Below are 54435 nucleotides of genomic sequence, written 5' to 3'. Positions count from 1 at the left end.
TCAGCCGATGAAGGCGCCCGAGTCGTAGTCGTACGAGTCGGAGTAGCCGTGCGACGAGGCGATCGCGATGATGAAGACGACCGCGAACAGCACGTACAGCCCGGTCAGGACCCACCCGCCGATGATCCCGGCGAGCGCCAGGCCGCGGCCGGCCTCACCGGACTGCTTGATCTTGCCGAGGGCGATGTGGCCCATGATCGCGCCGGCCGGGCTCGACAGGATGACGAGCGGCCAGATGATGATGCCCGCGTAGGCGAACACGATGGACAGGATCGCCAGCGTGTTCGTCCGCGGACGCTGCGCGTAGGGCTGGTACCCGCCGGTGGCGTAGGGCGCCGCGTAGGGGTTGCCGCCCTGCTGCTGCGCGTACGGGTTGCCCTGGGGCTGCGCGTACGGGTTGCCCGGGGACTGCTGCGCGTACGGGTTCGCGCCCGCCTGACCGTAGGGCGCGCCCGTCGGCTGCTGCCCGTACGGCGTCTGCTGGCCCTGCGGCGCCTGCCCGTACGGGGCCTGCTGCCCCGGCTGGGGCTGCTGCCCGTACGACGACGGGCCCTGCTGTCCCCGGGGCGCGGTGGAGCCGCCGGTGACGCCCTGGGCCGCGGTGCCCTGACCGGACCGCGACCACGGGTCCTGCGCGCTGCTCGACGGCGCCGACATCGGGGGCTGGTACGCGCCCGACTGCTGCCCGTCCTGGTGCCGGACGTCGGGCTGCTGGCCGTCGGGCTGCTGGCCGTCGGGCGACCCGTTCGACTCGCCCGGCTTCGGCCACTGGTTCTGATCGGACACCGTCCACCCCTCCTCGGCGCCCGGTCGGCGCCCGAGAGGATCCTCCCACAAGCGCCTCCGCCCGGTCTCGGCAGCCCGGCCGGGCCCGCCGGTCAGACCTGGATGGTCGTCACCGGCAGGGTCGAGTCGGCGGCGATCCCGAGGTCGCTCGGCGCGTGCCCCTCGGCCACCAGACGCGCACCGATCGCGGCGATCATCGCGCCGTTGTCCGTGCAGAGGTCGAACGGCGGGATCCGCAGCGCGACGCCGGCGGCAGCGCACCGCTCCTCGGCGACGGCGCGGAGCCGGGCGTTCGCGACGACCCCGCCGCCGAGCAGCAGCCGGTCGACGCCGGTGTCCCGGCACGCGGCGAGCGCCTTCGTGAGGAGGACGTCCACGACGGCCTCGCGGAACGACGCCGCGACGTCCGCGACCGGCACCTCGCGGCCCTCGTCGCGGCACTTCTCGACCCAGCGCGCGACGGCCGTCTTGAGTCCCGAGAACGAGAAGTCGTACCGGTGCGCCGCCATGTCCTTCGGCAGCGTGAGGCCGCGGGGGAAGCGGATCGCGGTCGGGTCGCCGTCGGCAGCCGCCCGGTCGATCTGCGGGCCGCCGGGGTAGGGCAGGCCGAGCAGCCGCGCGACCTTGTCGAACGCCTCGCCCGCGGCGTCGTCGATGGTCTCGCCGAGCAGTTCGACGTCGCCGACCAGGTCGCGCACGAGCAGCAGCGAGGTGTGCCCGCCGGAGACCAGCAGCGCCACGGTCGGCAGCTCGATCGCGGTGTCGTCCGCGCGCAGCACGTCCGCACCGACGTGCCCGACGAGGTGGTTCACCCCGTACAGCGGCTTGCCGGTCGCGACCGCGAGTGCCTTGGCCGCGCCGACCCCGACCATGAGGGCGCCCGCGAGCCCCGGTCCCGCGGTCACCGCGACCGCGTCGAGCTCGTCGAGCGTCACGCCCGCGCGCTCGAGGGCCTCGTGCAGGGTCGGGGTCATCGCCTCGAGGTGTGCCCGCGCCGCGACCTCGGGCACGACCCCGCCGTAGCGCGCGTGCTCCTCCATGCTCGAGGCGATGACGTTGGCCAGCAGGGTGGTGCCGCGGACGATGCCGACCCCTGTCTCGTCGCAGCTCGTCTCGATGCCGAGCACCAGGGGTTCAGTCGCGCTCACCGAGGGTCTCCTGTCCGATGGGTCCGGGGCCGGTCGGCGCGGGTGCGAGCTTCGCCCGCATCACCCACGCGTCGACACCGTCCGGCTGGTAGTAGCGGGGGCGGACGGCGATCTGCTCGAAGCCGGCCGCCGCGTACATCGCCTGGGCCACGGGGTTGTCGGCACGGACCTCGAGGAACACCTCGTGCACCCCGCGTCGACGGGCCTCGTCGAGCAGTTCCGTGAAGAGCGCCCTCCCGATCCCCCGCCCCCGCTGCTCGGCCGCGACGGCGATGGTCTGCACGTCCGCGACGGGGTTGCCGGCGAGCGAGGACAGCCCGGCGTAGCCGACGACCGTCGGGGCGCCGTCCTCCGTGGTCTCGACCACGACGTAGTACCCGTGCGGCGACCAGAGCTCGCCGGACATCTGCGACGCCGACCAGGCGTCCGTCGGGAACGAGGCGTGCTCGAGCCACATGATGTCGTCGAGGTCCTGCGGGACCGCCCGGCGCATCCGCAGTCCGTCCGCCGCCGGTCCGCTCACCGGACGACCCGCTTCGGGGCTCCCGGCACCGTCACGTCGGGGTCGCGCAGGTACAGCGGGGTGTCGTCGGCGAAGGGCGCGCCGGAGGCGAGCCGGTCCGCGGCGATCGCCCCGAGCCTCCCGGCCGGCACCGTCGCGACCGTCACCCTGTCCCAGCCCACCGCGTCCGGACGGGAGGCACGGATCGCCTCGTCCAGGTCCGCCGGCCTGGCGAGTCCCGGACCCGCCACCCGTGTGCCGGTCCGGTCGTAGGCGCTCCAGTAGACCTCGCGCCGACGCGCGTCCGTCAGGACGACGAACGGACCGTCCTGGGCCTGGTCGGCCGCGATCGCGTCGTGGCTGACGAGGGGCAGGACGGGGACGCCGCGGGCGGCGGCGAAGGTGCGCGCGGCCGCGATGCCGACGCGCAGCCCGGTGAAGGGGCCGGGACCCGTGCCGGCGACGACGCCGGTGACGTCGGCGCCGGTGATCCCGGCCTCGGCGAGGACCTCGGCGAGGAACGGTCCGATGACCTCGGCGTGGCGGCGGGAGTCGTCGGTGCTGCGCTCGGCGACGGTCCGGCCGGTCGTCGGGTCGACGACCGCGACGGAGGTACCGGCTGACGTGTCGATGGCGAGGAGCACCCGTCCATCGTAGGTCCGACCGCGCCGCCGGGTTTGTGAGCAAGCGTTTGCAGAATCACCGTGGGTCGAGTAGGAATACTCTCCGGTGATGTTCTGCCGAACACATGCAGAGCACACGCGACACGAACAGGAAGGACGCTCGATGCCCTGGACCCCTCGTACTGCCGTGCACCGCGACCCCGACCAGTGGCGCCGTCGCGGGCTGACACCGCCCGCCGAACTCGAGGCGCTCGTGCACGCCCGGGTGGGGTGGCTCCCCGTCGCCGAGCCGAGCTACGCCGACTTCTTCATCGACCCGACCGCTCGCCTTCCCGGCGAGTGACCACCGCGGAACCCGTCAGAGCGCGGTGTCGGCCCACCGCGCACCGGTCGCGGTGACGACGACCCGTCGGGGCTCGTCCGGCACGTCGTCCGGGTCGAGGCCGTCCGTCGACGCGTCCGCTCCGGTCGCGCGGACGATCTCCACGTCGAGCACGGCGTCGGAGATGCCGTCGACGAACCCGCGGCCCCACTCGACGACCACGATCGCGGCGTCCCAGTCGAGGTCGAGGTCGTCGAGCTCCACCGGGTCGCTCAGGCGGTAGGCGTCGACGTGCACCAGGTCCGGCCCCGCCGAGGTGGGGTGGGTCCGGGCGAGCACGAAGGTCGGGCTGGAGACCTGTCCGCGTGCGCCGAGCGCCGCGCCGAGGCCGCGGGTCAGCGTCGTCTTGCCGGCACCGAGCGGCCCGGTGAGGACGACGAGGTCCCCCGCACGCAGGACCGCGGCGAGCCGGGCGCCGAGCGCGCCCATCTCGTCGGTCGTCGACACCGTGGTGTCGAGCAGCACGCGGGGGGCGTCCGTCACGGCTGCTCCCGCAGGTAGTCGCCGACGCGCCCGCCGACCTCGTGTCCGACGACCTCACGCGGGACGCGGGCGCCGATGCGGCACGTCACCTCTTCGCCGATCGTGCCGAGCGCCTCGCCCCACTCGAGGACGGTCATCTCGCCGTGCTCCCCCGTGCCGAAGAGCACGACGGGGTCGCCGACCCGGACCTCGTCGTCGCCGACGTCGACCAGGAACTGGTCCATGGCGACCCGACCGGCGATCGGGTAGCGCTTGCCGGCGATCGTGACCTCGATCCGCCCCTGCGCCAGGCGCGGGACACCGTCCGCGTAGCCGACCGGCACGAGGGCGAGCGTCGTCTCCGCGCTGGTGCGGTACGTGTAGTCGTACGAGACGCCCGTGTCGACGGGCACCCGCTTCGTCTTCGCGACCGAGGCCGTCAGCGTCATCACCGGCTCGAGACCGAGGTCCGCGGCGGAGACACCGTCGGCCCCGGGGATGCCGAACAGGTTGGCGCCCATCCGGACCATGTCCTTCCGGAACTCCTTGCGCTCGAGCCCGGCGAGCGACGCCGCGACGTGCTCCATCGGCAGGTCGAGCCCGAGGTCCTCCGCCGCCTCGACGGCGCGGTCGAACACCGCCACCGCGGCGCTGTCGTCGTCGTCGGAGGACTCGGCGAGGTGCGTGTACGCAGCGACGACCTCGATCCGACCGGCACGCTGCGCCTGCACGGCCAGGGACACCAGGTCGGGCCAGACATCGGCCGTGGCGCCGTCGCGGTGCAGACCGGAGTCGACGCCGAGGTGCACGCGGGCGGGACGCTGGTCGACGGCGTCGACGACCCGCTGCAGCTCGGCGACGTTCGAGACGCCGAGGTCGATCGCCGAGTCGATCGCATCCCGGAAGTCGAGCGCGGGGTCGTGCTGCCAGGTGAAGAGGTGGACGTCCTCGCCGATGCCGATCGACCGCAGTCGCAGCGCCGCGGGCACCGTCAGCACCCCGATCCACCGGACCCCGGCGTCGACGGCGGCGAGGGCGATCGGCTCGAGGCCGTGCCCGTAGGCGTCGGCCTTCATGATCGCCATGACCTCGACCGGTGCCATCCAGCCGCGGACCAGGTCGAGGTTCGACCGGTACGCGTCGAGGTCGATCCGGGCCCGGCGCAGCGGCGCGTTCACGTCGTCCTCCGTTCCACGCTGCGGCCGACCCTCGCGACCACCTCGTAGTTGATCGTGCCGATCGCGGCCGCCCACTCCTCGACGGCCGGGTCGCCGTCCGCCGGGTCACCCCAGAGCACGGCCTCGTCGCCGACCCGGACGTCCGCGTCACCGATGTCGATGTGCATGGCGTTCATCGCGACGCGTCCGACGACGGGGAAGCGACGGTCGCCGATGCGGACGGACACCCGGTTGCCGAGGTCACGGTCGAAGCCGTCGGCGTAGCCGAGCCCGATCACCGCCAGGCGGGTGTCCGTCTCCGCCCGCCAGGTGTAGCCGTAGCTCACGCCCTCGCCCGCGGCGACCGGGACGGTCCGCAGGACGGCGGCGGTCACGCGCATCGCCGGGCGCAGCCCGAGGTCGGCGGACGAGCGGTCGGCGAACGGGCTCAGGCCGTACAGCGCCAGCCCGACCCGGGCGGCGTCGTGCCGCGTCTCGGGCACCGCGATGCTCGCCGCGCTCGCGGCGAGGTGCACCACGTCCGGCACGATGCCGTTCGCCGCGAGCCCGTCGAGGGCCCGCTGCAGCGCGGCGTCCTGGTCGAGGTCGTCCGCACGCGAGGCGTTCGACAGGTGCGACATGAGCCCCTCGACGCGCGTGCGCCCACCGGACCGGGCGATGCGTCCCGCGGTCGCGAACAGCTCGGCCCACTCGGACTCCACGGCGCCGTTGCGGCTCAGGCCGGTGTCGACGCAGACGTGCACGGCCGGTACCTCGGAGTCGGCTGCCGCGGCCAGCTGGGACACGCTCGAGACCGCCGGGGTGACGTCGTACTGCGCGGCGCGGCGGAAGTCCTCGTCCGGGGCGTGCAGCCACGAGAGGATCCGCACGCCCTCGTCGATCCCGGCGCGGCGGAGCGCGATGCCCTCGTCGACGTCCGCGACCCCGAGCCATTCGGCGCCCGCGTCGACGAAGGCCCGTGCGGCGTGGAGCGCCCCGTGGCCGTACGCGTTCGCCTTCACGACCGCGATCACCCCGGCGGGCGCGACGCGCTCGGACACGGTCACGTAGTTGGCGATCAACGCTTCGCGGTCGACCGTGATGCCGGTGAACGCGGTCATGCGCTCCCCCCTTCGATGACGACGAACGCCGTCGCGATGCCGCCGTCGTGCGACAGCGACAGGTGGACGTCCGTGACGCCGCGGTCCGCCGCCACCCGACGGGCCCCCTCGTGCAGGGTGAGCGACGGGTTCCGCTGGTCGTCGGCGACGACCTCGAGCTCCTGCCAGCTCAGTCCGGCGCTCGACCCGAAGGCCTTGATGAGCGCCTCCTTCGCCGCGAACCGCGCGGCGAGCGAGGACACCGGACGCGGTTCGCCGTCGCGCAGCAGCTCGGCGGGGGTGAACAGCCGGGTGCGCAGTGCCGGAGTGCGTTCGAGCACACCCCGGAACCGCTCCGTGTCGACGACGTCGACCCCGATGCCGATGATCACGTCCGACCTACTCGACGGTGACCGACTTCGCCAGGTTGCGCGGCTGGTCGACGTCGAGGCCCTTGGCGGCGGCGAGCTCCATGCCGAACATGTGCAGCGGCGCGACGGCGAGCAGCGGCTCGAACAGCGGCGTGGCGAGCGGGATGCGCAGGACCTCGTCGGCGAAGGGCAGCACGGCGGCGTCCCCTTCTTCGGCGATGGCGATCACCCGGGCGCCGCGGGCGCGGATCTCCTGGATGTTCGAGACGACCTTCGGGTGCAGCGAGCGCGGGTCGCGCGGCGACGGCACGATGACGAAGACGATCTGCCCGGGCTCGATCAGGGCGATCGGACCGTGCTTGAGCTCGCCGGCGGCGAAGCCCTCGGCGTGGATGTAGGCGAGCTCCTTGAGCTTGAGCGCACCCTCGAGCGCGATCGGGTAGCCCACGTGGCGACCGAGGAACAGCACGCTCCGGGTGTCCGCCATCCACTTCGCCAGCTCGGCGATGCCGGACGCGTCGTCGATGGTCTGCTGCAGCTTCGGCGCGAGTCCCTCGAGCTCGGCGACCTGCTCGGCGACCTGCTCGGCCGTCAGCGTGCCGCGCAGCGTGGCGAGGTGCAGCCCGAGCAGGTACAGCGCCACGCCCTGGGCGATGAACGCCTTCGTGGACGCGACGGCGACCTCCGGCCCGGCGTGCGTGTAGATCACGGCGTCGGACTCGCGCGGGATCGTCGCGCCCTGCGTGTTGCAGATCGAGAGCACCTGCGCGCCCTGCTCGCGGGCGTACTTCACGGCCATGAGCGTGTCCATGGTCTCGCCCGACTGGCTGATCGAGACCACGAGGGTGCGCTCGTCGAGCACCGGGTCGCGGTACCGGAACTCGTGTGCGAGCTCGACCTCGACCGGCACGCGGGCCCACTGCTCGATCGCGTACTTGCCGAGGGTCCCGGCGTAGGCGGCGGTGCCGCAGGCGATCACGATCACGCGGTCCACCTGCTGCAGGCGCTCGGCGATCGGGTCGAGGTCGGTCAGCGTGACGGCACCGTCGTGCACGCGGCCGAGGATCGTCTTCGCGACGGCCTCGGGCTCCTCGCTGATCTCCTTCGCCATGAAGGAGCTCCAGCCGCCCTTGTCGGCGGCCGACGCGTCCCAGCTGACCTCGAACTCGTCCGGGGTCGCGGGGGTGCCGTCGAAGTGCACGACCTCGACCCCCTCGGGGCGGATCGTGGCGATCTCGTCCTGCCCGATCGCGAGCGCGCGCTGCGTGTAGGCGACGAACGCGGCGACGTCCGAGCCCATGAAGTTCTCGCCGTCGCCGAGGCCGACCACGAGCGGGGAGTTCCGGCGGGCACCGACGACGACGCCCGGCTGGTCGGCGTGCACGACGAGGAGCGTGAAGGCACCCTCGAGCCGCTGCACGGCCTGCTGCATGGCGGCCGTCAGGTCGCCGGTCTCGCGGAAGGACCGCGCGACGAGGTGCGCCGCGACCTCGGAGTCCGTCTCGCTGGCGAACGTCACGCCCTCGGCGAGGAGCTCCTCCTTCAGCGGGGCGAAGTTCTCGATGATGCCGTTGTGGATGAGGGCGAGCTTGCCGCCGTCCGCCAGGTGCGGGTGCGCGTTGCCGTCGGTCGGACCGCCGTGCGTCGCCCAGCGGGTGTGCCCGATGCCCGTGGCTCCGTCGGCGATGGGGTGCGCCTCGAGCTCGTCGACGAGGGCCTGGAGCTTGCCCGCCTTCTTCGCCGAGACCAGGTCGCCGGGTCGGTCGACGACGGCGATGCCGGCAGAGTCGTAACCGCGGTACTCGAGCCGACGGAGGCCCCCGAGGAGGACCTCCTGGCTGCTCCCGGTGCCGACGTAGCCCACGATTCCACACATGCGGTCGATCCTACGGTCTGGCTGACCGCCGACCCTGCGAAGCCGCGGGTGGCGGGGATAACGTTCCGATCATGGGACGCTTCGACGACATCGCGATCACGACGCTGAACGGCGGGCAGACGACGTTCGGGCAGTACGCGGACAAGGCGGTGCTCGTCGTGAACGTGGCCTCGCGGTGCGGGCTCGCACCCCAGTACGAGCAGCTCGAGGCCCTGCAGAAGACCTACGCCGAGCGCGGCTTCACGGTCCTCGGCTTCCCGAGCAACCAGTTCCTGCAGGAGCTCGGTACCTCCGAGGCGATCGACGAGTACTGCTCGACCACGTGGGGCGTGACGTTCCCGATGTCCGAGAAGGTCAAGGTGAACGGCAAGGGTGCCCACCCGCTCTACCAGGCGCTCAAGGAGACCCCCGACGCCTCCGGCAAGGCCGGCCGGGTGAGCTGGAACTTCGAGAAGTTCCTCGTCGCCCCCGACGGCTCCGTCACGCGCTTCCGTCCCACCACGAAGCCGGACGCCCCCGAGGTGGTCGCCGCCATCGAGGCGGCCCTGCCCGCCTGACCTCCGATCGACGTGCCGGTCGCGTCCTGCGGACACGCACCGTGCCCCGAGCGGGAGGCGCGCACCACCGCAGCCCGTCCGCTCACCTGCTCCGCGCCTCCCGTCGGTACGCTCGTGCCCATGCCGATCACGGAGACCGCCGTCGCGCACCCGACCCCGTTCGTGGAGATCCCGCGCGACGAGTGGTCCCAGCTGGCGCCGAGGGAGCACCTGTCGCTCACGGAGACCGAGGTCGTGCAGCTGCGCGGCCTGGGCGACCGGCTGGACATGCAGGAGGTCCAGGAGGTCTACCTCCCCCTCTCGCGGCTGCTGACGCTGTACGCGGCAGGGGCGCGGGACCTGCACGCGGAGACGAGCCGCTTCCTCGGCGAGCGGGCCGGTCGGACGCCGTTCGTCATCGGCGTCGCCGGGTCGGTGGCCGTCGGCAAGTCCACCGTCGCCCGACTGCTCCGCGAGCTGACGAAGCGCTGGCCCGACACCCCGCGCGTGGAGCTCGTCACGACCGACGGGTTCCTCTACCCGAACGCGGAGCTGGAGCGCCGCGGGATCATGGACCGCAAGGGCTTCCCGGAGTCGTACGACCGCCGGGCCCTGCTGCGGTTCGTCAGCCAGGTCAAGAGCGGCGCGACCGAGGTCCGTGCGCCGTTCTACTCGCACCTGGTCTACGACATCGTGCCGGACGCGGAGATCGTCGTGCGGCAGCCGGACGTCCTCATCGTCGAGGGGCTCAACGTGCTCGCGCCGCCGGTGCACGGGCGGCTCGCGCTCTCCGACCTCTTCGACTTCACCATCTACGTCGACGCGAAGACGAAGGACATCGAGTCCTGGTACGTCGACCGGTTCCTGGCCCTGCAGGAGGAGGCGTTCTCGAGCCCCGACTCGTTCTTCCACCGGTTCGCCTCGTTGTCGCGCGAGGACGCGGTGCGGACGGCGACCGAGGTCTGGCGGGCCATCAACGAGCCGAACCTGCTCGAGAACGTGCTGCCGACGCGCTCCCGGGCGACCCTCGTGCTGAAGAAGGGCGCGAACCACAAGGTGTCGTCGGTGCTGCTCCGCAAGATCTGACGCGGGGGCGGCCGCCGGCTGCACGGCACGGCACGGCGGGCGCATCGAACCAGGAAGACGACATCGAACCAGGACGAGCGCCTGGTTCGATGTCGTCTTCGTGGTTCGACAGCGGGCAGCGCCCGCGTGGCGAACGGCCTACGCGGCCTCGTCGATCGTCAGCCGGTCACGCACGACGTCCGCGAGCTCCTCGGCGACGCGCTCGGCGTCCTCCTGCGAGGCGGCCTCGACCATGACGCGGACGACCGGCTCGGTGCCGGACGGACGCAGCAGCACCCGGCCGGAGTCGCCGAGCGCCGCCGTGGCCGCGGCGACCGCGTCCTGCACGCCCTGGTCCTCGAGCCCGTGGCGGTCGACGCCCCGGACGTTCAGGAGCACCTGCGGGAAGACGGTCATGCACGACGCGAGCTCCTGCAGGCTCTTCCCGGTGCGCGCCATCTCGGCCACCAGGTGCAGCCCGGTCAGGACCCCGTCGCCGGTGGTCGCGTAGTCGTTGAAGATGATGTGGCCGGACTGCTCGCCGCCGAGCGAGAACCCGCCCTCGTTCATCTTCTCGAGCACGTAGCGGTCACCGACGCCGGTCTCGAGCACCGTGATGCCCGCGTCCGCCATGGCCCGCTTCAGGCCCAGGTTCGACATGACCGTCGCGACCAGCGTGTCGTCCTTCAGGTGGCCGCGCTCCTGCAGCGACAGCGCGAGGATCGCCATGATCTGGTCGCCGTCGATCGCGTTGCCCGCGGCGTCCACCGCGAGGCACCGGTCGGCGTCGCCGTCGTGCGCGATGCCCACGTCGGCGCCGTGCTCGAGCACCGCCCGGGCGAGGTTGTCGATGTGTGTCGACCCCACGCCGTCGTTGATGTTCATGCCGTCCGGCTCGGCGCCGATCAGGGTCACGCGGGCACCCGCGTTCACGAACACCTCGGGCGAGACGCCGGCGGCCGCGCCGTTCGCGCAGTCGAGCACGACGTGGAGACCGTCGAGCCGGTGCGGCAGCGTGCCGAGCAGGTGCACGACGTAGCGGTCCTCGGCGTCGGCGAACCGGGTGATCCGGCCGACCTCGCCGCCCGTGGGGGTGGGCGCGGACTGGTCGTGCATGGCCGCCTCGATGCGGTCCTCGACCTCGTCGGGCAGCTTGCGGCCGCCCGTCGCGAAGAACTTGATGCCGTTGTCGGGCGCTGGGTTGTGCGACGCGGAGATCATGACGCCGAAGTCGGCGTCGATGTCCGCCACCAGGTACGCGGCGGCGGGGGTGGGGATGACCCCGGCGTCGAGCACGTCGACGCCGGCGGAGGCGAGCCCGGCCGCGACCGCGGCACCGAGGAACTCGCCGGAGACGCGCGGGTCGCGCGCCAGGACCGCACGGGGGCGCGGTCGACCGGACGCCCGGCGGGCGTCCGCATGGTGTCCGTGCGTGAGCACGGCCGCGCTGGCCTGGGCGAGACCCAGAGCCAGCGCGGCCGTCAGCTCGCCGTTGGCGAGTCCACGAACACCGTCGGTACCGAACAGACGCGGCATTGCGATCGGGTTCGTCGCGCGACTAGCGCTTCGAGAACTGCGACGCCTTGCGGGCCTTCTTGAGACCGGCCTTCTTGCGCTCGATGACGCGGGCGTCACGGGTGAGGAAGCCGGCCTTCTTGAGGGTGGCGCGGTTGTTCTCGCGGTCGATCTCGTTCAGCGCACGCGCGATCGCGAGGCGGAGCGCACCGGCCTGACCCGAGGGGCCGCCGCCGGTGATGCGGGCGACGACGTCGTAGGCGCCGAGGAGCTCGAGCACCTTGAACGGGTCGTTGATGAGCTGCTGGTGCAGCTTGTTCGGGAAGTAGTCCTCGAGCGTGCGGCCGTTCACCGTGAAGGAGCCGCCACCGGGGACGAGGCGGACGCGCGCGATGGCCTCCTTGCGGCGCCCGACGGCACCGCCCGAGACGTTGAGGATCTGGCGGGGAGCGGCCTCGGACGCGACGGGCGCGCTCTCGGTGGTGAAGCTCTCCGGGGTCTGGTCGAGGGAGTCAGCGATCTGAGCCATGAGTTTTATCAGTCCTTGAAGTCGTCGTGGCCGGAACTACTGTGCGACCTGGTCGAAGGTGTACGCCTTGGGCTGCTGCGCGGCGTGCGGGTGCTCCGGGCCGGCGTAGACCTTGAGCTTGCCGAGCTGCTCACGGCCGAGCGTGTTCTTCGGCAGCATGCCGCGGATAGCCTTCTCGACGGCGCGGGTCGGGTGCTTCTCGAGCATCTCCGGGTAGGAGGTCGCCGTGAGGCCGCCCGGGTAGCCCGAGTGACGGTAGTAGACCTTCTTCGCGAGCTTGGAGCCGGTGAGGGCGACTTTGTCCGCGTTGATGATGATGACGTAGTCACCCATGTCCATGTGCTGGGCGAAGGTGGCCTTGTGCTTGCCGCGCAGGAGCGCCGCGGCGTGGGTGGCGAGACGGCCGAGGACGACGTCGGTCGCGTCGATGACGATCCAGTCGTGCTGGACGTCTGCCGGCTTCGGGGAGAACGTACGAGTCACAGGAGTGCTGCTTTCGTGTCGAGGTGAGGAGTCCGTGAATCCCGCTCCGGTGGGTGTTCCGCGGGCGATGCTCGTGGAACTGCCCGGTGGAGGGCTCATCTGACTGTCCGGCGCACGGGGCGCACAGACCAAGGTGAGAGCCTACCCGACGCGGCTCGCCTTGTCGAACGCACCTGACCGACGGACGGGAGGCACGGTGCCGGGCCGCCACGCGCCTCCCGTCCGTCCGGTGGTCACCGCGGGGAACGCGACACCGCACCCGTCGATCGACGGGTGCGGTGTCGCGTTCGACGTGCGTTCAGCGCGTCAGGCGGTGCGGGCCGCCCGACGACGACGGGTCACGATCAGTCCGGTGCCGGCAGCGAGCAGGAGCAGCGCGGCGGCGAGGCCACCGGTGAGCTCGGCCCCGGTGAACGCCAGCTCGCCCGTCGCCGGGTCGATCCGGATGTCGGTCCAGCCGACGAGCGACCCGTCGGCGGCGGCGGTGACGGCGAGGCGGTGCGACCCGGTCGTCGTGCCGATCGGGATCGTCACGCGGACGGTGCCGTCGGCGGCGACCACCTCGGTGCCGAGGAGCACCGCGTCGGAGTACAGCCACACCGAGATCCGCTGCCCGGCGAGCGCCGAGCCGACACCGACCGTGATGGTCTCGCCCGCACGGGCCGAGGCCGGCGCGGTGATGCTGCCACGGTTCGCCTCGGTCAGCGAGGACCCGGCGGGAGCGACGGGCGTCTGGCCGGCGCCGGGGGTGGTGCCGCTGCCGGTGCCGTTGCCGTTGCCGTTGCCCGGAGCGGGCGTCTCGCCGTCGCCAGGGGTCGGGGTCTCGCCGTCACCCGGGGTCGGGGTCTCGTCCGCTGCCAGGTCGAATCCGACCAGGATCGGGTCGTGGTCGCTCGCGCGGTACACGTCGTCGCGGTACAGGTCCGTGACGTTGTAGTCGTAGCGGCTGTACTCGAGGCCCACCGACTCGGTCGAGTTGATGTTCCAGATGTCCACGCCCGTGACGGCTGCGAGTGCGGCCGGGGACGCGAGCACGTGGTCGAGCGAACCGCTCAGGCCGCTGAAGACGTACGAGTACTCCGTCGAGTCCTTCGCCGGACCGAGGTCCGTGTAGCCGGCGTCACGCAGGACGACCATCGGGTCCTCCTCGCTGTAGGCGTTGAAGTCGCCGAGCATGAACACGCGGTCCGTGCCGTACTTCTCCTGCTCGGTGGTCGAGAAGGCGGCGAGCGCCTGGGCCTGCCGGACGCGGTCGGCGTTCGAGGCGCCCTGGCCGTCGCCCTGGTCGGCGTTCTCGCCCGTGCCCGACCCCTTCGACTTGAAGTGGTTCGCGATCACGAGGAAGTCGTCGGCGGCCGTCCCGCCGAGCGGGCGGAAGGCGTCGGCGACGGGCTGCCGGGCGTTCACGAACGCCGGGTCGTCGAGGATGGTCGACTCGCCGACCGGGGCGACCCGGTCCTTCTTGTAGATGAGCGCGAGACGGATGACGTCCTCGCTCGCCGGGACCTTCGCCGGGGAGGGGACGTAGGCCCAGGTGTCCTGGCCGGTCGCGGCGTTCAGCGCGGCCACCAGGGTCGCCACCGCGGCGTCGCGGTCCTGACCGAAGCGCTTCGAGTTCTCGATCTCCTCGAGCGAGACGACGTCGGCGCCCAGGGCGTTGATCGCCTTCACGATCTTCACCTGCTGGCGCGCGAGGTCGTCGGCGTTCGCTGCACCGCGGGCGTCGCAGCCGCCGCGGACGGTCACGGGGTCGCCGTCACGGTCGGTGTAGTACGTGCAGCCGGTGAGCTGGTCGCCCGTGGTCGGGAAGTAGTTCAGCACGTTGAACCCGGCGAGCTTGAGGTCCCCGCCGACGTTCTCCGGCGTCGCGGTGCGGACATTCGAGAACGATGCGGGCAGGTCCGCCGCCGGGGTCGCGCCGGTGATCGGCGTCGTCGGCTGGAACTTCCACGCGTCGTTGCGGTAGTCGAGGACGACCGGCTCCGAGAACGTGGCGGCGGCACCGACGGTGACCGGGCCCTGGGTGAGCCAGGACACCGGCACCGACTGGTTCGCGGCGCTGAGGAAGTTCGTGCTCGCGCCGTCGTCGAGGACGACCTTGCGTGCGGCGTTGTCGGCGACGACCGCGGCGTACTCGGCGCTGCCCGGGCGGGCGACCTCGGTCGGCTGGATCAGGCGCTTCGTGCCCGCGGCGAGCGCGATCTCGCCGTACTGGTTCGTCGTGTAGTTGTCGGCGACCGTGTAGTCGCCCTGCGGTGCGACGAGCATGCTCTCGAGCGACTCGCGCTGGGCGTCCGTGCGCGGCAGCGTCAGCGTCGCCGGGGCCGGCTGCACGACGCCCGCGGCGGGGAGCTTCTCGACGTCCGCGGTCGAGCCGACCTCGAGCTCGGTGAGGCCGTTGTACTCGGCGACCGTGCCCGTGAGGCGCACGGCGTCACCGATGGCCACGCTGCCCGCGGTCGCGGCGGAGAACACGAACACGGCGTCCGACGCGGTGTGCGTGGCGAGGTCGACCGCACCGCCGGTGCCGGCGGTCTGGACCGTGTAGCCGTTCAGGCCGCCCGTGGCGTAGACCGCGGTCACGACGCCGTCGGTGACGACCCGCTTGCCGACGTACGGCGAGGCGGTGCCGGTGCCCTGCAGCTGCGCGATGGTGACGGCCTCGGCGGGACCGGCCGGCGTGCCGGGGTCGGTGGGCTCGGGGTCGGTCGGCGTGGTGCTGCCAGTCTCGCCTGCGGCGTTCGTCGGGGTCAACGACTCGGTGACCGTGAAGTCGGTGCCGTTGACGTCGGTGTCCGTCGCCCCGGCCCGGGTCAGGCCGTTCGGCACGTTGTTGGCGCCGGTCACGGACCGGACTGCACCCTCGTACGTGTTCGACGCACCGTAGCCGAGCAGGTCCACGACACCGGGCGTGCCCGTCGCGACGGGGCCGGCGGGGAGCGCGAGCGCAGCCGTGGTGTTCGACAGCGCGAGGGTCCCGGTGGTGCCCGAGGGGTTGATCGAGGCGGTGTCGTCCGCGGTCGGCAGGTCGGCGCCCACCGCGGTCGAGCCACCGTTGCCGGTCATCGACACCAGGAACGTGCCGTTCGCGGGCACGGTGCCCTCGAGCGCGCTCGTCGAGAAGTTCCCGGTGCTGGTCGCCGCGCGGTACTGGAGCGACCAGCCGGCGAGCGACACCGGCGACGCGGTGGGGTTCGTGATCTCGACGAACTTCTCCTTGTAGAAGGCGTTCGCGCTGCCGCCCTTGAGGTACGCCTCGCTGATGACGAGGCCGGTACCGGCGGGGTTCGCGAGGGCGGTGGAGACGGAGACGAGTGGGGCGGCGACGAGCGTCGCAGCGACCGTGGCGCACAGCACGGTGCGCCGCAGGAGGTTGGGCATGCTGACCTTCGGCAGGAGGAGGGGGACTGGACCACGCTAGACACCTGATCGGTCGCTCAGGTTTCCGGCAGGTGAACGATCCGGTCCACCCCCGTCATGGGCACGGTCAGCCGGCGACCGGCACCCACTCGCTCCCGACCCGGTGCACCGCGGGCCCGTGCCCCGGCAGCAGGACCTCCGGGTACGGCAACGCCCGCGCCGAGGCGAGCGCCGCGTCCTGGTCCGCCGTGAAGAACGGCGTGATCATCCGCGGCCGGGGCTGCCAGGACCGCGGCAGCGTGTCGTGGTGCGTGACGACCGCGTCGCCCGTCACGATCGCCCCCGCGGCGGGGAGCAGGTACGCGGTGGAGCCGGCGGTGTGCCCGACGGCGGGGAACGGGGTCACGGCACGCTCGGCGAAGTCGGCGCCCGTGAACGCCCGCGCGGTCGGCACCGTCACCGGTCGCAGCGCGTCCGAGCCGATCGCCCGCGCGAGCCACCGGAGCGTCCGGGGTGCCGCCAGCCGCCCGCCGATCTCCGCGGGCGTGACCTGCTGCCGCCCGGGCCCGCGGACGTTGTCGAGCTCGTCCGCGTGGGCGAGGACCTCGACGTGCGGGAACCGCTCGAGGATCCCGGGGAGGCCGCCGACGTGGTCGACGTGCCCGTGCGTGACGTAGACACGTCGCAGGTCCCCGAGGTCGTGTCCCGCCCACCGCACGGTGTCGAGCACGAGGTCGGTGTCCGCCGGGTAGCCGGCGTCGATCAGCGCGACGCCGTCCTCCTCGGCGAGGACGACCCAGTTCGACACCGGTCCCTCGACGAAGACGACCCCGGGGCCGACGGAGACGACCGAACGCGGCCTGCGGGAACTCATCCCCCGACGGTACCGGCGCCCGGCTCGTCGTCCGACCGGCGCGCACGGGTCTGCGTCGCTCGCACGGCGAGCTCGTCGTCCGCCGGGTAGCCGACCTCGGTGAGCGTGAGCCCGAGGGCCGGCGCGACCGCGAACGCGCTGGTGCGCTGTTCGGCGACCCGGAGTTCCTCGAGCCGGTCCGGGCCGAAGCGGCCCTCCCCCACGGCGATGGTCGCGCCGACCATCGCACGCACCATGGAGTGGCAGAAGGCGTCGGCCTGGAGGCGCGCCACCAGCACGCCGTCCGGCTCGCGGTCCCAGCGGAACTCCTGCAGCGTCCGGATGGTCGTGGCGCCCTCGCGCGGCTTGCAGAAGGTCGCGAAGTCGTGCAGCCCGAGCAGCCGGAGCGCACCGCGCTCCATCGCCGCCGGGTCCAGACGCGTCGGGTGCCAGAGCGTGTGCCCACGACGACGGGGATCGCGCGGGGCGTCGGCGTCCGCGACCCGGTACTCGTAGCGCCGCCAGAGCGGGGAGAACCGAGCGTCGAACCCGTCCGGCGCGACCGAGGCCCGCCGCACGACGACGTCGCCCGTCGGCGCCGCGATGCCGTTGATCCTCCGGACCAGACCGTCGAGCGACGTGCGCGGCGGCCCGTCGGGCGAGGACCGCCGCGGGCGGGTCAGGGCGCCCCACTGCTCGGCGGTCAGGTCGAGGTGGGCGACCTGCCCGGTGGCGTGCACCCCCGCGTCCGTCCGTCCCGCGACCGTGAGCAGCGGCGGCGCACCCCAGCGGGTGAACACGGTCGCGAGGGCCGACTCCAGCGCACCCTGCACGGTCCGCAGCCCGGGCTGCCGGGCCCAGCCCGAGAACGCCGCACCGTCGTACGCGACGTCGAGGCGCAGCCGCACCCCGTCCGTGCCCGCAGCACCCGATCCGTCCGTCGCGTCCGTCCCGTCCACGGGAGCGAGCGTACCGGGGGCGACCAGGGCCTCCCGGCCGACCCCGCGCCCCGACCGAGGCGGACCGCCGGTGTCAGCGCGTGTCAGTGCCGCGTCAGTGGCGCGTGAGCGCCCGGCGGCACCATCGACACCGACATCGACGAAAGGACCTCCCGATGACCACCACACCCCTCGCGGTCGAGGCCACCGGCCTCGTGAAGACCTTCGGGTCGAACCGTGCCGTGGACGGCGTCGACCTCCGGGTCGAGGCCGGGACCGTCTACGGCGTGCTCGGCCCGAACGGCGCCGGCAAGACCACCACGATCTCGATGCTCGCCACGCTGCTCGTGCCCGACGGCGGCGAGGCCCGCGTCTTCGGTCACGACGTCCGGCGCGACCCGCAGACCGTCCGCTCCCTGATCGGCGTGACCGGCCAGTACGCCAGCGTCGACGAGACGCTGAGCGCGACCGAGAACCTCGTCATCTTCGCGCGGCTGCTCGGGCTCTCCCGCACCGACGCGAAGCGCAAGGCGGTCGAGCTGCTCGAGCGCTTCGGACTCTCCGAGGCGGCGGCGCGTCCGTTGAAGAAGTTCTCCGGGGGCATGCGCCGCCGGCTCGACCTGGCCGCGAGCCTCATCGCGCAGCCGCCGCTCATCTTCCTCGACGAGCCGACGACCGGCCTCGACCCGCGGACCCGCGCCCAGATGTGGGACACGATCCGCGAGCTCGTCGCGACCGGTTCCACCGTCGTGCTCACCACGCAGTACCTCGACGAGGCCGACCAGCTCGCCGACCGCATCGCCGTGATCGACCGCGGCCGCGTGGTCGCCGAGGGCACCGCCGACGAACTGAAGTCGTCGGTCGGCACGGCCTCGTTGCAGCTGCGGCTCGCGGACGCCGACCCGATCGCGATGACGACCGCCGCCGCGCTCGTCGAACGGGTGCTCGGCACGCCCGCGGTCGTCAGCCCCGAGGGCGCGCGACTCACCGCCCCGATGACCGCGCCCGACCGCGTCACCGACCTGCTCGTGTCGTTCCGCGACGCGGGCGTCTCCCTCGCCGAGATCAGCGTCCAGAAGCCGACGCTCGACGAGGTCTTCCTCACCATCACCGGCTCGCCGGCGTCCGCGGACGCCGAGACCGAGTCCGAGCGCGCGCTCGAAGGGAGCCTCGCATGACCACCCTCGCCCCGACACCCACCACCACGTCGTCGCCCCGCGTGACCCCCCGCCCGGGGATCGGCGGCACCGGCCTCGCCGCGACCGTCCGGCAGTCGTTCACGATGGCCTACCGCGGGCTCGTGAAGATCCGGCGCACGCCCGAGCAGCTGTTCGACGTCACGCTGATGCCGATCGTCTTCACCGTGATGTTCACGTACATCTTCGGTGGCGCGATCTCCGGTGACGTCGGCAGCTACCTGCCCGTCATCATCCCCGGCATCCTCGTCCAGACGGCGATCACGTCGTCGGTCGTCACGGGCGTCCAGCTCCGCGAGGACATGGACAAGGGCGTGTTCGACCGCTTCCGGTCGCTGCCCATCGCCCGCATCGCCCCGCTCGCCGGAGCCCTGCTCGCCGACACCGTCCGGTACGCCATCGCGACGACGATCACGTTCGTGGTCGGGATCGTCATGGGGCTGCGTCCCGCCGGCGGCCTCGGTGCGGTCCTGCTCGCGGCACTGCTCGTCATCGTGGTCGCCTGGGCGATCAGCTGGGTCTTCGCCTACTTCGGCGTCATCGCCCGCACCGCGTCGAGTGTCTCGGGCATCGCCAACCTGGTGCTCTTCCCGCTGACCTTCCTGTCGAACGCGTTCGTCCCGACGGACACGCTGCCGGCCTGGCTGCGCTGGTTCACCGAGGTCAACCCGGTCTCGCACCTCATCACCGCGGTGCGCGACCTCGTCAACCACGGCACGGTCGGCGGGGACCTCTGGCTCAGCCTGCTCGGTGCGGCCGTCGTCGTCGCCGTGTTCGCGCCGCTGACGGTCCGCGCCTACATGCGGAAGGCCTGACGGACGGCGCAGGCGGTCGTCGGGCTCAGGCGGTCGTGGGGCTCAGGCGGGCAACCGCGCGTCCTCGAGCAGCGTCCGTACCCGCGAGGCGGCCTCGGTCCGGTCCCAGCCGGCCGCGGCCGCCTCGGCGTCCGTCATCGCGGCCTCGCCGACGACCTCGACGAGCAGCCGCCGCAACCGGTCGTGGGCGAGGACCGCGAAGTCCTGCCGCGACCCGATCCTCCTGATCGCACCCCAGCACGCCGCCGCCGTCGCCGGGCGACCCGTCCGCGCGGAGGCGACGGCCAGCCCGGCGAGCGCCGTCCCGATCACCGGCATGTCCCGGCGGGCGTCCCGCAGGCGCAGCTGGACGAGAGCGCCGACCCGGATGCGGCGGGCGACGGCCCTCTCGGCAGCCGGGAGGCCCGTGGCGGCACCGCCGGACCGGGCCGCCGCCGCCTCGTCCACCGCCGCGATCCGCGCGGCCCCCGCCATGAGCGCCCAGTGTGCGGCGCTCCCCCGGCCGGGCTGCACGACGTCCCACGCCTCGGTGTACCCGGCGGCGGCCGTCGCGAAGTCCCCCTCGTGGCGGGCGCACTCGGCGGTGATCGCGACCGCGAGGACCGCGATGAGGCCCCGGTCGTCGAAGCCACCCCGGCCGCCGGTCGGTCGGTGTCGCAGGTCCGCGGCGATCGACCGGGCGCGCTCGACGTCGCCGATCGCCGCCGACGCGAGTCCGACCGTCCACCCGATCTCGTACAGGTCGTCCTCAGCGCCGAACAGCTCGAGGTGCTCGCGGGCGGTGACGGCCGCGGCGAGCGACTCCCGGTAGCGGCCGGACTGGGCGAGCAGCTGCGTCAGGGTGGTCGAGCCGGTCCCGGTGGTCCAGACGTCGCCGGTGCCCAGCGACAGCTCCTGGGCCCGCCGGGCGAAGCGGAGCGCCTCGGCCGGCTCCCCGGCGTTCTCGGCGAGTGGCGCGCTGAGCAGGTTCCCGAGGCAGGCGAGCGCCGGGTCCGGGTCGTCCCGGAGCCGGGCGAGCAACGCGGTGGCCGGCCCGGGGCGTCCGACGGTGAGCAGGAGCTCGGCGAGCGCGTCGACCACGGGGTGGTCGGCACGGCCGACCCGGTGCAGGCGCCGGAGCCCGGAGACGGCCCGTGCGGTCGTCCGCAGGTCGGAGAACGCCGAGGTGGCGCCACACAGCACGAGTCCGGTGACCGCGGCCGTGCGGTCCGCCGGGTCCGGCTCGCGGGACCGCAGCGCCGCGACGACGTCGGGTGCGACGGCGACGACCTCGCGGTGCAGCCCGCGCAGCGTCCAGTAGCCGCCGAGGGCGGCGAACACCTGCGTGACCGTCGGGACGTCGTCCGCCCAGAGGGCCCAGCGCAGCAGCGTCACGAGGTTGTCGGCCTCGCGCCGGACCTCGGTGAAGGCGACGAACTGCTGCGGGCCACCCAGGGCGAAGACGTTCCGCGTCGACGACAGCGCACGGCCCCAGGCGGTCATCGCCGTCCGGACCGTCCCGGTCGCGCCGCGCTCGGCCAGGCGCGCGGCCCCGAACTCGCGGACGGTCTCGAGCAGCCGGTAGCGCACCGGCTCCCCCTCGAGCTCGACGAGCTGCACGAGCGACTGCTCCACGAGCTCGGCGAGGTCGTCGAGCGCGTCCGGACGCCGGTCGGGTGCCGCCACGGCCTCGACCGCGTCGACCGCCACGCCGTCGGGGAAGAGCGCGAGCCGGGTGAGCAGGTCCTGCGCCCCCGGGTCGAGGAGCCGCCAGCTCCACTCGATCACCGCGAGCAGGGTGCGGTGCCGCTCCGGCGCGCTGCGGTCGCCACCGCGGAGCAGCGCGAAGCGGTCGTCGAGCCGGCGTTCGACCTCGTCCACGGACATGCCGCGGATCCGGGCCGCGGCGAGCTCGATCGCGAGCGGGCTGCCGTCGAGCCGGGTGCAGATCCGGCGCACCGCGTCGACGGGCAGCACGGCACCGGGGCGGGCGGCACGGGCGCGCTCGGTGAAGAGCCGAACGGCCGCACCGTCGGCCTCGACCGGCAGCGGTCCGAGCGGTGCGACGACCTCGCCCGCGATCGCGAGCGGTGCCCGCGAGGTCGTGAGGACCCGGAGACCCGGCACGGCGGCGAGCAGGTCGGCGGTGCAGCGGGCGACGTCGTGCAGCAGGTGCTCGCAGTTGTCGAGGACGAGCACCGTCGGCCCGTCGTCGAGGGCCCGGACCACGCGGCTCCACAGGTCGGTGACGACGGCGTCCTGGAGCATCCGCGCCGACCGGACCTCCGCGATCCCGAGCAGCGCACCGAGCGCGGGCAGCAGGTCCTGCCCGTCGCCGATCGGCGCGAGCTCGCACACGACGACGCCCGTGGTGGCCGGCAGCGCCCCGGCGACGGCCTGCGCCAGCCGGGTCTTCCCGAGCCCGCCCGGGCCGAGCACGGTGACCAGGCGGTGCTCGTCGAGGAGCCCCGAGACCGCGGCGAGGTCGTCCTGCCGTCCGACCAGCTCGTTCGGCGCGACGCGGAGGCCGACCCGCCGGACCGGGTCGTCGGCGGCCACGGACCGCCGGAGCAGTTCGGCGTTGAGCCGCACCAGCTCGCCGGACGGGTCTGCGCCGAGCCCGTCCGCCAGGCGTTCCCGGTGCGCGGCGAACACCGCGAGCGCCTCGGCCGTGCGACCGTCCGCGTCGAGCGCCCGCATCGCCCCCGCCGCCGCGGTGTCGTCGTAGGGCGACGCCTCGGCCTCGGCGACCCAGATCGTGGCCGCCGCACCGGTGTCCCCGTCCGCGAGCAGCAGCGCGCCGAGCCGCCGACGCAGGGCGTGCTCGGTCGTCGCAGCCCGGTCGGTCAGCGCGGTGCCGAGGTCGCCGTCGACGTCGGCGCCCGGGGTGCCGCGCCAGCGGTCCAGCGCGGTGCGCACGGTCGTCGGGTCGGAGTCGTGCACGGCCTGTTCAGCGGCCACGAGGTCGACGCCGTCCGGGTCGCCGCCGAGTGCGTACCCCGTGCTCGTCGAGACGACCAGGCCGTCCGCGGTCGTGCGGCGCAGGCGCGAGACGAGGGTCTGCAGCGCGGCCCGGGCACCCTTCGGCCGGTCGTCGCCCCACAGCTCGTCGATGAGCGCATCGGTGCCGAGCGCGTGCCCGGGTGCGAGCACGAGCGCCGTCAGGAACGACCGGGCGAGCGCTCCGGGCACCGGGAGCGCCGTGCCGTCCGGACCGGCGACGGTGACCGGTCCGAGGACGGCGACACGGGGGGCGACGGGCACGGCCCGATCCTAGTGAGCGTGACCGCCGGTCGAGCGGCCGAACGGCCCGGTCTTCGTGTCGACGTCCTCCGTCGCCCGCTTCTCCGACTCGAGGATCCCGCGCAGCGCCACGATCGCACTCGCCGTCACGGTGACGTGCGACGGGTTCGAGCGACTGGCGTCGAGCGCCTCCTCGAGCCGTGCGATCGCCTCGTCGCCCTCGTCCTCCGGGCAGTCCCCGCGCACCACGCAGGCGACCTGGCGCAGCGCACCGGCCATCGGCTCCGCGAACGCCGGGTCCGGCCGGCCGATGTTGTCGGCCACCGGACCGGACCGTGCCACGAGCTCGGTGAGGTCCGTCGTGTACCAGGCCGCCCGTTCGAGCGCGCGGAAGCGTGCCCCGTCCGTCGCCAGCCGGGCGCGGGAGCCACGGAGGGCGCTGCGCGGGTTCATCCGACGACTCTCCTGCGCCACCGACACCCGGTCCCGCACGTCGGCGATCGCTTTGTCGAGCCGCCCCTGCTGCCGGTCCCAGGCCTGCGTGTCCGGCTCCCCCTTGTCGAGCACGTCCGCGAGGTCGTCGAGGTGCTGCGCGAGCACCGCGTTCACCTGGTCGATGCGGCGCTCGGCGTCCCAGAAGTGCAGCGGCGGCACGATCGCGAAGTTCACCGCGAGGCCGATGGCGATCCCGATGGCCATCTGCACGACGTACGCGAACGAGTAGCCCTCGGCGTTGCCGCCACCGATGAGGAGCACGAACAGCGCCGCCATCGGCACCCAGGAGTACCCCTCGCCGAGGATCCGGAAGCCGCTGACGAGGACACCGAGGCCCACGACCAGCGCCACGGCGACGACCCCGGGGGCGTCCACGAGCATCGTGAAGCCGGCGATCAGGATCCCGAGCGTGATGCCGACCAGCGTCTGCACGCCCGCGCGGATGCCGGCGAACACCGTCGTCCGCATCGCGACGATGGCCCCGAGCGGGGCGTAGTACGGGTACTCGGCGGCGACGCCGGGCGCGTACCTGGCGAGGGTCCACGCGATCACGGCGGCGATCGCGGCCTTGGCCGCGAGGAGCAGGCGCGGTTGCGTCCCCGAGTCGCGGCTCCACTGCCACAGTCGGCGCCCCGCGCCGGTGATCCGTTCTGCTCGTGCCATGACGGGATCACCGTAGGCGCGGTCGGCTGTGAGGGCGGACGGGAGGCGCTGCGCACGACCGGCGCGCGCCTCCCGTCCGCCCGTGGTCGCCCCCGGACACGACGGAACCCCCGCGACGTGCGTCGCGGGGGTTCCGTCGTGTGGTGGTGCTGGACCTACTTGGCTGCGTCGTCCGACTTGGCAGCGGCGTCGGCCTCGACCTCGGCGGCAGCCGGGGTCTCGGTCTCGGCCTCGACGGGAGCGGACTCCTCGGTCGTCTCGGTCTCGTCGACCGGGGTCTCCTCGGCGGGCGTCTCGTCCGCGACCGGCGCAGCGGCAGCGGTCGGGGCGGCGTCGCGCTTGACCGGGGCGGGCTTGCCCGAGACCGGCTCGAGCACGAGCTCGATCGAGGCGAGCGGCGCGTTGTCACCCTTGCGGAAGCCGAGCTTCGTGATGCGGGTGTAACCGCCCTGGCGGTCCTCGACCTGCGGCGCGATCTCCGTGAACAGCGTGTGCACGACGGACTTGTCACGCAGCTGCGCGATGACGCGACGGCGCGCGTGCAGGTCGCCACGCTTCGCGAACGTGATGAGACGCTCGGCGACGGGACGGAGGCGCTTGGCCTTCGTCTCGGTGGTGGTGATGCGGCCGTGCGTGAACAGGGCGTTGGCGAGGTTGCTCAGGAGCAGGCGCTCGTGGGCGGGGCCGCCACCGAGGCGGGGGCCCTTGGTGGGCTTCGGCATGTCAGTTCTCCAGTGGTGATGGTGGTGCGCACCGACTCATCGGTGCGCGTGCGCGTGAGCGCGAGGTCAGTTGTTGGACTCGTCCTCGTCGTACCCGCTGTAGAAGTGGGCGCCGTCGAATCCGGGGACGGTGTCCTTGAGGGACAGGCCGAGCTCGGTGAGCTTGTCCTTGACCTCGTCCACCGACTTCTGACCGAAGTTGCGGATGTTCATGAGCTGCGTCTCCGACAGGGCGACGAGCTCGGACACCGTGTTGATGCCCTCCCGCTTGAGGCAGTTGTAGCTGCGGACCGACAGGTCGAGGTCCTCGATCGGGGTCTGCAGCTCGTTCGAGAGCACCGCGTCGACCGGCGCGGGGCCGATCTCGATGCCCTCGGCCGCCGTGTTCAGCTCGCGGGCGAGACCGAACAGCTCGACCAGCGTGCGACCGGCCGACGCGATGGCGTCGCGCGGCGTGATCGCCGGCTTCGACTCGACGTCGACGACCAGGCGGTCGAAGTCCGTTCGCTCACCGGCACGCGTCGCCTCGACGCGGTAGGTGACCTTGAGGACCGGCGAGTAGATCGAGTCGATCGGGATCTGACCGGCCTCGCTGAACTCGGAACGGTTCTGCGTCGCCGACACGTAGCCGCGGCCACGCTCGATCGTCAGCTCGAGCTCGAACCGCGCGGTGTCGTTCAGGGTCGCGATGACGAGGTCCGGGTTGTGGATCTCGACGCCGGCCGGGGCGGAGATGTCCGCCGCGGTGACCTGACCGGCACCCTGCTTGCGCAGGTACGCGGTGATCGGCTCGTCGTGCTCGCTGGAGACGACGAGGCTCTTGATGTTGAGGATGATCTCGGTGACGTCTTCCTTGACACCGGGGACGGTGCTGAACTCGTGGAGGACGCCGTCGATGCGGATGCTGGTGACAGCCGCGCCGGGGATCGAGGAGAGGAGCGTGCGGCGCAGCGAGTTGCCGAGGGTGTAACCGAAGCCCGGCTCGAGCGGCTCGATGACGAAGCGCGAGCGGTACTCGGAGATCGACTCCTCGGTCAGGGTGGGGCGCTGTGCAATGAGCACTGTGGGATTCCTTTCGGCGGAGTGTCCGCTATATGACACTCGGCGGTACGACGGGGCCGACCGGGCCCCGACGGGTCTGTTGAGTTGTGATCACGCGGACGGGCGGACCGGAACGGCCCACCCGTCCGCGATCGAACGACCAGGAATGGCCGGCCCCGCTCGCCCCGGTCAGGGGACGAGCGGGGAACGGCCGGTTGCTCCTCGCGTCAGACGCGGCGACGCTTCGGCGGGCGGCAGCCGTTGTGCGCCTGCGGGGTGACGTCGTTGATCGAACCGACCTCGAGGCCGGCGGCCTGCAGGGAGCGGATCGCGGTCTCGCGACCCGAGCCCGGGCCCTTGACGAAGACGTCGACCTTCTTGACGCCGTGCTCCTGCGCCTGACGCGCAGCGGACTCGGCGGCGAGCTGCGCCGCGAACGGCGTCGACTTGCGCGAACCCTTGAAGCCCACGGCACCCGAGGACGCCCAGCTGAGGACGGCACCCGACGGGTCGGTGATGCTGACGATGGTGTTGTTGAACGTGCTCTTGATGTGGGCCTGGCCCACGGCGACGTTCTTCTTCTCCTTGCGACGCGGCTTGCGCGCGGCAGTCTTGGGGGTAGCCATGATGATCTCCTATCGGGCCTTCTTCTTGCCTGCCACGGTGCGCTTCGGTCCCTTGCGGGTACGCGCGTTGGTCTTGGTGCGCTGACCACGCACCGGGAGACCACGACGGTGGCGGAGACCCTCGTAGCTACCGATCTCGACCTTGCGGCGGATGTCGGCGGCGACCTCGCGGCGGAGGTCACCCTCCACCTTGAAGTTGCCCTCGATGAAGTCACGGAGGGCGACGAGCTGGTCGTCGGTCAGGTCCTTGACGCGGATGTCACCGGAGATACCGGTCTCGGCGAGTGCCTGGACCGCGCGGGTACGGCCGACGCCGTAGATGTACGTGAGTGCGATCTCCACGCGCTTCTCGCGCGGGATGTCGACGCCTGCTAGACGTGCCATGTGCTGGCTGCTCCTGTTGTCGATGGAGGTGTGGCGCAGTACCGGTGCCCGGGCCTCCGCCCCGAGGTGTCCCCCGCGGCCGGAGCCACGGGATCTGGTACTGCGTGTTCAGTGTTGAGTTGTGGGTCCTGCTGGGAGCTCAGCCCTGGCGCTGCTTGTGGCGCGGGTTGCTCTTGCAGATCACCATGACGCGGCCCTTCCGGCGGATCACTCGGCAGTGCTCGCAGATGGGCTTGACGCTGGGGTTGACCTTCATGGTTGTTTCCTCGTGCTCGCTGGCTTCGTGCCCGGCGGGTTCGCCGAGCCGTTCCTTTCCAGCTCGCGGATCACTTGTAGCGGTAGACGATCCGGCCGCGGGTCAGGTCGTACGGGCTCAGCTCCACGATCACGCGGTCCTCGGGGAGGATGCGGATGTAGTGCTGGCGCATCTTCCCGGAGATGTGCGCGAGGACCTTGTGTCCGTTGGTCAGCTCAACGCGGAACATCGCGTTGGGCAGAGCTTCGAGCACCGAGCCCTCGATCTCGATGACGCCGTCTTTCTTGGCCATAGCCTCACTGTCGCTTGGTTGGATTACCGGTGTGATCCCCGAGCCGGTCTGCGGGTCGGGCGCCACGCCGAAGGGCATGGCACACCAAAGGTCGATCCTATGTGATGGCGGCGGTATTACCAAGTGCCGAGTCCCTCCGGTCACGCGCCACGAGGCTGAGCGTTCCCCAGTGGACCGTCGGCGACTTCCCGGTTCCCCGCCCCGGGTCCGCCCGTAGCCTGGCGATCGACGTCCGTGCCCCGTGCCGGACCACTGATCGGAGTCCCCGTGCCCCACGCACCCCGCCGCCCCCTCGCCCGTCACGGCCGCCTGCGCCGCCACCGCGGCTGGGGCACCGCGCTGGGCCTCGTGGCGTCGGCCCTGGCGGTCGTCCTGGTCAGCGGGACGAGCGTCGCGGCGATCGCCGGCGCACAACTCGCCGCGGCACCGCACACGGTCGAGCTGAGCTCGGACGACCAGCACACGGCGAAGACCGCCGACATCACCGCGATCAAGGGCGGCGCGAACATCCTGATCGTGGGGAGCGACACCCGGATCGGGCAGTTCGACTCCGACGAGAAGGTCGAGGGCGCCCGGAACGACGTCACGATCCTCGTCCACATCTCCCAGGACCACCAGCAGCTCACGGCCGTGAGCTTCCCGCGCGACCTCGAGGTCCCGATCCCGGCCTGCACGAACCCCGAGACCGGGACGACCTACCCGGCCTCCGACGGCGAACTGCTCAACGAGTCCCTCGGCCACGGCGGGCTCTCCTGCGTCGTCGACACCGTCGAGAACCTGACCGGCCTCACGATCCCCTACGCCGGGCTGATCACCTTCGACGGCGTCGTCTCGATGTCGAACGCCCTCGGTGGCGTCGACGTCTGCGTGGCCAAGCCCATCGACGACACGTACACCGGCCTCCAGCTCTCGGCCGGGCAGCACACCCTCGCCGGGCAGGACGCCCTCGCCTTCCTGCGCAGCCGTCACGGTGTGGGCGACTCGAGCGACCTCGCCCGCATCAGCTCGCAGCAGGTGTTCCTCTCCGCCCTGCTCCGCAAGGTGACCTCGGACGGCACCCTGTCGAACCCGGTCACGCTCTACAAGCTCGCCGGCGCCGCCCTCGGCAACATGACGCTCTCCGACGGGCTCGCGCAGACCCGGACCCTCGTCGGCCTCGCCTCCACCCTCCGCGGGATGAGCACGGCGAACATGCTGTTCGTGCAGTACCCGGTGGTCGACGACCCGCAGGACAGCGCGCACGTGCTCGTCTCCACGGACCCCGCGCACGCGCTCAACGTGGCGCTGCAGGAGGACCGGAGGACGTCGTTGTCCGACTCGACGACCGGGCGGGCCTCGGAGGAGTCCCCGACGGCCGGCAGCGCGCCGACGCCGAGCACCGGCACCGCTCCGTCCACCGGTACGGCACCGTCGAGCCAGTCCCCGGCGACCGGCACCGCGCCGTCGAGCAGCACGGGGTCGGGCGGCAGCGGGACGACGACGACCGCTCCGAGCGCGACGCCGCTGCCGTCGAGCATCTCCGGACAGGCCGCGTCCGAGCAGACCTGCACGGTCGGGAACTGACACCTTGCGGAGGTTCCCCGCCGTTCCACGGCGGGGCGCGCCTCCAGGCCGGTACGACCGGGGGGCGGACGCGCGCTACGGGACCGGGACGGGCGTGACGCCGAGCGGCACGAGTCCGGAGGCCCCACCGTCGGTGGCGGTCAGGACCCAGATGCCGTCCGCGTGCACGGCGACCGAGTGCTCCCAGTGCGCCGCGTCCGAACCGTCGAGCGTGCGGATCGTCCAGTCGTCGTCGTCCGTCGAGCTGTCGATCGTGCCGGCGGTGATCATCGGTTCGATCGCCACCACCAGACCGGGCTTCACCGCCGGACCCGCACCGCGGACCCGGTAGTTGAAGACCGGCGGCTCCTCGTGCATCGAGCGGCCGATGCCGTGCCCCGTGAAGTCCTCGACGATGCCCCACGCGCCGGTCTCGTCGACGGCGTCCTCGACGACCGCGCCGACCTCGTTCAGGGAGCGCGCGTGGGCGAGGGCCGCGATGCCGTGCCACAGTGCTCGCTCGGTCGTGTCGCTGAGCGTCTGGCGGGCCGCGGTCAGCGGGGCGTCACCACCGGGCAGCACCGTCGTGAACGCGCTGTCGCCGTTCCACCCGTCCACCTCGGCACCGGCGTCGACCGACACGATGTCGCCCGGCTGGAGCACGCGGTCGCCGGGGATCCCGTGCACGATCTCGTCGTTCACCGAGACGCAGAGCGTGTGCCGGTAGCCCGGCACGAGCTGGAAGTTCGGGATGCCGCCACCGTCGCGGATCGTCCGCTCGGCGATCGCGTCGAGCTCACCCGTGGTGACCCCCGGCCGGAGCGCCTCCCGGACCGCGGTGAGCGCGGCCTCGGTCAGCAGCCCCGGACGGACCATCGCCCGGAGTTCCTCGGGCGACTTGTAGATCGACGGCTTCCGACGGCGCACGGCGCGGACTCAGACGCCCGCGGTGAGCCCGCGGGACGTCAGGGCCGCCTGGATGCGGTCGCCGACCTCGTCGATGCCGCCGAGACCGTCGACGTCCACGACGAGCCCGCGCTCCGCGTAGGCCGCGACGATCGGCGCCGTCTGCTCCGTGTAGACCTGCTGGCGACGACGGATGGTGTCCTCGTTGTCGTCGGTGCGACCCTGGTCCTGCGCGCGCTTGAGCAAGCGCTCGACCAGGGCGTCCTGGTCGGCGACGAGCTGCACGACGGCGTCGATCCCGGTGCCCTGCTCGGCGAGGAGCGCGTCGAGGTACGCCACCTGGCCGACGGTGCGGGGGTACCCGTCGAGCAGGAAGCCCTGCTCGGCGTCCGCCTCGGCCAGGCGGGACTTGACGAGCTCGTTGGTCAGCTCGTCCGGCACGTAGTCGCCGGCGTCCATGATCGCCTTCGCCTGTACCCCGAGCGGCGTGCCCTCGGAGACGTTCTTGCGGAAGATGTCACCCGTGGAGATCGCGGGGACGCCGAAGCCCTCCGCGATGCGACCGGCCTGGGTGCCCTTCCCGGCTCCGGGAGGTCCGACGATGATGAGACGTGCGCTCAACGGAGAAGCCCTTCGTAGTGACGTTGCTGCAGCTGCGAGTCGATCTGCTTCACGGTCTCGAGACCGACACCCACGATGATGAGGATGCTCGCGCCGCCGAACGGGAAGTTCTGGTTCGCGCCGAACAGCGCCAGTGCTGCCAGCGGGATGAGCGCGATGAGACCGAGGTAGAGCGAGCCGGGCAACGTCACCCGGGTCAGGACGTAGTCGAGGTACTCGGCCGTCGGGCGACCGGCCCGGATGCCCGGGATGAAGCCGCCGTACTTCTTCATGTTGTCGGCGACCTCTTCGGGGTTGAAGGTGATCGCGACGTAGAAGTACGTGAACCCGACGATGAGCAGGAAGTACAGGACCATGTAGAACCAGTTGTCACCCGAGGTCAGGTTGTTCTGGATCCAGGTCACCCACGCGGCCGGCTCGGTGCCGTCGGAGGGCTGGTTGAACTGCGCGACCAGGGCCGGCAGGTACAGCAGCGACGAGGCGAAGATGACGGGCACGACGCCGGCCATGTTCACCTTGATCGGGATGTACGTGTTGTTGCCGCCGTACGTGCGACGACCGACCATGCGCTTGGCGTACTGCACGGGGATGCGCCGCTGCGACTGCTCGACGAACACGACGGCCATCATGATGACCAGGCCGACGAGGATCACGAACAGGAAGAGCTCGAAGGACTGCGACTGCTCGATGGCCCAGAGCGCCGACGGGAACTGCGCCGCGATCGACGTGAAGATGAGGAGCGACATGCCGTTGCCGATGCCGCGCTCGGTGACGAGCTCGCCCATCCACATGATGAGGCCGGTGCCGGCGGTCAGCGTGACGACCATGAGCATGATCGCGTACCAGCTGTCGTTCGAGATGATCGACGAGCAGGACGCCGAGGCGTTCGTGCCGAACAGGGCGCCGGAGCGGGCGACCGTGATGAGCGTGGTCGACTGCAGCACACCGAGCGCGATGGTGAGGTAGCGCGTGTACTGCGTCAGCTTCGCCTGACCCGACTGCCCCTCCTTGTAGAGGGCGTCGAAGTGCGGGATCACGACGCGCAGGAGCTGCACGATGATCGACGACGTGATGTACGGCATGATGCCGAGCGCGAAGACCGAGAGCTTCAGCAGCGCGCCGCCGGAGAACAGGTTGATCAGGTCGTAGAGGCCGCCGGAGGACGACGCGCTGGCGAGGCAGCTCTGCACGGCGGCGTAGTCGACGAACGGTGCGGGGATGTACGACCCCAGGCGGAACAGCGCGATGATCGCGAGGGTGAAGCCGATCTTCTTCCGAAGATCTGGGGTGCGCATGATGCGCGCGACCGCTCTGAACACGAGGACTCCGAACTTCTGGGACCGCGCGACCCGACCGGGCGTCACGGTTCGGTCGGCAGCGCCGACCAGGCCGTCGGACGACGGCCACTGTCAAGGAAACCGTAACGGCGGCCCGTGCGCAAACGCACGGGCCGCCGACGGAGGTTACTGGGAGACGGTGCCGCCAGCAGCCGCGATCTTCTCGGCGGCGGACGCCGAGACCTTGTCGACCGAGACCGTGAGCTTCACGCTGATGTCACCCTGACCGAGAACCTTGACCTTCTCGTTCTTGCGGACGGCGCCCTTGGCCACCAGGTCCGCGACGGTGACGTCGCCACCGTTGGGGTAGAGCTCCGCGATCTTGTCCAGGTTCACGACCTGGTACTCGACACGGAACGGGTTCTTGAACCCGCGGAGCTTCGGGGTGCGCATGTGCAGCGGCATCTGCCCACCCTCGAAGCCGACCTTGACCTGGTACCGAGCCTTCTGGCCCTTGGTACCACGGCCGGCGGTCTTGCCCTTGGAACCCTCACCGCGACCCACGCGGGTGCGGTCCTTCTTGGCGCCCGCGGCGGGGCGGAGGTGGTGCAGCTTCAGCACCTGCACGCGCTCGTTCTTCTCGTCGCTCATGCGTCGACCTCCTCGACCTTCACGAGGTGCGCCACCGTCGCGATGTACCCACGGTTCTGGGCGTTGTCCTCACGCAGGACCGTACGGCCGATGCGCTTGAGGCCCAGGCTGCGCAGGGTGTCGCGCTGGTACTGCTTCTCGCTGATAACGGACTTCGTCTGCGTGATCTTCAGCATCGCCATCACGCACCTGCCTTCTCGGTCGCGGCACGCAGTGCTGCGGCCTCGGCGTGGAGCAGACGCGCCGGGACGACCCGGTCGACGTCGAGGCCACGACGGCTCGCGACGGCGCGGGGCTCCTCGAGCTGCTGCAGCGCCTCGACGGTCGCGTGCACGATGTTGATGGTGTTCGACGAGCCGAGCGACTTGCTCAGGACGTCGTGGATGCCGGCGCACTCGAGCACGGCGCGGACCGGACCACCGGCGATGACACCGGTACCGGCAGCGGCCGGACGCAGGAGCACGACACCGGCAGCGGCCTCACCCTGCACCGGGTGCGGGATGGTGTTGCCGACGCGCGGGACGCGGAAGAAGTTCTTCTTCGCCTCCTCGACGCCCTTCGAGATCGCGGTGGGGACTTCCTTCGCCTTGCCGTAACCGACGCCGACGAGGCCGTTGCCGTCACCGACGACGACGAGCGCCGTGAAGCTGAAGCGACGACCACCCTTGACGACCTTCGAGACGCGGTTGATGGTCACCACGCGCTCGAGGAACTGGCTGTCGCCACCGCGGTTGTTGCGGTCACGACCCTGCTGACGGTCACGCCCGCCGCCACGACGGCCGCGCTGGTCGGCGTTGTCGCGGTTGTTCGACGCGGAACCCGCGGCGGTCTCGACCGGACGCTCGGCGACGGCGGCGGTGTCCGCCTCCTTGCCGGTCGTGGCCTTGGCCTCGGTCGTCGCCTCGGCCGCAGGAGCGGTCTCGGTCTCGGCCGCTTCGTTGTTGTTCGCGATGTCGCTCACAGGTTCAGCCCTCCTTCACGGGCACCATCGGCGATCGCGGCGACGCGACCGGCGTACTTGCTCCCACCGCGGTCGAAGACCACGGCCTCGACGCCGGCAGCCTTCGCACGCTCGGCGACGAGCTCGCCGATGCGACGGGCCTTAGCCGTCTTGTCGCCGTCGAACGAACGGAGGTCGGCCTCCATCGTCGACGCGCTGGCCAGGGTGTGGCCCTTCGCGTCGTCGATGACCTGGACGAACACGTGACGCGACGACCGGGTGACGGCGAGACGCGGACGCGCCTCGGTGCCGGTGATCTTCTTGCGGAGACGGTTGTGACGGCGCGCCTTGGCGGCCGACTTGCTCTTTCCTCGGATACCGAGAGCCATGATCACTTACCTGACTTTCCGGCCTTGCGGCGCACGATCTCGCCCGCGTAGCGGACACCCTTGCCCTTGTAGGGCTCGGGCTTGCGCAGCTTGCGGATGTTGGCAGCCACCTCGCCGACGGCCTGCTTGTCGATGCCCGACACGGTGAGCTTGTTGTTGCCCTCGACGGCGAAGCTGATGCCCGCCGGCGGCTCGACCGTGATGGGGTGGGAGTAGCCGAGCGCGAACTCGACGTTCGAGCCCTTCGCCGCCACGCGGTAACCGGTGCCGACGACCTCGAGGCCCTTGGAGTAGCCCTGGGTGACGCCGACGATGTTGTTCGCGATGAGGGTGCGGGTCAGGCCGTGCAGGGCACGGGACTCGCGCTCGTCGTCCGGGCGCGTGACGAGGACCTGGTTCTCCTCGACCTTGGCCTGGATGGGCTCAGCGATGACGAGCGAGAGCTCGCCCTTCGGGCCCTTGACCGCAACGGTCGAACCGTCGACGGAGACGGTCACGCCGGCGGGGATGTCGATGGGAAGACGTCCGATACGAGACATTGTCGGTCACCACACGTAGGCGAGGACTTCCCCACCCACGCCCTTCTGCTCGGCTTCACGGTCGGTGAGCAGTCCCGACGAGGTCGAGAGGATCGCCACGCCGAGGCCACCGAGGACCTGGGGGATCTCCGTCGACTTCGCGTACACCCGGAGACCGGGCTTCGAGACGCGCTTGATGCCGGCGATCGAACGCTCGCGCTCGGGGCCGTACTTCAGGTCGATCGTGAGGGTCTGCCCGACGCGGGCGTCCTCGATCTTCCACTCGCTGATGTAACCCTCGCGCTTGAGGATGTCGGCGATGTTCTTCTTCAGCTTGGAGCTGGGCAGCGAGACGGCGTCGTGGTGCGCCGAGTTCGCGTTCCGCAATCTGGTCAGCATGTCTGCGACCGGATCGGTCATCGTCATGATGGTCGTCCATTCTTCGCCTGGTTTCGACACCCGTTCCACGAATGCCGACCTGAGCGATCGGGTGGTCTCCGAGCGGTTCCCGGAGACCTGGAGGCCGGCGGCTGACGCCGACGGCCGGTGTTCGTGCGTGCGGGCCGGAGGACGTGAATCCTCCGGCCCGCAACGCCCGGACTATCTTAGACCGTCTGGTCGGCCGAACGGAACGGGAAGCCGAGCTGGCGGAGCAGCGCGCGGCCCTCGTCGTCCGTCTTCGCGGTGGTCACGACGGTGATGTCGAAGCCACGCACGCGGTCGATGCGGTCCTGGTCGATCTCGTGGAACATCGACTGCTCCGTGAGACCGAACGTGTAGTTGCCGTTGCCGTCGAACTGCTTGTCGCTCAGGCCGCGGAAGTCGCGGATGCGGGGCAGTGCGAGGGTGACGAGGCGGTCGATGAACTCCCACGCGCGGTCACCACGGAGGGTGACGTGCGCGCCGATGGCCTGGCCCTCACGCAGCTTGAACTGCGCGATGGACTTGCGGGCCTTCGTCACGACCGGCTTCTGACCCGTGATCGCCGTGAGGTCCTTGACGGCCCCCTCGATGATCTTCGAGTCACGAGCCGCCTCGCCGACGCCGGTGTTCACGACGACCTTGACCAGGCCGGGGACCTGGTTGACGTTCGCGTACCCGAACTGCTCGGTGAGAGCGGTCTTGATCTCGTTCTTGTACTTCTGCTTGAGGCGCGGCTCGACCTTGGTCGCCGGCGCGGCAGTCGTGTCGGTCATCAGAGCTTCTCACCCGACTTCTTGGCGTAGCGGACGCGGACGGTCTTCTTGACGCCGTCCTTCTCCACCTCTTCGATGCGGAAACCGACGCGCGTCGGCTTCTTGGTCTTCGGGTCGACGATCGCGACGTTCGAGACGTGGATCGGAGCCTCGTGCTGCTCGATGCCACCCGTCTTCGAACCACGCTGCGTCTGGCCGACGCGGACGTGCTTCGTGACGAAGTTCACGCCCTCGACGACGACCCGGTTCTTGTCCTTGAGGACCTCGATGACCTTGCCCTGCTTGCCACGGTCGCCGCCGCGCTCCTGCTTGGCGCCCGTGATCACCTGGACGAGGTCGCCCTTCTTGATGTTCGCCATGGCTTACAGCACCTCCGGCGCGAGCGAGATGATCTTCATGAACTTCTTGTCACGGAGCTCGCGACCGACCGGACCGAAGATGCGCGTACCGCGCGGGTCGCCGTCGGCCTTGAGGATCACTGCCGCGTTCTCGTCGAACTTGATGTAGGAGCCGTCCTGACGACGGGTCTCCTTCTTGGTGCGAACGATGACCGCCTTGACGACGTCACCCTTCTTCACGTTGCCGCCGGGGATGGCGTCCTTCACCGTGGCGACGATGACGTCACCGAGACCGGCGTAGCGACGACCCGAGCCACCGAGCACGCGGATGGTCAAGATCTCCTTGGCACCCGTGTTGTCGGCGACCTTCAGGCGGGATTCCTGCTGAATCACTGCTGTCTCCTATTCCGAAGCAGGCCGGGGCCTACTTGGCCTTCTCGAGGATCTCGACCAGGCGCCAGCGCTTGGAGGCGCTGAGGGGACGGGTCTCGCTGATGACGACGAGGTCGCCGACACCGGCGGTGCCGAGCTCGTCGTGCGCCTTCACCTTGGACGTGCGACGGATGATCTTGCCGTAGAGCGCGTGCTTCACGCGGTCCTCGACCTCGACCACGATGGTCTTGTCCATCTTGTCGCTGGTCACGTAGCCGCGACGCGTCTTGCGGTAGCCGCGGGTCGAGGCGGCGGAGTTGTTCTCTTCGTTCGCCATCAGTTCTCCTCGGCGGTAGCGGCCTCGGTCGACTCGGCGGGCTTGTCAGCCTTCTTCGTCGTCTTCTTGGCCTTGGTGGCGGTCTCGACGGGCGCGGGGGTGGCACGGATGCCGAGCTCGCGCTCGCGGAGGACGGTGTAGATGCGTGCGATGTCGCGCTTGACGGCACGGAGACGGCCGTGGCTCTCCAGCTGGCCGGTGGCCGACTGGAAGCGGAGGTTGAAGAGTTCCTCCTTGGCCTTCTTCAGCTCGTCAGCGAGACGCTCGTTCTCGAAGGTGTCGAGCTCCGTCGGACGGAGCTCCTTGGAACCGATCGCCATTATGCGTCGCCCTCCTCGCGCTTGATGATGCGTGCCTTGAGGGGCAGCTTGTGGATTGCACGGGTCAGCGCCTCGCGAGCGATGTCCTCGCTGACGCCGGAGAGCTCGAAGAGCACACGACCCGGCTTGACGTTGGCGACCCACCACTCGGGCGAGCCCTTACCGGAACCCATGCGGGTCTCAGCCGGCTTTTTGGTGAGCGGGCGGTCCGGGTAGATGTTGATCCAGACCTTGCCGCCACGCTTGATGTGACGCGTCATGGCGATACGAGCGGACTCGATCTGACGGTTGGTCACGTAAGCGGGGGTCAGCGCCTGGATGCCGTAGTCACCGAACGACACCTTGGTGCCACCGGTCGCCTGGCCCGAGCGCTTCGGGTGGTGCTGCTTGCGGTGCTTGACTCGACGGGGAATAAGCATGGTTACGCCTCAACTCCTGCGCCGGCCGGCGCGTCCTGCGGGGCCTGCTGCTGACGGCCGCCGCGGTCGCCGCCACGGCGGTCCCCACGGTCGCCGCGCTCGCCACGCGGGCCGCCACGACGCTCGGGGCGCGACGAACGCTGGTTCGCCTGCTCGCGAGCGAGCTCCTTGTTCGTGATGTCGCCCTTGTAGATCCAGACCTTCACGCCGATGCGGCCGAAGGTGGTCCGAGCCTCGTAGAAGCCGTAGTCGATGTTCGCGCGGAGCGTGTGCAGGGGCACGCGGCCCTCGCGGTAGAACTCCGAGCGCGACATCTCGGCGCCGCCGAGACGACCCGACACCTGGATGCGGACACCCTTGGCGCCGGCGCGCTGTGCACCCTGCAGGCCCTTGCGCATGGCGCGACGGAACGCGACACGAGCGGAGAGCTGCTCGGCGATGCCCTGCGCGACGAGCTGGGCCTCGGTCTCGGGGTTCTTGACCTCGAGGATGTTGAGCTGGATCTGCTTCTTGGTGAGCTTCTCCAGCTCGCTGCGGACGCGCTCCGCCTCGGCGCCGCGGCGGCCGATGACGATGCCCGGACGCGCCGTGTGGATGTCCACGCGGACGCGGTCGCGGGTGCGCTCGAGCTCGATGCGGGCGACACCGGCGCGGTCGAGGGTCTTCTTCAGGTACTCGCGCACCTTGATGTCCTCGGCCACGTAGTCGGCGTAGCGCTGACCGGCCTTCGTGCTGTCGGTGAACCAGTGCGAGACGTGGTCCGTCGTGATCCCGAGACGGAAGCCGTACGGGTTGACCTTCTGGCCCATTACTTGCTCGCCTTCTTGCTCGTCGCGGCGACCTCGGCCTCTTCCGGCGTCGCGAGGACGACCGTGATGTGGCTGGTGCGCTTGTTGATGCGGAAGGCGCGGCCCTGTGCACGCGGCTGGAACCGCTTCAGGGTCGTGCCCTCGTCGACGAAGACGCGGCTCACGTAGAGGTCGCGCTCGTCGAGGAAGCTGTTCGTGCCGTCCGCCTTGACGCGTGCGTTCGCGATCGCCGAGGCGACCAGCTTGTACACGGGCTCCGAAGCGGCCTGGGGGGCGAACTTCAGGATGGCGAGGGCCTCGTGGGCCTGCTTGCCGCGGATCAGCTCGATGACGCGACGGGCCTTCTGAGGCGTGACGCGGATGTGTCGCACGCGTGCGATCGACTCCACCATTTCGTTCCTCCTCTTCGTCCCCGCGTTAGCGGCGACGGCCCTTCTTGTCGTCCTTCACGTGACCACGGAAGGTGCGGGTCGGCGCGAACTCGCCGAGCTTGTGACCGACCATCGACTCGGTGACGAACACCGGGATGTGCTTGCGGCCGTCGTGCACGGCGATCGTGTGTCCGAGCATGTTCGGGACGATCATCGAGCGACGCGACCAGGTGCGGATCACGTTCTTGGTGTTGGCCTCGTTCTGCGTGACGACCTTGCGGAGCAGGTGCTCGTCGACGAAGGGGCCCTTCTTCAGACTGCGTGGCATCTTCTGAACTCCTACTTGCGCTTCTTGCCGGCGTTACGGCGACGGACGATGAGCTTGTCGCTCGGCTTGTTCGACTTGCGCGTGCGACCCTCGGCCTGGCCCCAGGGGCTGACCGGGTGACGACCACCGGACGTCTTGCCCTCACCACCACCGTGCGGGTGGTCGACCGGGTTCATCGCGACACCACGCACGGTCGGGCGGACGCCCTTCCAGCGCATGCGGCCGGCCTTGCCCCAGTTGATGTTGGACTGCTCGGCGTTGCCGACCTCACCGATGGTGGCGCGGCAGCGCGCGTCGACGTTGCGGACCTCGCCCGACGGCAGGCGGAGCTGCGCGTAGGGGCCGTCCTTCGCGACGAGACGCACCGAGGCGCCGGCCGAACGGGCCATCTTCGCGCCGCCACCGGGGCGGAGCTCGATGGCGTGGATGACCGTACCCACGGGGATGTTGCGCAGCGGCAGGTTGTTGCCGGGCTTGATGTCGGCGCCGGGGCCCTGCTCGATGACGTCGCCCTGCTTGAGCTTGTTCGGCGCGATGATGTAGCGCTTCGTGCCGTCCACGTAGTGCAGGAGCGCGATGCGCGCGGTGCGGTTCGGGTCGTACTCGATGTGTGCGACCTTGGCGTCCACGCCGTCCTTGTCGTGACGACGGAAGTCGATCACGCGGTACTGGCGCTTGTGGCCACCACCGATGTGACGCGTGGTGATGCGGCCCGAGCTGTTGCGGCCACCGGTCTTCGGCAGCGGACGAAGCAGCGACTTCTCCGGCGTCGAACGGGTGATCTCAGCGAAGTCGGCGACCGACGAGCCGCGACGACCAGGGGTCGTCGGCTTGTAGTTACGAATAGCCATGATTTATCCCTCTGGTCCTCAGCCGACAGCCGTGAAGATGTCGATCGAACCGGACTTGAGCGTCACGATGGCACGCTTGGTGTCCTTGCGCTTGCCCATGCCGAACTTGGTGCGGCGGGTCTTGCCCGGGCGGTTCAGCGTGTTGATGCTCGCGACCTTGACGTCGAAAATCTTCTCGATGGCGAGCTTGATCTCGGTCTTGTTCGAGCGGGGGTTCACGATGAACGTGTACTTGCCCTGGTCGATCAGGCCGTAGCTCTTCTCCGAGACGACCGGCGAGATGATGATGTCGCGCGGGTCCTTGTTGAAGCCGCTCATGCGGAGATCTCCTTCGCGGTCTTCGACGCGATGAAGGCGTCGAGTGCGCTCTTGCTGAAGACGAGGGCGTCGGCCTTGAGCACGTCGTAGGCGTTGAGCTGGCCGTACGACAGCGCGTGGACGTTCGCCAGGTTGCGGACCGACTTGAGCGTCAGCTCGTCGTCCGACTCGAGCACGACGAGCACGTGCTTGACGGGCGCGACCTTCTCGATGAGCGTCCGGGCGGTCTTGGTCGACGGCGCCTCGGCCGCGACGAAGGACTCCACCGCGGAGATGCGGCCACCGCGGGCGCGGTCCGAGAGCGAGCCGAGCAGGGCTGCGGCGATCATCTTCTTCGGGGTGCGCTGCGAGTAGTCGCGCGGGGTCGGTCCGTGGACGACGCCACCGCCGGTGTGCTCCGGAGCGCGGACCGAACCCTGACGGGAGCGGCCGGTGCCCTTCTGCTTGAACGGCTTGCGACCGGCACCGCGGACCTCGCCGCGGTTCTTGGTCTTGTGCGTGCCCTGACGCGCGGCGGCGAGCTGCGCGGTGACGACCTGGTGGATCAGCGGGACGTTCGTCTCGACGTCGAAGAGCTCGGCGGGCAGCTCGATGCTGCCGGCGACGGCTCCGGTCGCGTCGAGGACGTCGATCGTGGTTGCGGTCTCGGTGGCCATGATCACTTACCCTTCACGGCGGTGCGGACGAAGACGGAGCGGCCACGAGCACCGGGGACGGCGCCCTTGACGAGCAGCAGACCCTTCTCGGCGTCGACGGCGTGCACCGTGAGGTTGAGGACGGTCACACGCTCGCCACCCATGCGACCGGCCATGCGCATGCCCTTGAAGACACGCGACGGGGTCGACGAAGCACCGATCGAACCGGGCTTGCGGTGGTTGCGGTGGGCACCGTGCGAAGCGGACACACCGGCGAAGCCGTGGCGCTTCATGACACCGGCGAAGCCCTTGCCCTTCGACGTCCCGACGACGTCGACCTTCTGGCCGGCCTCGAAGGTGTCGACGGTGAGCTCCTGGCCGAGGCTGTACTCGGCGGAGTCGTTGGTGCGGATCTCGGTGAGGGTGCGACGCGGGGTCACACCGGCAGCCTCGAAGTGGCCGGCGGCCGGCTTGTTCACCTTGCGCGGGTCGATGGCGCCGGCGGCGATCTGGATCGCCTCGTAGCCGTCGCGCTCGACGTTGCGGATCTGGGTGACCACGTTCGGGCCGACCTCGATCACGGTGACGGGGATGAACTTGTTGTTCTCGTCCCACACCTGGGTCATCCCGAGCTTCTTGCCGAGGAGGCCCTTGACGGTCTTGGTTGAGTTCGCCATTGGTCGGTCCCCCTTACAGCTTGATCTCGATGTTGACGTCGGCCGGGAGGTCGAGTCGCATGAGCGAGTCGACGGCCTTCGGCGTCGGGTCGACGATGTCGATGACCCGCTTGTGCGTGCGCTTCTCGAAGTGCTCGCGCGAGTCCTTGTACTTGTGAGGGGAACGGATCACGGTGACCACGTTCTTCTCGGTGGGGAGCGGCACCGGGCCGACCACGGTCGCACCGGCACGGGTCACCGTGTCGACGATCTTCCGGGCCGACGTGTCGATGACCTCGTGGTCGTACGACTTGAGCCGGATGCGGATCTTCTGTCCCGCCATGTGTCTCTCTGTCCTCTCTGCGCCGCGCACCCTCGGGCCGCCTGACGCCGCCGTCACCGTGCATTCCTGCAGGGCTTGGCTGTTTTCCTGAACCAACCGGCCGCATCCTCGGGGGATGACCGCTGTTCTCCTGTCAACCGCGCAGGGCGACCGTGGCCGTCCAGCGTGGGCATGTCGCTTCCCCCGCACCCGGACACAGCAGTGGCCAGGCGCTCACGAGGGACTCGATCGTGTTCTGCTGCCTGCGGCCCAGCCCAGCTCCGCTGGACGGAGGGGTTGTGCACTGCCAGAGCAGTGATCCTGCGCGCGCGAACGCCCGCGGAATTCGGAACCGGACAAGTCTCGCACAGGCACGGCCATCCGTGCAACCCGGGCGTGTCGCGGCAGTCGGCGGCCCCGCAGACGGCGCGCTCGCCCGGAACAGCGGGGTTCTGGCCGGCCTGGAGGCACGGTGCACCCCGGGCGCGTCGCGCCCGTCCGCGAGGTGGTCGGGGAAACCATCGCGGAGCCCCTGGCCCGCCGGTACCGCCCGGTCGACGACGGACCGGTGAGCATCCGGCCGGCCGGTCCGGCGCCGGCAGCGTCGGTTCGGCCGGTGGCCGTCCGGCGCCGGCGTCGGTCCGCGAGCGGGCAGGACACGCCGCGCGGTGAGCGCCGCGTGGGCGTGATCGGTCGTGTCGGGATGCTGAGCGTGACGGATCTCGCCCGCTCGGCTCGGCGCGGCCCGGCCCCGGCCGCTCAGCGCCGCGCCGTGGGACGGCACGTGCCCGCTCGGCGAGGCCGGGCGGGCACGGTGTCGGGTTCCGGGACGGTCCGGCGTCAGAACTCCTCGGAGAGCGGCGGCACGAACCACGGCGGGAACACGGCGACGCGCGGCCCGTGCCCACGATGCTCGGCGAGGAGTGCCTTGACCTGCTGCCGGACGCGGTCGTTCGGCACACCGACCACGGCGACCGAGGAGAACGGCACGCTCGGCCCCGCGAGGAGCTCGAGGTCGTGCATCTCCGGGTCGGTGAAGTCGGTCCGGCGGATGAGGTTCGTCGCGGCCTCGGGCCCGACGGCGAAGCGCACGTCCTCGGCTTCGGCGTCCTGGTCGGCGACGATGACGGACGCCCCGAACGCCGTCACCGGCACGACGAGCACGACGTACTCGGTGGCGCGGGTGCGGCGGGCGGCGTCCGACCAGCGCTCCCCCTCGGCACCGTGGCGGAGCTCGTCCCACCGGGTCGCGTCGGGCGACAGGGTGAACGGGACGTGCCCGGAGACGGGGCCGCCGTCGGGTGCGGATGCCTCGGCACGGGCGGTCCTCGTGGCGGTGGAGCTGACGTCGACGACCGGGGTGGCCGTGTCGGCCGCCAGGATCACGCCGTCGGAGACGATGGACGCCAGGTTGTCGACGTGCGTGGCGTGGTGCGCGCGGAGCGACGCCCACACGCGGGGCTCGGGGAGCTCGGGCGCGGCCGGCGACCGCAGGGACGAGGAGCCCCGGGGCGGCGCGGGGGTGGAGCGCAGGTCGGTGGTGATCCGGGTCCGGCGCGGGGCCGGGGTGGTGGTCGCAGGCACCTCGGCCTGACGCGGGGAACAGATGTCGCAGAGCTCGGTGGGGAAACCGTGGATGCACTCGTCGGTCACGACTGGGAGGGTTCCTTCCGTGCCCGTGTGGGGGTGGTCGGGCACGGTGACCAACCGTACGTCATCTCCCGCCTCTCTGCGGTCACTGTCGGTAGAGCAGGGCACGGACCTCGGACTCGGCCGCGTGCAGCCGCTCGGGGTCGATGGTCTCGCCGTGCTCGTAGGCGTCGAGCAGGCGTGGGTCAATGTAGCTCTGGCGGCACACCGTCGGCGTGTTCCCGAGCTCCTCGCTCGCGGCCTTGACCGCGTGGGACACCGCCTTCTTCCGCTTGGCCTGGGTCGGCTGCGGCCCGGTCTTCGCCAGGTCGACCGCCGCGGAGACGGTCCCGTGCAGCGTCCGGAAGTCCTTCGCGGTGAACTCGTCGCCGGCGCGCTCCTTCACGTACTCGTTGATGTCCTCGGCCGCCAGCGGCTCCCACTCCGCGCCGCGTTCCGCCCGGAACGAGAGCAGCCGGGCGTTGGGCCCGCGCCGCTTCATGCCGGCGATCACGCGGGCCAGGTCGTGGTCGTGGATCGTCGAGGACCACTCCTGGCCGCTCTTGCCGGGGAAGTCGAGCTCGATGTCGTCGCCGGACACGTGCGCGTGCGCACAGAGCAGCGTGGACAGCCCGCGGCTGCCGTGCTCGGTGGCGTACCGCTCCGAACCGACCCGCAGCGACCCCTGGTCGAGCATACGGAAGGCGGCCGCGAGTGCACGCCGGCGGTCGGGCTCCGGCCGGCGGAGGTCCTGCGTCACCATGCGGCGCGCCGACGGCAGCGACTCCGCGAGGGCGAGGGCGCGGTCGTACTTGATCCGGTCCATGCGCTCGCGCCAGCCCGGGTGGTACATGTACTGCCGCCGACCGGCCCCGTCGATGCCGGTCGCCAGGATGTGCCCGTTGTCGTACGGCGAGATCCACACGTCGTCCCACGCGGGTGGGATGACCAGCTCGTCGAGCCTGTGCCGGACCTCCTTGTCGGCGACGGTCGCGCCGTCCGGGTCGCGGTACGAGAACCCCTTGCCGCTGCGGACACGGTGGTACCCACGGCCGTTGGTCGCGGAGCGGCGGAGACGAGTCACCATGACGATGGTGCCCGGTCGCACCTGTGACCGACCCCCGGGAACGACGGAGCGGGGCCGAGCCCGAAGGCCCGACCCCGCTGACGCACTGTCTTCCGGAGAACCGGGAGTTACTTGACGATCTCCTCGACCGTACCGGCGCCGACCGTACGACCACCCTCACGGATGGCGAAGCGGAGGCCGGCCTCCATGGCGATGGGCTGGATCAGCTCGACCGACATGGCGACGGTGTCGCCGGGCATGACCATCTCGGTGCCCTCGGGCAGCGTGATGACGCCGGTGACGTCCGTGGTGCGGAAGTAGAACTGCGGACGGTAGTTCGCGTAGAACGGGTTGTGACGACCGCCCTCTTCCTTGGTCAGGATGTACGCGTTCGCCTTGAACTCGGTGTGCGGCGTGACCGAACCCGGCTTCACGACGACCTGGCCGCGCTCCACGTCCTCGCGCTTGAGGCCACGGATGAGCAGACCGGTGTTGTCACCGGCCTCGGCCTTGTCGAGCAGCTTGCGGAACATCTCGATGCCCGTGACCGTGGTCTTCTGCGTCGGGCGGATGCCGACGATCTCGACCTCGGAGTTCAGGTCGAGCGTGCCACGCTCGACACGACCGGTGACGACCGTGCCACGACCGGTGATCGTGAAGACGTCCTCGATCGGCATGAGGAAGGGCTGGTCGGTGGCGCGCACCGGGTCCGGCACGTTCTCGTCGACGGCGGACATCAGGTCCTGGACGGACTTGACCCACTTGTCGTCGCCCTCGAGCGCCTTGAGCGCCGAGACCTGCACGACGGGGGCGTCCTCGTCGAACTCCTGCGAGCCGAGGAGCTCACGGACCTCGAGCTCGACGAGCTCCAGGATCTCCTCGTCGTCGACCATGTCGGACTTGTTCAGCGCGACGACGATGTACGGGACGCCGACCTGGCGGGCGAGCAGGACGTGCTCACGCGTCTGGGGCATCGGGCCGTCGGTGGCGGCGACCACGAGGATCGCGCCGTCCATCTGGGCCGCACCGGTGATCATGTTCTTCACGTAGTCGGCGTGACCAGGAGCGTCGACGTGCGCGTAGTGGCGCTTCTCCGTCTGGTACTCGACGTGCGAGATGTTGATCGTGATGCCGCGGTCGCGCTCCTCGGGAGCGCTGTCGATCTGAGCGAAGTCACGGGCCTCGTTGAGGTCCGGGTACTGGTCGTGCAGAACCTTGGTGATCGCCGCCGTGAGCGTGGTCTTGCCGTGGTCGACGTGACCGATGGTTCCGATGTTGACGTGCGGCTTGGTCCGCTCGAACTTGGCCTTGGCCACTGTGGGTCCTCCTCAGGACTCGGAGAGCATGCCCCCGGTACTCGACCGTTGGCGTGCAGGGTGTGTGTCTAACTGTACTTGGTGGCGAGGGGCCCGTCGCCGGGCACCCTCGCCTGTGGAGAGAACGCCGGAGCGTTACTCTCCGCTGTTCTTCGCGATGATCTCCTCGGCGACCTTGGCCGGGACCTGGCTGTAGGTCTCGAAGGTCATCGAGTAGACCGCACGACCAGAGGTCTTGGACCGGAGGTCCCCGACGTAGCCGAACATCTCGGACAGCGGAACGCTCGCGCGGACCACCTTGACGCCCGAGGCGTCCTCCATCGAGGCGATCTGGCCACGACGGGAGTTGAGGTCACCGATGACGTCGCCCATGTACTCCTCGGGAGTACGCACCTCAACGGCCATGATCGGCTCGAGGATGGCGGGACCGGCCTTGCGGGCGGCCTCCTTGTAGGCGATCGAACCGGCGATCTTGAACGCCATCTCGGACGAGTCGACGTCGTGCGCCGCGCCGTCCTTGAGGATGGCCTTCACGCCGACGGTCGGGTAGCCCGCGAGGATGCCGACCTGCATGGCGTCCTGGATACCGGCGTCGACCGACGGGATGTACTCACGCGGGACGCGACCACCGGTGACGGCGTTCTCGAACTCGTAGACCTTCTCGGCCGTGACTTCCATCGGCTCGAGGGCGATCTGCACCTTCGCGAACTGGCCGGAACCACCGGTCTGCTTCTTGTGCGTGTAGTCGTAGCGCTCGACGACCTTGGTCAGCGTCTCGCGGTAGGCCACCTGCGGCTTGCCGACGCTGGCCTCGACCTTGAACTCGCGCTTCATGCGGTCGACGAGGATGTCGAGGTGGAGCTCGCCCATGCCCTTGATCGTCGTCTGACCGGTCTCGGCGTTGAGCTCGACGCGGAACGTCGGGTCCTCTTCGGCGAGCTTCTGGATGGCCGTGGAGAGCTTCTCCTGGTCGGCCTTCGTGTTCGGCTCGATGGCGACCTCGATGACCGGCTCCGGGAACGTCATCGACTCGAGGACGACCTGGTCCGACGGGTCGCACAGGGTGTCACCGGTGGTGGTGTCCTTGAGACCGATGACCGCGTAGATGTGGCCGGCGGTCACGTTGTCGACCGGGTTCTCCTTGTTGGAGTGCATTTGGAAGATCTTGCCGATGCGCTCCTTCTTGCCCTTGGTCGAGTTGATGACCTGGGCACCGGACTCGATCGAGCCGGAGTACACGCGGACGTAGGTCAGACGACCGAAGAAGGGGTGCACCGCGACCTTGAACGCCAGGGCCGAGAACGGCTCGGTGGCGTCGGGCTTGCGGATGATCTCCTTCTCCTCGTCCTTGACGTCGTGGCCGATCATCGGCGGCACGTCGAGCGGGGACGGGAGGTAGTCGATGACCGCGTCGAGCATCGGCTGGACGCCGCGGTTCTTGAAGGCCGAGCCACAGAGGACGGGGTAGACCTCGGAGGCGATCGTGAGCTTGCGGATCGCGCCCTTGATCTCGTCCTTCGAGAGCTCCTCGCCACCGAAGAACTTCTCGAGCAGGGCGTCGTCGGTCTCGGCGACGCGCTCGATCAGCTTCGCGCGGTACTCCTCGGCACGGTCCTTGAGGTCCGCGGGGATCTCCTGGACCTCGTACTGGGCGCCCATGGTGACGTCACCCTTGGCATCGCCCGGCCAGACCTTGGCGTGCATCTCGATGAGGTCGACGATCCCGACGAAGTCGTTCTCGGCACCGATCGGGAGCTGGAGCACGAGCGGCTCCGCACCCAGGCGGTTCACGATCGTGTCGACGGTGAAGTAGAAGTCGGCACCGAGCTTGTCCATCTTGTTGACGAAGCAGATGCGCGGGACGTCGTACTTGTCCGCCTGACGCCACACGGTCTCGGACTGGGGCTCGACGCCCTCCTTGCCGTCGAACACGGCGACCGCACCGTCGAGGACGCGGAGCGAGCGCTCCACCTCGACCGTGAAGTCCACGTGACCGGGGGTGTCGATGATGTTGATCTGGTTGTTGTCCCAGAAGCAGGTCGTCGCGGCCGACGTGATCGTGATGCCGCGCTCCTGCTCCTGCGCCATCCAGTCCATCGTCGCGGCGCCGTCGTGCACCTCACCGATCTTGTGCGTGATGCCCGTGTAGAACAGGATGCGCTCGGTGGTCGTGGTCTTGCCGGCATCGATGTGCGCCATGATGCCGATGTTGCGGACCTTGTTCAGGTCGGTGAGCACGTCCTGTGCCACAGGTTCCTCCGGAAGAGTTGTAGGAGAGGTTGGCGGCCGGGCGGGCGCCGACGGTTCATGACCGCCGACGCCCGACCGGTGCCGGGACGACCAGCGCCGGACTTACCAGCGGTAGTGCGCGAAGGCCTTGTTCGACTCGGCCATCTTGTGCGTGTCCTCGCGGCGCTTGACCGCGGCACCGAGACCGTTCGACGCGTCGAGGATCTCGTTCATGAGACGCTCGGTCATCGTCTTCTCGCGACGGGCCTTGGCGTAGGAGGTCAGCCAGCGGAGCGCGAGGGTGTTCGCGCGGTGCGGCTTGACCTCGACCGGGACCTGGTAGGTCGAGCCACCGACGCGGCGGCTGCGGACCTCGAGGGTCGGACGGACGTTGTCGAGCGCCTTCTTCAGCGTCGCGACGGCGTCCTGCTGGTTCTTGGCGGTGACGCCCTCGAGTGCATCGTAGACGATGCGCTCGGCGAGGCCCTTCTTGCCGTCCAGGAGGATCTTGTTGACGAGCTGCGAGACGATCGGCGCGCCGTACACCGGGTCGGCGACGACGGGACGCTTCGGGGCGGGACCCTTACGAGGCATCTACCTCAACCCTTCTTTGCGCCGTAGCGGCTGCGAGCCTGCTTACGGTTCTTGACGGCCTGGGTGTCCAGGGCACCACGGATGATCTTGTAGCGCACACCGGGGAGGTCCTTCACACGACCGCCGCGGACGAGCACCATCGAGTGCTCCTGCAGGTTGTGGCCCTCACCGGGGATGTAGGCCGTGACCTCGGTGCCGTTCGAGAGCTTGACACGAGCGACCTTGCGCAGGGCCGAGTTCGGCTTCTTGGGGGTGGTGGTGTAGACGCGGGTGCAGACACCACGCTGCTGGGGGTTCGCCTTCAGTGCCGGCGCCTTGGTCTTGACGACCTTGGGCGTGCGACCCTTGCGAACGAGCTGCTGGATGGTAGGCAACTGTTCTCCTGGTTCTTCGCTCGTGCTCTGGCCGACGCGGTCCGTCGGCTTCCTCATCCCACGCTGATCACCGCCTGACGGCGGAGGAGAGACGGTGGGATGGATCGACCCCGGTACGGTCTCGTCGAGGTCGACGAGCGTGGGCCGGGATTCCGGGCGCGCCCGAGGGCGCACACCCGGTAGAGACTACCCGCGTCACAGGGCGAAATCAATCCGGGCGCGTCGCCCGTGGAGGCCCGTGGTGACGCCACGGGCGGACACCGGCCCGGTGCGGGCGGGCCGACCCCCGACCGGCGACCGGCGACCCCCCGACCGGCGACCGACGTGCGGCGACCACCGACCGGCGTGACCGGACCTGGGTCGGCGACCCGCGCCTCCCGTCCGACGGACCGACCACGCGGTGTCCGGAACCGGCCGCGCGTCGGGGCCGTCCTGCGGACCGCCGCCGGTCAGGACCCCGAGTCGGATGCGCCGTTGCCGATCGCCGACTCGAACGTGGCGCCGGAGTCGGAGAAGCCCGAGATGTACCCGCTGGCGTTGACGTTCATCGGGCCGGCCGAGGCGGTGCCCACGCCACCCGGTCCCGAGATGTCCGCGGTGTAGGTCGCCCGGCCAGCCTTCGTGGTCGAGACCGCCCAGCCGCGTGCCAGCCAGCCGCCGACCGTCACCTCCGGTCGCTGCTCGAGGGACCACTTCTGGTTCGAGTAGGTGTACGCGGGGTCCTCGCCGTAGGCGTAGAAGCTGCACCCCGCGGGCGCCGCGTCGGTCGATGCGACGCATCCGTCCACCCACCGGTCGACGGCCTGCTGCGCGGCCTGCTGCCCCGCGTCGGTGAGCGACGTGGTCATCGCCACCGGCGCGGACCCCGCCGCACCGAAGCCGGCCACCCGCGCCGAGCCGTCGTCGGCCGTGAACCACTTGCCGCCGTCGACCGTGACCGGGTAGGTCCCGGGCAGCGCCGCGAGCCGTGCCGTGCCGTCGCGGGAGGTCTCCACGCGCTCCCCCGCGACCTCGACCGCGGTGCTCGCCGGCCCCTCGACCGACACCTCGACCCGACCGAGCTCCGGCGCCTCGAGCTGCCAGACCGGGAAGACGCCCCAGTCGGTGTCCGTCCGGTCGAGCGTGAAGGTCGTCGGCAGGTCACGCCCGTCCTGCCGCAGCACCGCCTGGACCGTCGCGGTGTCGCCGTCCGTCCGCGTCCCCGCGATGCGGTACCCGGTCACGTGGTCCGAGGCCTTCGCGTACGCCGCGTCGGTGAGCAGCACGTCCTGGTCGTCGTGGTCGATCCCCGCTGCGTCGAGGGCGTCGGTGACGCGACCCGCCGTCAGGTCGTCGAGGAAGGCCCGGACCGGCCGGTCCGCGGCGTGCGACGACGACTGCACGGTCCACCCGACGACACCGGTCACGGCGAGCAGGAGCACGACCGCGCCGCCCGCGACGATGCCGACGAGCGTGCGCCGACGCAGTCGCCGGCGGGGCCGACCGGCCGCCGCGGGGGTCGGGACGGGGGCAGCGGGCTCGCGGGTGCCGCGGATGCCGTCGACGTGCGGGACCGCGGCCCACCCGTCCGGATGCTGGTCGGTCATGGGTCCCCCGTCGTGCTGCGTGCCTGCTCCGGGATCCTACCGCCGGCGGGGGTTCCGGTCCGGTGGCGCGGGGTCGCCGGTCGGCGCGGGATCGCCGGTCGAGCGCGAGGTCGCCGGTCGGGCGCGGGGTCGCCGGTCAGGCGCGGTCGTGGTCCGGAGCCGTGCTGGCGGTCGACGTGCCGCGGGCCTGGTGCCGCGCGGCCGCGATCCCGCCGACGACGCACAGGAGCGCGACCACCACGGAACCGACCACGAACGGGCTGAGGGCGGAGCCCGCGGGGAAGACGAGCAGCTCCGTGCCGTCGCCCCGGACGATCGCGTACCCGACGGAGCCGACGCCGAGCATCACGAGGTACGTGCCGGCGGCGGCGACGAGGCCCGTCACGCCGGGGTTCCCCTCGCGGATGCCGGCGGCCGTCGCGAGGAACACGACCACGCTGGCGCCGACCACCATCGCGGGGCCGAGGTAGGGGCTCGCGTCGGGCTGCGGGATGGCCTCGACGTCGGCGAGCAGGGCCTCGAAGCCCGTCACGGCGATGACGAGCGCGATGAAGAGCACGGACGTCATCGTCGCCACCAGCCATCGGGACATGGCACGAGCGTACTGCCGGCAGGGGCGTGCGGGCCGGACGCCGCGGTCGGTCGCCCGCGCGCTGGTCAGCGCTGCGCGGCGTCCTCGCGCTGGGGTGTCGGCTCCGGGTGCTCCTGCGTCCCGTGCTCCGCGTGCTGCTGCGCGGCGGCCACGAGCGCGAGCGCGATCGTCGCCGTGATCACCGGGACGGACTCGGTCATCGGTGCGGCGGGGGCGGCGACGGCGTCGGTGTCGGTGTCGGCCTGGAGGCGCGGCGCGGGTCCGGCGGCGTCGGTCGCCTCCGCCTCGTGGTCGCGGAGCGCGGGGCCCACCACCGGCAGGACCGCGGTCGTCGCCGGCGGCTCGGTGTGCAGGACGACGTGCTCGGCAGCCGCGGGCACCTGCGTCGCACCCTTCCTGGTCAGGCGACGGACTCGCACCATCTTCACCAGGACGACGACCGCGATCACGGCCCAGACGCCGTTGACGATCGTCGACGGGATCGCGTGGTGCGCCGCGACGTTGATCGCGACGGACAGTCCGCCTACGAGGTTGAGCACCTGGTACAGCGGCCCGTTCGGGATCTTGCCCAGCGAGAAGAGCAGGTAACCTGCGAGAACGGTTACGGCACCGAACCAGCCGAGGAACTCCACGATTCCGACCAACACGCGCGACTCCGGGCACGACGAGGAACGGCCGTCCTGAGGCGACCGTCCGAGAGGGGGGTGAGCAGCCGCGAGTGCGGCGTCGGCAGCATCGTAGGCACACCGACGGGTGTCGCGGAAGTGGGTGCGGCGTGGCGCGGCGCACCCACTTTGCGGGGTGGTGTCTCAGCCGTTCGCAGCGGGGTCCGGGCTTGCCGTCGAGGACGCTCCGGCGGTCCGGTCGAGCACGTACACGGACCCCCCGAAGGTCCAGGTCGCGGTCGTCCCGGCACCGCCGTCAGCGCCGGTCTTCTGCGCCGAGCTGATCGTGGTGATGAGGAACAACCGGCCACTTGCCTGCACGCCCTTGACGAAGGCAAGGGCCTGGTCGAAGGTGCCGTCCACCGCGACCGTGACCGGGACGATCGAGAGGTTCTGCGCGGTGATCGACGGGTCGGTCACGACGTGCGGTGCGGTCGGTGACGTCGCCGCGGCAGTCGTGGGAGCCGGTGTCGCCGTAGCGCTCGGAGCGGCGGTCGCAGCGCTCGCCGACGATCCGGACCCCGTCGCGTCCGCTGCCGGCGGAGCGTAGGCCGTCCCGTCACTCGCGGTGAAGGACGAGACCTGCATGCCGCTCGCCTCCGCGACGCCGTTGAGCTCGTCGATGAACGACGACAGCGACGCCTTCGACGGGATCGAGGTCTCGAGGGCCGCGAGCTCCCGGCGCATCGACGGAAGCTGCGCGGCCTGCTGCCGGAGCCGTACGAGCTCCGCACGGCTGGTGTCGTTGGTCTGCTCGACGGTCGACGTCTGCTCGTGGGCGGCAGCTGTCTGGGCGAGCTGGGGCTGGACGGCCAGGAAGAACCCGCCGACGGCCACGACGACCATCGAGAGCACGGCGAGGAGCAGGCTGAGGCGGTTGCGGGACATCGGTCAACCCTTCGCGGCGTCGGCAGCGTACCTGCCGTCGAACGCTCGTTCGTCGAGGTGGATGGTCATGTTGACGGAGTACCCGCTGCCGTCGTCGGCCCGTGCCACGGAGTTCGCGTTCGCGTCGACGAAACCCGTGACGCCGCTCACGGCGGTCAGCCAGTCCGGGATCGACGGCAGGACGGCGCTCTTCGCGTCGAAGGTCAGCGTGGCGATGCGCTGTCCCTGCAACGGGTCGTCCGATTGTGCGTACTGCGCTGTGGGCGACGCCGAGTCGATGGTGACGCCCGTGATCTCGACGCCGCTGGGCAGTTTCGACCGCACGGACTGGAGCGTCGTCGACCAGTCGATCTCGGTCGATCCGCCGACACGTTGCGCGGCCTCGAGCAGTGACGACTCGGACTCGGCGGCCCGCACGTCGCCGAACTGGCCCTGCTGCTGCGCGAGCGCGGTCGTCTCGCCCTGTGCGGCTGCGAGCTCCTGTTCCGCCGCCATGCGCTCCATGGTCGCCCAGCCGGCGACGATGCCGACGCCGACCGCCACCACGACGACGCCGGCCCAGACACGACGGACGAGCTGGCGGTGCCGTCGGTCCGTGTGCACGACGGCCGGCAGGAGGTCCACCCGGGGCGGCCCACCGATGACGAGTCCGCGCGTGACGCCGGCCGACGGAGTCCTGGCACCCTGCGGGCGCTGGCGCCCGGAACGGCCGCGCGGTCCGGGAGCCCCCGTCGATGTGGACGTCCCGTCGATGATCTCGGTCATGCTGCACGTCCTCCGACGGCCAGGCTCCAGGCGACGGCGATCGACGTCGAGCGCTCACGGAGCAGTTCGGGCGTGACGCCGCGCGCGGTGCGTGCCGACACGAACGGGTCGCCGATCGCCACCGGGAGCCCGGTGACGTCGCCCAGACTCTCGCGGAAACCGGGCAGGGCGGCGCCGCCACCCACGGCGACGATGCCGCGGACGGCGTCGTCCGGACGGGTGCTGGCGTAGTAGTTCACGGTGTTGCGGATGCTCATCATCAGCTCGCCGACGGTCTCGCGGATCACGCCCACCGCTCGGGCATCGTCCGGCGTGAGCGTCCGGCCGACCACGCCGAAGTGCCGCTTCACGGCTTCCGCTTCGGCGACCGGGATGTCGAGACGGCTCGCGATCGTCTTCGTCACGTCGCCTCCACCGGTGGGGATGATGCGGACGAACCGCGGCACGCCGTCCCTGACCACGACCACCGAGGTGGTGTTCCCGCCGCAGTCCACCAGGGCGACGGTCCCGGCTCCGGCGACCCGCGGCGCGAGGACCCGCGTCAGCGCGAACGGGATGAGGTCGACGCCGACCGGCCGCAGCCCGGCGAGCTCGGCCGCCCGGACGTTGGCCAGGACGGCGTCCTTGATGGCCGCCACGAGCAGGCCGTGCACGACCGGACCCGCATCGCTCACGGCCTCTTCGGTCGGGTAGAAGTCGAGGATCGCGTCGCCCACCGGCACCGGCAGCATGTCCTGCACTTGGAACGGCAACGACTCACGGATCTGCGCGAGCGGCGCCTTCGGTACGGTGAGGTCGCGGGACAGCACCCGCTGGTTCCCCATCCCGAGCACGACGTCCTTCGTGCGGAAGCGCCCGATCGACCAGAGTTCGCGGAGCGCGGCGGCGACCGTGTTCGCCTCGAGCACCTCACCCTGCTTCGTCGCGCCGACCGGTACCGGGACTTCGGCGACCCGGGTGATGATCGGCTGCGCCTTCTCGGTGTCGGCGACCTCGACGGCTCGGATCGTCTCCGAACCCATGTCGATGCCGACGATGTTCTTCGCCATGTCGTTCCTTCCGGGGAAGCAGTTCGGTCAGTGGAGGCCGAGGAGTCGCAGGTACGCGCCCCAGATCGGTCCGCCGGCGAACGCGCCCACCCACGCGCCGAGGAGCATCCAGGGGCCGAACGGGATCCCCGTCGACCGGCGCGCCCGTCCCGCCACCAGGAGGACGAT

The 54435-nt window shown here is 70.9% G+C and carries 65 protein-coding genes (1 of these 65 cut by a window edge); 6 read left to right on the top strand and 59 right to left on the bottom strand.

The features are described from left to right. From Cus16_RS11775 to tsaB, 4 genes are all read right to left on the bottom strand, one after another. Entirely contained in the window at positions 1-786 is a 786-nt protein-coding gene (locus Cus16_RS11775; RefSeq protein ID WP_069712833.1) for a DUF4190 domain-containing protein, read from the bottom strand. Positions 787-878: 92 nt separating this feature from the next. Further along, entirely contained in the window at positions 879-1934 is a 1056-nt protein-coding gene (gene tsaD / locus Cus16_RS11770) for a tRNA (adenosine(37)-N6)-threonylcarbamoyltransferase complex transferase subunit TsaD (protein WP_069712832.1), read from the bottom strand. After that, a complete protein-coding gene (gene rimI, locus Cus16_RS11765) occupies positions 1921-2457 on the bottom strand; it encodes a ribosomal protein S18-alanine N-acetyltransferase (protein WP_317614864.1) in 537 nt (178 codons plus the stop codon). Before rimI ends, tsaD begins: the two co-directional genes overlap by 14 nt. Further along, positions 2454-3080: a tRNA (adenosine(37)-N6)-threonylcarbamoyltransferase complex dimerization subunit type 1 TsaB gene (tsaB, locus tag Cus16_RS11760; RefSeq protein ID WP_069712831.1), complete on the bottom strand. Its 627-nt coding sequence runs from the start codon at positions 3078-3080 to the stop codon at positions 2454-2456. The genes rimI and tsaB overlap by 4 nt, the downstream gene beginning before the upstream one ends. Before the next feature lie 142 nt (positions 3081-3222). On the opposite strand from tsaB, the gene Cus16_RS16385 reads away from it, so the two are divergent. After that, positions 3223-3402 carry a hypothetical protein gene (locus tag Cus16_RS16385; protein ID WP_141718952.1) on the top strand — a complete coding sequence of 60 codons (180 nt, stop codon included), beginning with the start codon at positions 3223-3225 and terminating at the stop codon, positions 3400-3402. Positions 3403-3417: 15 nt separating this feature from the next. On the opposite strand, the gene tsaE is transcribed toward Cus16_RS16385, so the two are convergent. The 5 genes from tsaE to glmS are packed head-to-tail and all read right to left on the bottom strand — an operon-like array spanning position 3418 to position 8407. Beyond that, entirely contained in the window at positions 3418-3924 is a 507-nt protein-coding gene (gene tsaE / locus Cus16_RS11755) for a tRNA (adenosine(37)-N6)-threonylcarbamoyltransferase complex ATPase subunit type 1 TsaE (protein WP_069712830.1), read from the bottom strand. Next, complete coding sequence (alr, locus tag Cus16_RS11750; RefSeq protein ID WP_069712829.1) at positions 3921-5081, bottom strand: alanine racemase; 1161 nt, start codon at positions 5079-5081, stop codon at positions 3921-3923. Before alr (Cus16_RS11750) ends, tsaE begins: the two co-directional genes overlap by 4 nt. Continuing rightward, positions 5078-6181, bottom strand: coding sequence for an alanine racemase (gene alr / locus Cus16_RS11745; protein ID WP_069712828.1), 1104 nt, complete (start codon positions 6179-6181; stop codon positions 5078-5080). The genes alr (Cus16_RS11750) and alr (Cus16_RS11745) overlap by 4 nt, the downstream gene beginning before the upstream one ends. Continuing rightward, positions 6178-6552 (bottom strand): holo-ACP synthase, encoded by a 375-nt coding sequence (locus tag Cus16_RS11740; protein WP_069712827.1) that lies wholly within the window; start codon positions 6550-6552, stop codon positions 6178-6180. Before Cus16_RS11740 ends, alr (Cus16_RS11745) begins: the two co-directional genes overlap by 4 nt. Positions 6553-6559: 7 nt before the next feature. Then, a complete protein-coding gene (glmS, locus tag Cus16_RS11735; protein WP_069712826.1) occupies positions 6560-8407 on the bottom strand; it encodes a glutamine--fructose-6-phosphate transaminase (isomerizing) in 1848 nt (615 codons plus the stop codon). A gap of 71 nt (positions 8408-8478) precedes the next feature. On the opposite strand from glmS, the gene Cus16_RS11730 reads away from it, so the two are divergent. Next, positions 8479-8964, top strand: coding sequence for a glutathione peroxidase (locus Cus16_RS11730; RefSeq protein ID WP_069712825.1), 486 nt, complete (start codon positions 8479-8481; stop codon positions 8962-8964). A gap of 120 nt (positions 8965-9084) precedes the next feature. Then, the gene (gene coaA, locus Cus16_RS11725; protein ID WP_069712824.1) at positions 9085-10029 is read left to right on the top strand and encodes a type I pantothenate kinase; all 945 of its coding nucleotides are present in this window, start codon (positions 9085-9087) and stop codon (positions 10027-10029) included. Between the two features lie 138 nt (positions 10030-10167). Here coaA and glmM read toward each other — a convergent pair whose 3' ends face one another. From glmM to Cus16_RS11695, 6 genes are all read right to left on the bottom strand, one after another. Next, the gene (glmM, locus tag Cus16_RS11720) at positions 10168-11544 is read right to left on the bottom strand and encodes a phosphoglucosamine mutase (RefSeq protein ID WP_069712823.1); all 1377 of its coding nucleotides are present in this window, start codon (positions 11542-11544) and stop codon (positions 10168-10170) included. 22 nt (positions 11545-11566) lie between these two features. Then, positions 11567-12052, bottom strand: a complete 486-nt coding sequence (rpsI, locus tag Cus16_RS11715; RefSeq protein WP_069712822.1) for a 30S ribosomal protein S9 — start codon at positions 12050-12052, stop codon at positions 11567-11569. Between the two features lie 36 nt (positions 12053-12088). Next, positions 12089-12535: a 50S ribosomal protein L13 gene (gene rplM, locus Cus16_RS11710; RefSeq protein WP_069712821.1), complete on the bottom strand. Its 447-nt coding sequence runs from the start codon at positions 12533-12535 to the stop codon at positions 12089-12091. Between the two features lie 306 nt (positions 12536-12841). After that, positions 12842-15916 (bottom strand): ExeM/NucH family extracellular endonuclease, encoded by a 3075-nt coding sequence (locus tag Cus16_RS11705; protein WP_069712820.1) that lies wholly within the window; start codon positions 15914-15916, stop codon positions 12842-12844. 106 nt (positions 15917-16022) lie between these two features. Then, on the bottom strand, positions 16023-16769 hold the full coding sequence (locus Cus16_RS11700; RefSeq protein WP_069712819.1) for an MBL fold metallo-hydrolase: 747 nt from the start codon (positions 16767-16769) through the stop codon (positions 16023-16025). Next, complete coding sequence (locus Cus16_RS11695) at positions 16766-17707, bottom strand: tRNA pseudouridine synthase A (protein WP_223246602.1); 942 nt, start codon at positions 17705-17707, stop codon at positions 16766-16768. The genes Cus16_RS11700 and Cus16_RS11695 overlap by 4 nt, the downstream gene beginning before the upstream one ends. A gap of 155 nt (positions 17708-17862) precedes the next feature. Between Cus16_RS11695 and Cus16_RS11690 the strand changes: the two genes are divergently transcribed. Both Cus16_RS11690 and Cus16_RS11685 read left to right on the top strand, forming a co-directional pair. Next, positions 17863-18864 carry an ATP-binding cassette domain-containing protein gene (locus Cus16_RS11690; RefSeq protein ID WP_069712818.1) on the top strand — a complete coding sequence of 334 codons (1002 nt, stop codon included), beginning with the start codon at positions 17863-17865 and terminating at the stop codon, positions 18862-18864. Next, a complete protein-coding gene (locus Cus16_RS11685) occupies positions 18861-19697 on the top strand; it encodes an ABC transporter permease (protein WP_083263921.1) in 837 nt (278 codons plus the stop codon). The genes Cus16_RS11690 and Cus16_RS11685 overlap by 4 nt, the downstream gene beginning before the upstream one ends. A 42-nt stretch (positions 19698-19739) precedes the next feature. Here the strand turns inward: Cus16_RS11685 and Cus16_RS11680 are convergent, their stop codons facing one another. The 8 genes from Cus16_RS11680 to infA all read right to left on the bottom strand — a co-directional run bounded on the left by Cus16_RS11680 (position 19740) and on the right by infA (position 27398). Next, positions 19740-22940 carry a BTAD domain-containing putative transcriptional regulator gene (locus Cus16_RS11680; RefSeq protein ID WP_069712817.1) on the bottom strand — a complete coding sequence of 1067 codons (3201 nt, stop codon included), beginning with the start codon at positions 22938-22940 and terminating at the stop codon, positions 19740-19742. Positions 22941-22949: 9 nt separating this feature from the next. Beyond that, on the bottom strand, positions 22950-24077 hold the full coding sequence (locus Cus16_RS11675; RefSeq protein ID WP_069712816.1) for an FUSC family protein: 1128 nt from the start codon (positions 24075-24077) through the stop codon (positions 22950-22952). A gap of 155 nt (positions 24078-24232) precedes the next feature. Then, on the bottom strand, positions 24233-24799 hold the full coding sequence (gene rplQ, locus Cus16_RS11670; RefSeq protein WP_069712815.1) for a 50S ribosomal protein L17: 567 nt from the start codon (positions 24797-24799) through the stop codon (positions 24233-24235). Positions 24800-24865: 66 nt separating this feature from the next. Further along, entirely contained in the window at positions 24866-25861 is a 996-nt protein-coding gene (locus Cus16_RS11665; protein ID WP_069712814.1) for a DNA-directed RNA polymerase subunit alpha, read from the bottom strand. A gap of 206 nt (positions 25862-26067) precedes the next feature. Further along, positions 26068-26466, bottom strand: coding sequence for a 30S ribosomal protein S11 (gene rpsK / locus Cus16_RS11660; RefSeq protein WP_017885507.1), 399 nt, complete (start codon positions 26464-26466; stop codon positions 26068-26070). Positions 26467-26475: 9 nt separating this feature from the next. Then, positions 26476-26850: a 30S ribosomal protein S13 gene (gene rpsM, locus Cus16_RS11655; RefSeq protein WP_058728274.1), complete on the bottom strand. Its 375-nt coding sequence runs from the start codon at positions 26848-26850 to the stop codon at positions 26476-26478. 139 nt (positions 26851-26989) lie between these two features. Further along, on the bottom strand, positions 26990-27106 hold the full coding sequence (rpmJ, locus tag Cus16_RS16050) for a 50S ribosomal protein L36 (protein ID WP_022903266.1): 117 nt from the start codon (positions 27104-27106) through the stop codon (positions 26990-26992). Between the two features lie 70 nt (positions 27107-27176). Continuing rightward, positions 27177-27398, bottom strand: coding sequence for a translation initiation factor IF-1 (gene infA, locus Cus16_RS11650; protein ID WP_017885509.1), 222 nt, complete (start codon positions 27396-27398; stop codon positions 27177-27179). A gap of 267 nt (positions 27399-27665) precedes the next feature. Between infA and Cus16_RS11645 the strand changes: the two genes are divergently transcribed. Then, complete coding sequence (locus tag Cus16_RS11645; RefSeq protein ID WP_223246601.1) at positions 27666-28961, top strand: LCP family protein; 1296 nt, start codon at positions 27666-27668, stop codon at positions 28959-28961. 75 nt (positions 28962-29036) lie between these two features. Here Cus16_RS11645 and map read toward each other — a convergent pair whose 3' ends face one another. The 36 genes from map to Cus16_RS11465 form a co-directional block, all read right to left on the bottom strand. Next, a complete protein-coding gene (gene map, locus Cus16_RS11640) occupies positions 29037-29867 on the bottom strand; it encodes a type I methionyl aminopeptidase (RefSeq protein WP_083263920.1) in 831 nt (276 codons plus the stop codon). 9 nt (positions 29868-29876) lie between these two features. Next, positions 29877-30467 carry an adenylate kinase gene (locus Cus16_RS11635; RefSeq protein WP_069712813.1) on the bottom strand — a complete coding sequence of 197 codons (591 nt, stop codon included), beginning with the start codon at positions 30465-30467 and terminating at the stop codon, positions 29877-29879. Further along, entirely contained in the window at positions 30464-31786 is a 1323-nt protein-coding gene (gene secY, locus Cus16_RS11630) for a preprotein translocase subunit SecY (RefSeq protein ID WP_058728271.1), read from the bottom strand. The genes Cus16_RS11635 and secY overlap by 4 nt, the downstream gene beginning before the upstream one ends. 144 nt (positions 31787-31930) lie before the next feature. Next, a complete protein-coding gene (gene rplO, locus Cus16_RS11625) occupies positions 31931-32395 on the bottom strand; it encodes a 50S ribosomal protein L15 (RefSeq protein ID WP_069712812.1) in 465 nt (154 codons plus the stop codon). Next, a complete protein-coding gene (gene rpmD, locus Cus16_RS11620) occupies positions 32392-32577 on the bottom strand; it encodes a 50S ribosomal protein L30 (RefSeq protein ID WP_031273241.1) in 186 nt (61 codons plus the stop codon). The genes rplO and rpmD overlap by 4 nt, the downstream gene beginning before the upstream one ends. After that, a complete protein-coding gene (rpsE, locus tag Cus16_RS11615; protein WP_141718954.1) occupies positions 32577-33347 on the bottom strand; it encodes a 30S ribosomal protein S5 in 771 nt (256 codons plus the stop codon). Before rpsE ends, rpmD begins: the two co-directional genes overlap by 1 nt. Before the next feature lie 5 nt (positions 33348-33352). After that, complete coding sequence (gene rplR / locus Cus16_RS11610) at positions 33353-33724, bottom strand: 50S ribosomal protein L18 (RefSeq protein ID WP_066657014.1); 372 nt, start codon at positions 33722-33724, stop codon at positions 33353-33355. A 2-nt stretch (positions 33725-33726) separates the two neighbouring features. Then, on the bottom strand, positions 33727-34263 hold the full coding sequence (rplF, locus tag Cus16_RS11605) for a 50S ribosomal protein L6 (RefSeq protein WP_069712810.1): 537 nt from the start codon (positions 34261-34263) through the stop codon (positions 33727-33729). Between the two features lie 6 nt (positions 34264-34269). After that, entirely contained in the window at positions 34270-34668 is a 399-nt protein-coding gene (gene rpsH, locus Cus16_RS11600; protein WP_069712809.1) for a 30S ribosomal protein S8, read from the bottom strand. A gap of 179 nt (positions 34669-34847) precedes the next feature. Next, positions 34848-35438 carry a 50S ribosomal protein L5 gene (gene rplE, locus Cus16_RS11595; protein WP_069712808.1) on the bottom strand — a complete coding sequence of 197 codons (591 nt, stop codon included), beginning with the start codon at positions 35436-35438 and terminating at the stop codon, positions 34848-34850. Further along, entirely contained in the window at positions 35438-35797 is a 360-nt protein-coding gene (gene rplX, locus Cus16_RS11590) for a 50S ribosomal protein L24 (protein WP_069712807.1), read from the bottom strand. The genes rplE and rplX overlap by 1 nt, the downstream gene beginning before the upstream one ends. A gap of 3 nt (positions 35798-35800) precedes the next feature. Next, complete coding sequence (gene rplN, locus Cus16_RS11585) at positions 35801-36169, bottom strand: 50S ribosomal protein L14 (protein ID WP_017885523.1); 369 nt, start codon at positions 36167-36169, stop codon at positions 35801-35803. Positions 36170-36200: 31 nt separating this feature from the next. Beyond that, a complete protein-coding gene (gene rpsQ, locus Cus16_RS11580) occupies positions 36201-36485 on the bottom strand; it encodes a 30S ribosomal protein S17 (protein ID WP_066657023.1) in 285 nt (94 codons plus the stop codon). After that, positions 36485-36805 carry a 50S ribosomal protein L29 gene (gene rpmC, locus Cus16_RS11575; protein WP_065960029.1) on the bottom strand — a complete coding sequence of 107 codons (321 nt, stop codon included), beginning with the start codon at positions 36803-36805 and terminating at the stop codon, positions 36485-36487. Before rpmC ends, rpsQ begins: the two co-directional genes overlap by 1 nt. Next, positions 36805-37224 carry a 50S ribosomal protein L16 gene (rplP, locus tag Cus16_RS11570; protein ID WP_065960031.1) on the bottom strand — a complete coding sequence of 140 codons (420 nt, stop codon included), beginning with the start codon at positions 37222-37224 and terminating at the stop codon, positions 36805-36807. Before rplP ends, rpmC begins: the two co-directional genes overlap by 1 nt. Before the next feature lie 2 nt (positions 37225-37226). Continuing rightward, a complete protein-coding gene (rpsC, locus tag Cus16_RS11565; RefSeq protein ID WP_069712806.1) occupies positions 37227-38033 on the bottom strand; it encodes a 30S ribosomal protein S3 in 807 nt (268 codons plus the stop codon). Next, the gene (rplV, locus tag Cus16_RS11560) at positions 38033-38425 is read right to left on the bottom strand and encodes a 50S ribosomal protein L22 (protein WP_069712805.1); all 393 of its coding nucleotides are present in this window, start codon (positions 38423-38425) and stop codon (positions 38033-38035) included. The genes rpsC and rplV overlap by 1 nt, the downstream gene beginning before the upstream one ends. Before the next feature lie 25 nt (positions 38426-38450). Beyond that, a complete protein-coding gene (rpsS, locus tag Cus16_RS11555) occupies positions 38451-38732 on the bottom strand; it encodes a 30S ribosomal protein S19 (RefSeq protein ID WP_017885529.1) in 282 nt (93 codons plus the stop codon). Between the two features lie 11 nt (positions 38733-38743). Beyond that, positions 38744-39583, bottom strand: coding sequence for a 50S ribosomal protein L2 (rplB, locus tag Cus16_RS11550; RefSeq protein WP_065960035.1), 840 nt, complete (start codon positions 39581-39583; stop codon positions 38744-38746). Between the two features lie 18 nt (positions 39584-39601). Beyond that, on the bottom strand, positions 39602-39901 hold the full coding sequence (gene rplW / locus Cus16_RS11545; protein WP_069712804.1) for a 50S ribosomal protein L23: 300 nt from the start codon (positions 39899-39901) through the stop codon (positions 39602-39604). After that, positions 39898-40557: a 50S ribosomal protein L4 gene (gene rplD / locus Cus16_RS11540; RefSeq protein WP_069712803.1), complete on the bottom strand. Its 660-nt coding sequence runs from the start codon at positions 40555-40557 to the stop codon at positions 39898-39900. Before rplD ends, rplW begins: the two co-directional genes overlap by 4 nt. A gap of 2 nt (positions 40558-40559) precedes the next feature. After that, on the bottom strand, positions 40560-41213 hold the full coding sequence (gene rplC, locus Cus16_RS11535) for a 50S ribosomal protein L3 (RefSeq protein ID WP_022906340.1): 654 nt from the start codon (positions 41211-41213) through the stop codon (positions 40560-40562). A gap of 13 nt (positions 41214-41226) precedes the next feature. Beyond that, positions 41227-41535: a 30S ribosomal protein S10 gene (rpsJ, locus tag Cus16_RS11530; protein ID WP_022903286.1), complete on the bottom strand. Its 309-nt coding sequence runs from the start codon at positions 41533-41535 to the stop codon at positions 41227-41229. Positions 41536-42354: 819 nt separating this feature from the next. Further along, positions 42355-43167 carry a DarT ssDNA thymidine ADP-ribosyltransferase family protein gene (locus tag Cus16_RS16045; protein WP_189319582.1) on the bottom strand — a complete coding sequence of 271 codons (813 nt, stop codon included), beginning with the start codon at positions 43165-43167 and terminating at the stop codon, positions 42355-42357. A gap of 82 nt (positions 43168-43249) precedes the next feature. Continuing rightward, the gene (locus Cus16_RS11520; protein WP_069712882.1) at positions 43250-44230 is read right to left on the bottom strand and encodes a DNA topoisomerase IB; all 981 of its coding nucleotides are present in this window, start codon (positions 44228-44230) and stop codon (positions 43250-43252) included. Between the two features lie 107 nt (positions 44231-44337). Beyond that, positions 44338-45525, bottom strand: a complete 1188-nt coding sequence (gene tuf, locus Cus16_RS11515; RefSeq protein ID WP_069712802.1) for an elongation factor Tu — start codon at positions 45523-45525, stop codon at positions 44338-44340. Between the two features lie 135 nt (positions 45526-45660). Beyond that, complete coding sequence (gene fusA / locus Cus16_RS11510; RefSeq protein WP_069712801.1) at positions 45661-47775, bottom strand: elongation factor G; 2115 nt, start codon at positions 47773-47775, stop codon at positions 45661-45663. A gap of 102 nt (positions 47776-47877) precedes the next feature. Beyond that, positions 47878-48348 carry a 30S ribosomal protein S7 gene (gene rpsG / locus Cus16_RS11505; RefSeq protein WP_058742332.1) on the bottom strand — a complete coding sequence of 157 codons (471 nt, stop codon included), beginning with the start codon at positions 48346-48348 and terminating at the stop codon, positions 47878-47880. A 5-nt stretch (positions 48349-48353) separates the two neighbouring features. After that, positions 48354-48722 carry a 30S ribosomal protein S12 gene (gene rpsL / locus Cus16_RS11500; RefSeq protein WP_058728453.1) on the bottom strand — a complete coding sequence of 123 codons (369 nt, stop codon included), beginning with the start codon at positions 48720-48722 and terminating at the stop codon, positions 48354-48356. A gap of 449 nt (positions 48723-49171) precedes the next feature. After that, on the bottom strand, positions 49172-50308 hold the full coding sequence (locus Cus16_RS11495) for a hypothetical protein (protein WP_069712800.1): 1137 nt from the start codon (positions 50306-50308) through the stop codon (positions 49172-49174). A gap of 136 nt (positions 50309-50444) precedes the next feature. After that, the gene (locus Cus16_RS16715) at positions 50445-50900 is read right to left on the bottom strand and encodes a DUF6121 family protein (RefSeq protein WP_189319581.1); all 456 of its coding nucleotides are present in this window, start codon (positions 50898-50900) and stop codon (positions 50445-50447) included. Between the two features lie 65 nt (positions 50901-50965). Next, positions 50966-51547 carry a CBU_0592 family membrane protein gene (locus tag Cus16_RS11485; protein WP_141718951.1) on the bottom strand — a complete coding sequence of 194 codons (582 nt, stop codon included), beginning with the start codon at positions 51545-51547 and terminating at the stop codon, positions 50966-50968. Between the two features lie 162 nt (positions 51548-51709). Next, positions 51710-52453: a type 4a pilus biogenesis protein PilO gene (gene pilO / locus Cus16_RS11480; protein ID WP_069712797.1), complete on the bottom strand. Its 744-nt coding sequence runs from the start codon at positions 52451-52453 to the stop codon at positions 51710-51712. A 3-nt stretch (positions 52454-52456) separates the two neighbouring features. Further along, entirely contained in the window at positions 52457-53218 is a 762-nt protein-coding gene (locus Cus16_RS11475) for a hypothetical protein (protein ID WP_083263918.1), read from the bottom strand. Further along, positions 53215-54267 carry a type IV pilus assembly protein PilM gene (gene pilM, locus Cus16_RS11470; RefSeq protein ID WP_069712796.1) on the bottom strand — a complete coding sequence of 351 codons (1053 nt, stop codon included), beginning with the start codon at positions 54265-54267 and terminating at the stop codon, positions 53215-53217. The genes Cus16_RS11475 and pilM overlap by 4 nt, the downstream gene beginning before the upstream one ends. A gap of 27 nt (positions 54268-54294) precedes the next feature. After that, positions 54295-54435: the end of a prepilin peptidase gene (locus Cus16_RS11465; RefSeq protein ID WP_069712795.1), read on the bottom strand. 690 nt of this gene lie beyond the right edge of the window; the window shows 141 of its 831 coding nt (coding positions 691-831); its start codon lies off the right edge, out of view — the gene reads right to left on this strand; the stop codon is at positions 54295-54297.

It is taken from the genome of Curtobacterium sp. ER1/6, from assembly GCF_001742745.1.
Lineage (GTDB): Bacteria > Actinomycetota > Actinomycetes > Actinomycetales > Microbacteriaceae > Curtobacterium > Curtobacterium citri.
This window is presented reverse-complemented; position numbering and strand designations above follow the sequence as displayed.

What these genes read in the sequence shown, in the direction of transcription:
- Cus16_RS16385 (WP_141718952.1), top strand. Translation starts at nt 3,223, where the DNA reads ATGCCCTGGACCCCTCGTACTGCCGTGCACCGCGACCCCGACCAGTGG.
- alr (WP_069712828.1), bottom strand. Translation starts at nt 6,181, where the DNA reads ATGACCGCGTTCACCGGCATCACGGTCGACCGCGAAGCGTTGATCGCC.
- glmS (WP_069712826.1), bottom strand. Translation starts at nt 8,407, where the DNA reads ATGTGTGGAATCGTGGGCTACGTCGGCACCGGGAGCAGCCAGGAGGTC.
- Cus16_RS11730 (WP_069712825.1), top strand. Translation starts at nt 8,479, where the DNA reads ATGGGACGCTTCGACGACATCGCGATCACGACGCTGAACGGCGGGCAG.
- coaA (WP_069712824.1), top strand. Translation starts at nt 9,085, where the DNA reads ATGCCGATCACGGAGACCGCCGTCGCGCACCCGACCCCGTTCGTGGAG.
- glmM (WP_069712823.1), bottom strand. Translation starts at nt 11,544, where the DNA reads ATGCCGCGTCTGTTCGGTACCGACGGTGTTCGTGGACTCGCCAACGGC.
- rpsI (WP_069712822.1), bottom strand. Translation starts at nt 12,052, where the DNA reads ATGGCTCAGATCGCTGACTCCCTCGACCAGACCCCGGAGAGCTTCACC.
- Cus16_RS11705 (WP_069712820.1), bottom strand. Translation starts at nt 15,916, where the DNA reads ATGCCCAACCTCCTGCGGCGCACCGTGCTGTGCGCCACGGTCGCTGCG.
- Cus16_RS11700 (WP_069712819.1), bottom strand. Translation starts at nt 16,769, where the DNA reads ATGAGTTCCCGCAGGCCGCGTTCGGTCGTCTCCGTCGGCCCCGGGGTC.
- Cus16_RS11690 (WP_069712818.1), top strand. Translation starts at nt 17,863, where the DNA reads ATGACCACCACACCCCTCGCGGTCGAGGCCACCGGCCTCGTGAAGACC.
- Cus16_RS11685 (WP_083263921.1), top strand. Translation starts at nt 18,861, where the DNA reads ATGACCACCCTCGCCCCGACACCCACCACCACGTCGTCGCCCCGCGTG.
- Cus16_RS11675 (WP_069712816.1), bottom strand. Translation starts at nt 24,077, where the DNA reads ATGGCACGAGCAGAACGGATCACCGGCGCGGGGCGCCGACTGTGGCAG.
- rplQ (WP_069712815.1), bottom strand. Translation starts at nt 24,799, where the DNA reads ATGCCGAAGCCCACCAAGGGCCCCCGCCTCGGTGGCGGCCCCGCCCAC.
- rpsK (WP_017885507.1), bottom strand. Translation starts at nt 26,466, where the DNA reads ATGGCTACCCCCAAGACTGCCGCGCGCAAGCCGCGTCGCAAGGAGAAG.
- rpsM (WP_058728274.1), bottom strand. Translation starts at nt 26,850, where the DNA reads ATGGCACGTCTAGCAGGCGTCGACATCCCGCGCGAGAAGCGCGTGGAG.
- rpmJ (WP_022903266.1), bottom strand. Translation starts at nt 27,106, where the DNA reads ATGAAGGTCAACCCCAGCGTCAAGCCCATCTGCGAGCACTGCCGAGTG.
- infA (WP_017885509.1), bottom strand. Translation starts at nt 27,398, where the DNA reads ATGGCCAAGAAAGACGGCGTCATCGAGATCGAGGGCTCGGTGCTCGAA.
- rplO (WP_069712812.1), bottom strand. Translation starts at nt 32,395, where the DNA reads ATGAGCGACGAGAAGAACGAGCGCGTGCAGGTGCTGAAGCTGCACCAC.
- rpmD (WP_031273241.1), bottom strand. Translation starts at nt 32,577, where the DNA reads ATGGCGATGCTGAAGATCACGCAGACGAAGTCCGTTATCAGCGAGAAG.
- rplR (WP_066657014.1), bottom strand. Translation starts at nt 33,724, where the DNA reads ATGGCTCTCGGTATCCGAGGAAAGAGCAAGTCGGCCGCCAAGGCGCGC.
- rplF (WP_069712810.1), bottom strand. Translation starts at nt 34,263, where the DNA reads ATGTCTCGTATCGGACGTCTTCCCATCGACATCCCCGCCGGCGTGACC.
- rpsH (WP_069712809.1), bottom strand. Translation starts at nt 34,668, where the DNA reads ATGACGATGACCGATCCGGTCGCAGACATGCTGACCAGATTGCGGAAC.
- rplE (WP_069712808.1), bottom strand. Translation starts at nt 35,438, where the DNA reads ATGACCGACACGACTGCCGCGCCGGCGACCAAGGTCGAGCCGCGCCTC.
- rplX (WP_069712807.1), bottom strand. Translation starts at nt 35,797, where the DNA reads ATGGCGAACATCAAGAAGGGCGACCTCGTCCAGGTGATCACGGGCGCC.
- rpsQ (WP_066657023.1), bottom strand. Translation starts at nt 36,485, where the DNA reads ATGGCGAACGAAGAGAACAACTCCGCCGCCTCGACCCGCGGCTACCGC.
- rpmC (WP_065960029.1), bottom strand. Translation starts at nt 36,805, where the DNA reads ATGGCGATCGGTTCCAAGGAGCTCCGTCCGACGGAGCTCGACACCTTC.
- rplP (WP_065960031.1), bottom strand. Translation starts at nt 37,224, where the DNA reads ATGCTTATTCCCCGTCGAGTCAAGCACCGCAAGCAGCACCACCCGAAG.
- rpsC (WP_069712806.1), bottom strand. Translation starts at nt 38,033, where the DNA reads ATGGGCCAGAAGGTCAACCCGTACGGCTTCCGTCTCGGGATCACGACG.
- rplV (WP_069712805.1), bottom strand. Translation starts at nt 38,425, where the DNA reads ATGGTGGAGTCGATCGCACGCGTGCGACACATCCGCGTCACGCCTCAG.
- rpsS (WP_017885529.1), bottom strand. Translation starts at nt 38,732, where the DNA reads ATGCCACGCAGTCTGAAGAAGGGCCCCTTCGTCGACGAGCACCTGCTC.
- rplB (WP_065960035.1), bottom strand. Translation starts at nt 39,583, where the DNA reads ATGGCTATTCGTAACTACAAGCCGACGACCCCTGGTCGTCGCGGCTCG.
- rplW (WP_069712804.1), bottom strand. Translation starts at nt 39,901, where the DNA reads ATGAGCGGCTTCAACAAGGACCCGCGCGACATCATCATCTCGCCGGTC.
- rplD (WP_069712803.1), bottom strand. Translation starts at nt 40,557, where the DNA reads ATGGCCACCGAGACCGCAACCACGATCGACGTCCTCGACGCGACCGGA.
- rplC (WP_022906340.1), bottom strand. Translation starts at nt 41,213, where the DNA reads ATGGCGAACTCAACCAAGACCGTCAAGGGCCTCCTCGGCAAGAAGCTC.
- rpsJ (WP_022903286.1), bottom strand. Translation starts at nt 41,535, where the DNA reads ATGGCGGGACAGAAGATCCGCATCCGGCTCAAGTCGTACGACCACGAG.
- Cus16_RS11520 (WP_069712882.1), bottom strand. Translation starts at nt 44,230, where the DNA reads ATGGTGACTCGTCTCCGCCGCTCCGCGACCAACGGCCGTGGGTACCAC.
- rpsG (WP_058742332.1), bottom strand. Translation starts at nt 48,348, where the DNA reads ATGCCTCGTAAGGGTCCCGCCCCGAAGCGTCCCGTCGTCGCCGACCCG.
- Cus16_RS11495 (WP_069712800.1), bottom strand. Translation starts at nt 50,308, where the DNA reads ATGACCGACCAGCATCCGGACGGGTGGGCCGCGGTCCCGCACGTCGAC.
- Cus16_RS16715 (WP_189319581.1), bottom strand. Translation starts at nt 50,900, where the DNA reads ATGTCCCGATGGCTGGTGGCGACGATGACGTCCGTGCTCTTCATCGCG.
- pilO (WP_069712797.1), bottom strand. Translation starts at nt 52,453, where the DNA reads ATGTCCCGCAACCGCCTCAGCCTGCTCCTCGCCGTGCTCTCGATGGTC.
- Cus16_RS11475 (WP_083263918.1), bottom strand. Translation starts at nt 53,218, where the DNA reads ATGACCGAGATCATCGACGGGACGTCCACATCGACGGGGGCTCCCGGA.
- pilM (WP_069712796.1), bottom strand. Translation starts at nt 54,267, where the DNA reads ATGGCGAAGAACATCGTCGGCATCGACATGGGTTCGGAGACGATCCGA.